Origin of the sequence: Methylosinus sp. KRF6 (assembly GCF_018887255.1) — a bacterium.
Lineage (GTDB): Bacteria > Pseudomonadota > Alphaproteobacteria > Rhizobiales > Beijerinckiaceae > Methylosinus > Methylosinus sporium.
The window spans coordinates 945,523-992,826 of record NZ_JAHLJF010000001.1 but is presented as its reverse complement, the minus strand read 5'-3'; the positions used below and the strand labels follow the sequence as shown (position 1 = coordinate 992,826).

Annotated in this window: 39 protein-coding genes, 1 tRNA gene and 2 pseudogenes; 15 read left to right on the top strand and 27 right to left on the bottom strand. The window is 61.8% G+C overall.

The annotated features are described in order from the left end of the window. Positions 1-17 precede the first annotated feature (17 nt). The 4 genes and pseudogenes from KP010_RS04760 to KP010_RS04750 form a co-directional block, all read right to left on the bottom strand. Positions 18-2,084, bottom strand: a complete 2,067-nt coding sequence (locus KP010_RS04760; RefSeq protein WP_253203544.1) for a hypothetical protein — start codon at positions 2,082-2,084, stop codon at positions 18-20. 348 nt (positions 2,085-2,432) lie between these two features. Next, positions 2,433-2,840: pseudogene (locus KP010_RS23210) on the bottom strand (TniQ family protein); the annotation flags it as partial. A gap of 2 nt (positions 2,841-2,842) precedes the next feature. Continuing rightward, the gene (locus tag KP010_RS04755) at positions 2,843-3,247 is read right to left on the bottom strand and encodes a hypothetical protein (RefSeq protein ID WP_185966642.1); all 405 of its coding nucleotides are present in this window, start codon (positions 3,245-3,247) and stop codon (positions 2,843-2,845) included. Between the two features lie 91 nt (positions 3,248-3,338). After that, complete coding sequence (locus KP010_RS04750) at positions 3,339-3,728, bottom strand: TniB family NTP-binding protein (RefSeq protein WP_142864676.1); 390 nt, start codon at positions 3,726-3,728, stop codon at positions 3,339-3,341. Positions 3,729-3,739: 11 nt separating this feature from the next. Here KP010_RS04750 and KP010_RS04745 point away from each other — a divergent pair, with 11 nt between their 5' ends. Beyond that, positions 3,740-4,231, top strand: coding sequence for a transposase (locus KP010_RS04745; RefSeq protein ID WP_142864677.1), 492 nt, complete (start codon positions 3,740-3,742; stop codon positions 4,229-4,231). 682 nt (positions 4,232-4,913) lie between these two features. Here KP010_RS04745 and KP010_RS04740 read toward each other — a convergent pair. Together KP010_RS04740 and KP010_RS04735 are read right to left on the bottom strand one after the other, a co-directional pair. After that, positions 4,914-5,815, bottom strand: a pseudogene (locus KP010_RS04740) (SDR family oxidoreductase). Positions 5,816-5,853: 38 nt separating this feature from the next. Then, positions 5,854-6,594, bottom strand: a complete 741-nt coding sequence (locus KP010_RS04735; protein ID WP_142864678.1) for an SDR family oxidoreductase — start codon at positions 6,592-6,594, stop codon at positions 5,854-5,856. 121 nt (positions 6,595-6,715) lie between these two features. Between KP010_RS04735 and KP010_RS04730 the strand changes: the two genes are divergently transcribed. Then, on the top strand, positions 6,716-7,651 hold the full coding sequence (locus KP010_RS04730; RefSeq protein WP_142864680.1) for a LysR family transcriptional regulator: 936 nt from the start codon (positions 6,716-6,718) through the stop codon (positions 7,649-7,651). A 369-nt stretch (positions 7,652-8,020) separates the two neighbouring features. Here the strand turns inward: KP010_RS04730 and KP010_RS04725 are convergent, their stop codons facing one another. From KP010_RS04725 to KP010_RS04710, 4 genes are all read right to left on the bottom strand, one after another. Continuing rightward, positions 8,021-11,182 (bottom strand): efflux RND transporter permease subunit, encoded by a 3,162-nt coding sequence (locus KP010_RS04725; RefSeq protein WP_216280498.1) that lies wholly within the window; start codon positions 11,180-11,182, stop codon positions 8,021-8,023. A 24-nt stretch (positions 11,183-11,206) separates the two neighbouring features. Beyond that, positions 11,207-12,325 carry an efflux RND transporter periplasmic adaptor subunit gene (locus KP010_RS04720; RefSeq protein ID WP_253203541.1) on the bottom strand — a complete coding sequence of 373 codons (1,119 nt, stop codon included), beginning with the start codon at positions 12,323-12,325 and terminating at the stop codon, positions 11,207-11,209. Positions 12,326-12,515: 190 nt separating this feature from the next. Continuing rightward, positions 12,516-13,184: a TetR/AcrR family transcriptional regulator gene (locus KP010_RS04715; RefSeq protein ID WP_142864724.1), complete on the bottom strand. Its 669-nt coding sequence runs from the start codon at positions 13,182-13,184 to the stop codon at positions 12,516-12,518. A gap of 238 nt (positions 13,185-13,422) precedes the next feature. Next, the gene (locus KP010_RS04710) at positions 13,423-14,475 is read right to left on the bottom strand and encodes an acyltransferase family protein (RefSeq protein ID WP_142864725.1); all 1,053 of its coding nucleotides are present in this window, start codon (positions 14,473-14,475) and stop codon (positions 13,423-13,425) included. A gap of 431 nt (positions 14,476-14,906) precedes the next feature. On the opposite strand from KP010_RS04710, the gene lptG reads away from it, so the two are divergent. From lptG to accC, 6 genes are all read left to right on the top strand, one after another. Continuing rightward, positions 14,907-15,992, top strand: coding sequence for an LPS export ABC transporter permease LptG (lptG, locus tag KP010_RS04705; RefSeq protein ID WP_108915888.1), 1,086 nt, complete (start codon positions 14,907-14,909; stop codon positions 15,990-15,992). Positions 15,993-16,120: 128 nt separating this feature from the next. Next, entirely contained in the window at positions 16,121-18,610 is a 2,490-nt protein-coding gene (locus tag KP010_RS04700) for an LPS-assembly protein LptD (RefSeq protein ID WP_343219813.1), read from the top strand. Between the two features lie 47 nt (positions 18,611-18,657). Then, the gene (locus KP010_RS04695) at positions 18,658-19,449 is read left to right on the top strand and encodes a DsbA family protein (protein ID WP_142864727.1); all 792 of its coding nucleotides are present in this window, start codon (positions 18,658-18,660) and stop codon (positions 19,447-19,449) included. A gap of 100 nt (positions 19,450-19,549) precedes the next feature. Beyond that, positions 19,550-19,993: a type II 3-dehydroquinate dehydratase gene (gene aroQ, locus KP010_RS04690; RefSeq protein WP_142864728.1), complete on the top strand. Its 444-nt coding sequence runs from the start codon at positions 19,550-19,552 to the stop codon at positions 19,991-19,993. 6 nt (positions 19,994-19,999) lie between these two features. Then, positions 20,000-20,542: an acetyl-CoA carboxylase biotin carboxyl carrier protein gene (accB, locus tag KP010_RS04685; protein WP_216280497.1), complete on the top strand. Its 543-nt coding sequence runs from the start codon at positions 20,000-20,002 to the stop codon at positions 20,540-20,542. An 8-nt stretch (positions 20,543-20,550) separates the two neighbouring features. Further along, positions 20,551-21,909: an acetyl-CoA carboxylase biotin carboxylase subunit gene (gene accC / locus KP010_RS04680; RefSeq protein WP_142864729.1), complete on the top strand. Its 1,359-nt coding sequence runs from the start codon at positions 20,551-20,553 to the stop codon at positions 21,907-21,909. On the opposite strand, the gene KP010_RS23205 is transcribed toward accC, so the two are convergent. The 3 genes from KP010_RS23205 to KP010_RS04665 form a co-directional block, all read right to left on the bottom strand. Further along, a complete protein-coding gene (locus KP010_RS23205; protein ID WP_371824224.1) occupies positions 21,799-22,155 on the bottom strand; it encodes a transposase in 357 nt (118 codons plus the stop codon). The two genes, accC and KP010_RS23205, sit on opposite strands and share 111 nt — an antisense overlap. 4 nt (positions 22,156-22,159) lie before the next feature. Beyond that, complete coding sequence (locus tag KP010_RS04670) at positions 22,160-23,257, bottom strand: helix-turn-helix transcriptional regulator (RefSeq protein ID WP_185966647.1); 1,098 nt, start codon at positions 23,255-23,257, stop codon at positions 22,160-22,162. 146 nt (positions 23,258-23,403) lie between these two features. Continuing rightward, positions 23,404-24,360, bottom strand: a complete 957-nt coding sequence (locus tag KP010_RS04665) for a UDP-glucuronic acid decarboxylase family protein (protein ID WP_142864731.1) — start codon at positions 24,358-24,360, stop codon at positions 23,404-23,406. A 211-nt stretch (positions 24,361-24,571) separates the two neighbouring features. On the opposite strand from KP010_RS04665, the gene KP010_RS04660 reads away from it, so the two are divergent. Continuing rightward, positions 24,572-24,647, top strand: a tRNA-Thr gene (locus KP010_RS04660). Positions 24,648-25,181: 534 nt separating this feature from the next. Here the strand turns inward: KP010_RS04660 and KP010_RS04655 are convergent. From KP010_RS04655 to KP010_RS04645, 3 genes are read right to left on the bottom strand one after another with little or no spacing between them, the layout of a single operon-like run. Next, positions 25,182-25,736 (bottom strand): RES family NAD+ phosphorylase, encoded by a 555-nt coding sequence (locus KP010_RS04655; protein ID WP_216280496.1) that lies wholly within the window; start codon positions 25,734-25,736, stop codon positions 25,182-25,184. A 12-nt stretch (positions 25,737-25,748) separates the two neighbouring features. Then, complete coding sequence (locus KP010_RS04650; RefSeq protein ID WP_216280495.1) at positions 25,749-26,087, bottom strand: antitoxin Xre/MbcA/ParS toxin-binding domain-containing protein; 339 nt, start codon at positions 26,085-26,087, stop codon at positions 25,749-25,751. A gap of 55 nt (positions 26,088-26,142) precedes the next feature. Beyond that, the gene (locus KP010_RS04645; protein ID WP_216280494.1) at positions 26,143-27,441 is read right to left on the bottom strand and encodes a hypothetical protein; all 1,299 of its coding nucleotides are present in this window, start codon (positions 27,439-27,441) and stop codon (positions 26,143-26,145) included. Positions 27,442-28,141: 700 nt separating this feature from the next. On the opposite strand from KP010_RS04645, the gene KP010_RS04640 reads away from it, so the two are divergent. After that, complete coding sequence (locus tag KP010_RS04640) at positions 28,142-28,468, top strand: hypothetical protein (protein ID WP_216280493.1); 327 nt, start codon at positions 28,142-28,144, stop codon at positions 28,466-28,468. A gap of 131 nt (positions 28,469-28,599) precedes the next feature. On the opposite strand, the gene KP010_RS04635 is transcribed toward KP010_RS04640, so the two are convergent. Further along, positions 28,600-28,761, bottom strand: coding sequence for a hypothetical protein (locus KP010_RS04635; protein ID WP_216280492.1), 162 nt, complete (start codon positions 28,759-28,761; stop codon positions 28,600-28,602). 348 nt (positions 28,762-29,109) lie between these two features. On the opposite strand from KP010_RS04635, the gene KP010_RS04630 reads away from it, so the two are divergent. After that, on the top strand, positions 29,110-29,925 hold the full coding sequence (locus KP010_RS04630) for a hypothetical protein (protein WP_216280491.1): 816 nt from the start codon (positions 29,110-29,112) through the stop codon (positions 29,923-29,925). A 75-nt stretch (positions 29,926-30,000) separates the two neighbouring features. On the opposite strand, the gene KP010_RS04625 is transcribed toward KP010_RS04630, so the two are convergent. After that, a complete protein-coding gene (locus KP010_RS04625; protein ID WP_216280490.1) occupies positions 30,001-35,037 on the bottom strand; it encodes a PLxRFG domain-containing protein in 5,037 nt (1,678 codons plus the stop codon). A gap of 447 nt (positions 35,038-35,484) precedes the next feature. On the opposite strand from KP010_RS04625, the gene KP010_RS04620 reads away from it, so the two are divergent. The 3 genes from KP010_RS04620 to KP010_RS04610 all read left to right on the top strand — a co-directional run bounded on the left by KP010_RS04620 (position 35,485) and on the right by KP010_RS04610 (position 37,524). Next, a complete protein-coding gene (locus KP010_RS04620; RefSeq protein WP_216280489.1) occupies positions 35,485-35,886 on the top strand; it encodes a hypothetical protein in 402 nt (133 codons plus the stop codon). A 90-nt stretch (positions 35,887-35,976) separates the two neighbouring features. After that, entirely contained in the window at positions 35,977-36,597 is a 621-nt protein-coding gene (locus KP010_RS04615) for a hypothetical protein (RefSeq protein WP_216280488.1), read from the top strand. 123 nt (positions 36,598-36,720) lie between these two features. Beyond that, positions 36,721-37,524: a hypothetical protein gene (locus KP010_RS04610; RefSeq protein ID WP_216280487.1), complete on the top strand. Its 804-nt coding sequence runs from the start codon at positions 36,721-36,723 to the stop codon at positions 37,522-37,524. A gap of 90 nt (positions 37,525-37,614) precedes the next feature. Here the strand turns inward: KP010_RS04610 and KP010_RS04605 are convergent, their stop codons facing one another. From KP010_RS04605 to KP010_RS04565, 9 genes are all read right to left on the bottom strand, one after another. Further along, positions 37,615-39,954 (bottom strand): DUF4043 family protein, encoded by a 2,340-nt coding sequence (locus KP010_RS04605; protein ID WP_216280486.1) that lies wholly within the window; start codon positions 39,952-39,954, stop codon positions 37,615-37,617. Continuing rightward, entirely contained in the window at positions 39,951-40,529 is a 579-nt protein-coding gene (locus KP010_RS04600) for a terminase small subunit (protein ID WP_216280485.1), read from the bottom strand. Before KP010_RS04600 ends, KP010_RS04605 begins: the two co-directional genes overlap by 4 nt. 172 nt (positions 40,530-40,701) lie before the next feature. Then, positions 40,702-43,005 (bottom strand): AAA family ATPase, encoded by a 2,304-nt coding sequence (locus KP010_RS23200; RefSeq protein WP_216280484.1) that lies wholly within the window; start codon positions 43,003-43,005, stop codon positions 40,702-40,704. Positions 43,006-43,016: 11 nt separating this feature from the next. After that, positions 43,017-43,481, bottom strand: a complete 465-nt coding sequence (locus KP010_RS04590; RefSeq protein ID WP_216280483.1) for a hypothetical protein — start codon at positions 43,479-43,481, stop codon at positions 43,017-43,019. Continuing rightward, positions 43,424-43,699, bottom strand: a complete 276-nt coding sequence (locus KP010_RS04585) for a hypothetical protein (RefSeq protein WP_253203539.1) — start codon at positions 43,697-43,699, stop codon at positions 43,424-43,426. Before KP010_RS04585 ends, KP010_RS04590 begins: the two co-directional genes overlap by 58 nt. A gap of 88 nt (positions 43,700-43,787) precedes the next feature. Further along, positions 43,788-44,528, bottom strand: coding sequence for a hypothetical protein (locus KP010_RS04580; RefSeq protein WP_216280482.1), 741 nt, complete (start codon positions 44,526-44,528; stop codon positions 43,788-43,790). 83 nt (positions 44,529-44,611) lie between these two features. Beyond that, positions 44,612-44,875 carry a pyocin activator PrtN family protein gene (locus KP010_RS04575; protein WP_216280481.1) on the bottom strand — a complete coding sequence of 88 codons (264 nt, stop codon included), beginning with the start codon at positions 44,873-44,875 and terminating at the stop codon, positions 44,612-44,614. After that, positions 44,872-45,123 carry a hypothetical protein gene (locus tag KP010_RS04570; protein WP_216280480.1) on the bottom strand — a complete coding sequence of 84 codons (252 nt, stop codon included), beginning with the start codon at positions 45,121-45,123 and terminating at the stop codon, positions 44,872-44,874. The genes KP010_RS04575 and KP010_RS04570 overlap by 4 nt, the downstream gene beginning before the upstream one ends. A 74-nt stretch (positions 45,124-45,197) precedes the next feature. Beyond that, positions 45,198-46,529 carry a site-specific integrase gene (locus tag KP010_RS04565; RefSeq protein ID WP_216280479.1) on the bottom strand — a complete coding sequence of 444 codons (1,332 nt, stop codon included), beginning with the start codon at positions 46,527-46,529 and terminating at the stop codon, positions 45,198-45,200. 381 nt (positions 46,530-46,910) lie between these two features. Between KP010_RS04565 and KP010_RS04560 the strand changes: the two genes are divergently transcribed. After that, the coding region (locus KP010_RS04560; RefSeq protein ID WP_216280478.1) for an Arm DNA-binding domain-containing protein at positions 46,911-47,304 on the top strand (394 nt) is incomplete at its 3' end.

Below are 47,304 nucleotides of genomic sequence, written 5' to 3'. Positions count from 1 at the left end.
CTGCAATCGGCCGGACTCTAATCGATGCTGGGGGGATTTTTCAGGGGCACGTCAGCGGCGGCGAAGCGGGCGATCTCGTCCGGAGAGACGAGGATGGTCGAGGGATGCTTTTCGACGCGCAGGAAGCCTTCCCTGACGAGCGAACTCCCCATGTTCGACGATATGCCGAGCCGCCTTTGCGCTTCCCGGAGCGTGACGAGTTTCGCGCGCGCCTCGGCGGTCGCCGTATCGCTGGCGCATTTGTCGGCCTGCGTCGCGAAGTGCCGCGCGAGCGCTTCGACGGCTTCGTCGCGCCGGAAGACGAAGGTCTGGAATTCCGGGCGCCGACAAACGGGCTCGACGCCGAGATCCGTCAAAAGGTCGGTCATCGTCTTGCCGCCCTTGCGCCCGTCGGGCCGTCCGATCAACGCGCCGAGTTCGTTGGCGAGGACGTAGGCCTTCTTGAAGCGCGCAACACTGTCGCGGGTGAACGGAAGTCCGCGACCGCGCCGCCGGCGCTCGAGGAAGCCGGCGTCGGCCAGTTGGCCGAGCATCCAAGGCATCGCGCGGATCTCCTTGCTCGCCTCGATGGCGGTAAGGACCGGCTCCGCGCTTTCCTGCTCGTTGATCTCGGCGATCAGGAGTCCTGCCCCAATGTGGGCGTCGATGGCTTCCTCGGCCGCAGTCCGCGGATAGAGCGTTACGGAGCAGGTCGGCGGCCCGACGACAGGGGCGACGCCGGCGCGTCTCAGGACGGCGATGGACGCCGCCGCCCGCTTCTTCCCCATGCGCTTCGCCAGTTCGGTCGACGTGGCGTGGGCCCGCATGAAGGCGTCGGCGTCATCGGGCGCGACGATGAATCCGCGCGGGAGCTTGTAGGCGGGAAGCAGTTTCTCCGCGACGAGCCGCGTCACGACGAATGCGTCGAGCCCCATTCGGCGCGCGGCATCGTAACGGTCGAGCCCATTCGCGGGCAGGGGAGAGTTCTTCTTCCGGGCGGCTTCGGCAACGGCGGCGGCGAGCGCCGGCTCCGCGTCGGCCCGCAGGTAGATGACCTGCCGAAACGACGGCCGCGGGAAGGCGGGACGAACGCCGGCGGCGTTCAGGACTGCCATCACGGATCGGCCTTTGGGAAGGTCGAACTCCTTCGAGAGAGCGGTCGTCGTCGCGTAGGTCGCGCGGAATCGCTCGGCCTCTCCGTCGACAATGCGGCGGACGCGTCCGGTCGCTTCGGTCTGGACGGCGTCGTTCGCGATCAACTGGTGCACGGTGTCCGCGTGGAGGCCAATCTCCCGTGCGAATTCATAGGGCGACAGACCGGGGCGGGGCGGCCGGCCTGGCATCGCCGTGGCGTCGGATTTGGAAACCAACGCGCGGTTCAGTCCCTTTGCGCCCGGATCGACGGCGCGGATTGAAAGCGTCCCGTCGAGGACAAGCCGCAGGAGCTCGGAAAGCGGGCGCCGGAAAATCTTGTGGGCGATGGTGATCGGTATGAGGTCTTCGTTCTCTCCCGAGGAGGCGGGTTTACCCGCGACGAGACGTTCGACGAGATCGCAGGCGGCGGCTCCCGGAAGAATCCAGATGTTCAATCTGTTTTCCCGGTCGGTCTTTCCGTCGACGATCGCGGGAATGAGGCCGGCGCGGATGAGCTTTGCGACGCCGAGGGGCGCGATATCGAGTTCCTTGGCGATCTGCTGCCTGCTCTTGTTGCCTTTGAGCTTGGCCGCCAATTCGTCGACCTTGTCGGCGTCGAGCCGGGCCGGTCGGCCTCTCAAGGAATCCCCAGGAATGAGCCCGGTTGCCGAGGCTATCGGTCGAAAGCGTTCGAATGTGACGCCCATGGCGCGTGCGGCGGTGGCCATGTCGATGCCCGGAAGGTCGAACGCGGCGCCGCCGGCGACCGCGTGACCGCTTTTTATGACGACATTGGCGCGCGCGTGGTCGCGTATCACGGAGCGCAAGGCATCGCCGAAGGCGTTGTCCTTGGGCAGCTCGCCCACCCAAATATGGAAGTTCCCGTAGGCTTTCTCGACACCCCACCGACGGTCGTGCTTTTGCTTGCCGTCATCGGCGACGAGCCGGTCGAGGAGCCTTTCGAATTCCACGGGGAAGCCGGCGATGATGCGGTATCCTTCCGCGGCGATTGCGGCGCGTCCAAGTTCTCGACGTAGCTTCATCAGGCCTGCTTTTTCGTCGAGCGATGCTTGCCCGATGCGGTCGAGGGCGGCGATTGCGTCCCCGAGCGAGGGGAGGCTGTCGAGGAGGGCGTCGCCAGGGCGGGGGCGGCCGAGCAGGCGGTCGCGAATGTAGCGGCTGAGGGCGATCTCCCACGGCGGCGCCGGCTCGCGCGGACTTTCGCGGAAGTCGTGGCCTTCCGTGCAGCTCGTCGGGTAGGATCGGCGCCACTTGGGCGGCTTGGCGCATCCGCAGTTTTCGACGATTCTTATGCCGTGGTCTGGACAGGCGGAAACATAGGGGGTGTCCCACCAGACGCGATGATAGGGTTTTTCCTCGAGGCAGGCGGGGCACCAGCGACGATGCAGGACGCTGAACTGATCGCGCAGGAAGCGTTCGTCGAAGATGGCGACATGTTTCGGGTCGACGCGCGGACTGGCGGCGCGCACGGCGTCGGCGCCGCCATCGACGAGATCGGCTTGGCAGAAGCGGGCGACGATGTCGGGATCGACGTCCCACACGGTTTGACCCTTGCAGAGTCCGTATTTCTCGAACACGGTGTACATCAGGCGCGAGCCGTTGTGGTAGGCCGTGCGGACGAGCAATCCGTAGGCCGGCTCGTCGGCGTGGTGCGGAACGCGACCCGGATAGGGCCATCGTGGCGACGTGATCTTGGACTTTGCCATCGTCAGTGGACCTCGTTCTTTTTCGCCGGCTTCTTCCGTGACCAGAGGTTCGACTCCTCCGCGTCTTCATCGGGAAGCAGTCGAGGCTTCACCGATTTCCACGGCGGCTGCTTCCATGGATTTTTCGCGGTGAAATTTCCGCGACGCATGCGCTCGAACGCCTCCCAGAGATCGTATTCTGTGATCACCTCGTGATCCTCGTCGTAGGCGATGGATGTCGCGCGGAAGAGGAACTTCGCCAAGTGGTCGAGAATCCCGCTGCTGGTTTTGTGCAGGCGTTCGGCCATCCGTTCGTCCCTTAACGAGTCGGCTGGCTTCAGGTCGAGCGCCTCGCCGAACTCGCCGACGATCGCGATCCATTCCTTCCTGTCGTCTTCGTTCCCCCAGTCGAACGGCGTGATCATCATGTCGCCGGCGCTGCGGCGTCTCATCTGGTCGTATTGGGCGTGGACGGCGACCAGTTTCTCGGTGCCGGCGAGGACGACCTGGCAGATGTTTTCACTGACGATCTCCTTGATCTAGCGTGTCAATTTCTTCGTGAACCTTTCGGTCCTGTCCTCGACGACGTGGGTGAATTCGTCGAGGATCAGGAGCTTCACCTTTTGCGTGGCGAGCTGGGCGATGACGGCGCGTTTCTTGTCCGCGGGCCTTGCCCATCGATAGATCGCCGGCGCCGAGAGCGGTCAGGATCGCGTCGTGGAAATCGCCCAATTGCGAGTTGGGAGGCGTGACGACGCGCACGACGGGGCGCTCGATTCCCGACGCCGTCTGGAACGGACCGCCGAATTTCTTGGTGAAACGTCTGAGGACCGTGGACTTTCCCGTTCCCGATATGCCGTACAGCAGGCCGGCCGTCGCCTCGTTGCCGGTCCCGTGCTCCTCGAACATGCCGGTCAGCCATGCATAGGCAGCGTCGTATCGACGATCGTGCGCGCTCACGTCTCCGCCGCTGGCGCAAAAGGGGGCAAGAGGGGCAAGCGCTCGGGCGCTCGCGCGGCGGTTTCACGACGAAAATCCACGCGAAAGCCGATGCCTCGGGAACGATCATCGGCTTCGACCTGACCGGCGGCGAGGCTTCCGACACGCGCCACTTCGAAACCCTGCTCGATATCGGACCCGATATGAAGCCTCGCGCCGTCGTGTGCGACAAAGGCTATGCCAGCAAGGCGAACCGCGAGGCGGCGAGGAAGCGGGGCATCGCTCCCGTGATCCCGCACAAGGCCAACGAAAAGGAGCGCCCAAGTTCTTCGCCAAGGCCCTCTACAAAGCTCGCGCTCGCATCGAACAAGGCTTCGGCCGGCTCAAGCGATTCAAAAGGGTCGCCCTACGATGCGAAAAGACGGAACGAAACTTCAGATCGATCGTCAGTTTCGCCGCTGGCCTTTGCGTGATACAATTCGTCCACACGACCTAGCTACATGCGAACGATGGATGTACTGACGCGCGTAATGTCCCAACCACGAGAGTACGTCGTAGGCGTATTCGTCGCGGAGGGCCGTACGCCAGCCGAAACCCCATCCCGGAACGACTGTGCTCACCGCCAGCCCCTTCTGGCAGGGGGCCACGCGCCAACCTTGGCCTGAAGCCTGGAAGTGGGGAGCCGAGTGATCGCCAAGCAGGATCGTCATGCATTCCGACCAAGAGTTGCGATTGGCTATCTCGTCGACGAAGCGGTCCACGCCCGACGCGAGTTTGCCGCGCATTTCAGGTGGTTGGCTGCCCTCGTCGAACCACTTGAGGATTAGAGATTTTGCGCGAGCCTTCAGATTTGGCGAACGGAAATTCATGAAGACCTTTGACTTTGAGCGCTTTTAACGGCGCCCTAGGATTTGGTGTCTGAGCCAGTACAAAATCCCGGGTCATAGCGCCACAGCGAAAATATAGTGCTCATCGCTATCGGGCGTGGCCCGCCAGCAAAGAGTAGCGTAGCATAGCGTGCCAAAGGTGGCTGGATCGCAGAATTGGCGTTCCCCGTCTCACATGCGGCCGAGCGCTCACAATTAAATCAGCATTGCAAACGATGCGGCGGCCGGCGCGGTTCTCCGCACCAGCCACCTGCCCGGATAGAGATCGTCAGACGACTCGGGGGCTGAGCAGAGCCCCTAGATCAATATTGCGGTACATCTCGCGCGGCGTACCCGGTCGGCAACGGCGTTGACCACTTCCGCCCCGTCCTGCGACGGATCGACATGGACGCGGAACGGTCGCTTGCCGAACGGCGTATCGACCACTTGAACGATCGCCCGCGCCACCTCGGCCGGATCGGCATCGGCGGGTTCGAGGCTGGCCAGCTCCTTCAGCGCTTTGTCGGAGATGCCGGCATAGGGGCCGCTTTCATATTCAGCAGCGCGCGTGGCGTCTGCCGGGGCGCCGCTATGGGCGAAATGGTTGGTCCCCTTGGTGAAGGCGCCCGGCACCATGATCGTCGTCTCGATACCCCACAGCGCAAGCTCGGTGGAATAGGACACCGCCAACGCGTCCATCGCCGCCTTGGCCGCAAAATAAGGCGCGAGGAACGGCGGCGTGCCGCCACGAGTCGAGGACGAGCCGACCCAGACCAGCAGGCCCTTGCCCTGCTTGCGCAGGATCGGCAGCGCGGCGCGGTTCACCCGCTGCGTGCCGAGCACGTTGACATCGTACTGCTGGGCATATTGTTCGGGCGTGAACGCCTCGGCCGGGCCGAACATCATGTGCCCGGCATTGTGGACGACAACGTCGAGCCGCCCTGCATCTGCAAGCACTCGGGCGACCGCCGCCTCCGAGGAGGCATCGGACTGGACGTCGAGTTCGACGGTGCGAAGATCCACCTTCTGTTCGGCCGCCCAGTCGGCGATGGCGGCAACCTGCGGCGCGTTGCGGCCCTGGGTTTCGCGCATCGAAGCGTAGACGATGTGTCCGGCCTCTGCGAGCGCGCGGGCGGTCATCAGGCCGAAGCCCGAGGACGCGCCGGTGACGAGGATGACAGATTTGGTCATGGCAAAATCCTTTCGATCAGGGGCGCTTGAAGTGGTGATCAGATGATCCCGCCATTGGCGCGCAGCGTCTGGCCGTTGATCCAGGCGCCGTCCGGGCCGGCGAGGAAGGCGACCGCCGCGGCGATGTCCTCGGGCTGGCCAAGGCGCTCCAGCGGGGCGAGCTTGGCAAGGCGGTCGATCACTTCCTGCGGCTTGCCGTCGAGGAACAGCTTGGTGGCGGTCGGCCCCGGCGCGATAGCGTTGACGGTGATATTGCGGCCGCGCAGTTCCTTGGTCAGCACGCTGGTCATCGCCTCGACTGCCGCCTTGGTCGCGGCATAGACGCCGTAGGTGGGCTGGAGCAGGCCGGTCACGCTGGACGAGATGTTGATGATCCGGCCACCGTTGCCCAGGCGGCGCGAGGCTTCGCGCAGGGTGTTGAACACACCTTTCAGGTTGATCGCAATCTGGCGATCGAACAGCGCATCGTCGCTTTCGGCGATCGTGGCCAATTGCATGACGCCGGCGTTGTTCACCACCACGTCGATGCCGCCGAACGCCGCTTCAGCGGTATCGAACAGGCGGGCGACGGCGGCCGGGTCGGCGATGTCGGCCTGCGCGGCGACCGCCCGGCCGCCATTGGCCTCAATCTTCGCCACCAGCGCTTCGGCGGGAGCGACATTGCCGGCATAGTTGACGACGACCGTGAAGCCGTCGCGGGCCAGGCGCTCCGCGATCGCTGCGCCAATGCCGCCAGAGGCGCCGGTGACGATCGCTACCTTGTTGATGGTGTCGGTCATGGACGTTCTCCTTTTCGTCGCCGGTGATCGGCGGCTGACGAGAGATTTACCCAGTTCCTGCGCCCGGATAATCATCCATAAAGCGACATCACTATCCGGACAGTCGAACAATGGGGTGGCTATGGACAGATTCGATGCGATGCGCGCGTTTACCCGGATTGTAGAGCGCAGGAGTTTCACCAAGGCGGCCGAGGATCTGGGATTGCCGCGCAGTTCCGTGACGGATGCGGTCAAAGTGCTGGAAGCTCGGCTTGGCGTTCGGCTGCTCCAACGCACCACGCGCCAAGTCAGCCCTACGCTGGACGGCGAAGCCTATTATCGGCGCTGCGTGGGCCTGATCGCCGATCTCGAAGATGCCGAGGCGGGATTCACCGGAGCCAAGCCGTCCGGTCTGGTGCGGATCGACGTGCATGGCACGCAGGCGCGCCATTTCCTGTTGCCCGGCCTGCCGCGCTTTCTGGAGGCCTACCCGGATATCCGCCTGCACATCGGCGAGGCGCATCAGGCGCTCGACATGATCCGCGAAGGGTTCGACTGCATGTTGCGCGCCGGCGAACTGACCGTGGACAGCGTCCTGATCCGTCGTCGTCTGGCGACGCTGGAGCGCGGCACCTTCGCCAGTCCGGGCTATGTCAGCCGGTTCGGCATACCCAAAACGATCGACTCGCTGGAAGCCGACGGACATCGCATGGTCGGCTTCTATGCGCCCGACGCACCCGAAGTCGCACCGTTCGATTTCCTGGTCGATGGCCTATATCGCCGCTTGGCATTACCCTCGCTCATCACCGTGACCGGCGCCGAAACCAACGTCGCGTCAGCTTGCGTGGGACTCGGCCTGATCCAGGTGCCTCGCTATCGCGTTGCGGGCGAACTGGCGGCCGGCAAGCTGATCGAGGTGCTACAGCACTTCCCGCCATCCGCGCTGCCGGTCCATGTTCTCTATTCCCACACCCGGCAACTGTCTCCTCGCCTGCGGGTCGTGATCGACTGGATGGCAGAACAGTTCAGATCGATGGCCACATCCAGGCAAGAGACCATTGATATGGGAGAGTTATAGCGTACCTCGGGTGGCTATGGCGTAGGAATAGTGCCCATCTTCATCGGTCGCGGCCCGCCACGCGATTCCCGCTCCGATAGGCGCCGCCGCCGATTTCGATCCGACGCGGACCTTCGATGGCGCAGCCGGATCGCCCGATCTTCTCGAAAATTCGTCCCATCGATGGTCCTCGGGCTGTTCCGCGCGCCTCCCGCGCTTATTCGGAAAGACGACCGTCGCCTTCGCGGCGTATCGGTGCGGGGCCGAATTCCATGTTCGCGGCCTCGGGTCTGCTCAGCGCGCCCTTCTCGATCTCTGGATCGCGGCGATCGGCGCCGTCTTCGCATTTCATTGCCGGCTCATCGAGGCCTGCGTTTTGTATGGGCTGCCTCACCATGAATGCTCGCTCGATATGTCCCGCGTCACGGGAGCTCGGGGCTCGACAGCTCCGTTCGGTCTGACCCGAAAAGCGCTCGAGACCGTGACGAAGAACGCCGGTACGAAATAAATCGCCAGAAGCGTCGCGCTGAGCATTCCGCCGACGACCGCCGTGCCGATCGCGATGCGGCTGGCCGAACCGGCGCCGGTCGCGAAGACGAGAGGCAGAGTGCCCGCCACGAAGGCGATGGAGGTCATCAAAATCGGCCGCAGCCGCTCGCCGGCGGCGGCGATCGCGGCCTCCGCCAGCGTTGCTCCGTTGTCGAAGAACGCTTTTGCGAATTCGACGATGAGGATCGCGTTCTTCACCGCGAGGCCGACCGTCGTGAGCAGGCCGACCTGAAAATAGACGTCATTGGCCAGTCCGCTGCTCAATGTCGCCGTGATCGCGCCGATGACGCCGAGGGGAACGACCAGTATGACGGAAAGAGGGATCGCCCAGCTCTCGTAGAGAGCGGCGAGACAGAGCACCACGACCGTCAGGGAGATGGCGTAGAGCGCGGCTGTCTGCGAGCCGGATTTCTGCTCTTCATAGGAGAGGCCGGTCCATTCGTAGCCGACTCCCGGAGGAAGCTTCTCGATGAGGCGTTGCATCGCCGCCATGGCTTCGCCAGTGCTGTGGCCGGGCGCGGGGGCGCCGAGAATTTCAAAGGATGTGAGACCATTGTAGCTTTCCACTTTTTGTGGGCCCAATGTCCATGCGCCGTCGAGGAAGGCGTCGAACGGAACCATTTTTCCCGACGAGTTGCGCACATGCCAACGCGCGAGGTCGCTCGGCGACATTCGCGAAGCCGTGTCGCCCTGGACATAGACCTGCTTCACACGTCCCGCTCGCAGGAATTGATTGACATATTGCGAGCCGAGAGCGCCCTGTATGGTCGCGTTGAGGTCGCTCACCGAGACGCCGAGCGCATTGGCTTTTTCGCGGTCGATCTTCAGCCGGTACTGGGGCGCGTCTTCGAGCCCGTTCGGGCGCACGCCGGCAAGCGTAACATCCTGCGCGGCCATTCCGAGCAGTTGATTGCGCGCAGCGAGAAATTTTTCACGCCCGAGCTGGCCCCGGTCTTCGAGCTGGAGGTCGAAGCCCGTCGCATTGCCGAGCTCCATCACCGCCGGCGGCTGGAAAACGAAGACTCGGCCGTCGCGACTCCCGGCAAAATGTTGCATCGCGCGGCCGGCGACGGCTGCGCCGCTCTGTCGGGGGCTCGGTCTTTCCGACCAATCCTTCAGCTTGATCGCCGCGAAGCCGGCGTTCTGCGCCTGACCGGCGAAATTGAACCCCGAGACGGTCAGCACCGATTCGACATTCTCCTTTTCGGCGGTCAGCAAATAATCGGCCATCTGCTTGTTCAATGCCGCCGTTTGTTCGGCGGTGGCTCCAGGCGGCATCGTCACTTGGCCGAAGAGCAGCGCCTGATCCTCGTCGGGAAAAAAACCGGTCGGGATTCGGTTGAACAGCACGACCGCCGCCATGGTGATCGCCATGAAGATCATAATGAACGCGCGCGGACGCGCGATCAGATTGTGGACGCCGTTCTTGTAGCGCTCGGTGAGTCGAGCGAATGCGCGATTGAACCATGCGAAGAAGCCGGCCCTCGGACCGCTTTCCCGCGCCGGCTCTTTCAACAGCGTCGCGCAGAGCGCCGGAGTGAGAATCAACGCGACCAGTACGGAGAGCGCCATCGCCGACACGATCGTGACCGAGAACTGACGATAGATCACGCCGGTCGAGCCGCCGAAAAAGGCCATAGGCAGAAACACCGCCGAGAGCACCATAGCGATGCCGACGAGCGCTCCCGATATCTCGTCCATCGACGCGCGCGTGGCGTCTCGCGGCGACAATCCCTTTTCGCTCATGAGCCGTTCGACGTTTTCGACGACGACGATGGCGTCGTCGACGAGGAGGCCGACGGCGAGCACCATTGCGAGCATCGTCAGCGTATTGATCGAATAGCCGAGAGCGGCGAGCACGCCGAATGTGCCGAGCAGCACGATCGGCACAGCGATCGTCGGAATGAGCGTCGAGCGAAAGTTTTGCAGGAACACGAACATGACCACGAAGACCAGCGCGACGGCCTCGAAAAGCGTCTTCACCACCTCCTCGATGGAAAGCGTGATGAAGGGCTCGGTGTCGAGCGGATAGGCGAGCTTCAGGCCGGGAGGGAAAAATTTTTCGAGGCGGTCCAGCTCGGCGCGCACGGCTGCTTCCGTGGAAAGCTGGTTGGCTCCCGGGGCGAGCTTGAGCGCGAGAGCGCCGAAGGGCTTGCCATTATAGAGCGATGCCGTCGAATAGGACTGCGCGCCGATCTCGACGCGCGCGACGTCCATCAATCTCACCTGTGAGCCGCTCGGATTCACTTTGAGCAAGATGTTCTCGAATTGCTCGGGCGTTTCGAGCCGGGCCGGCCCGATGATGGCGGCGTCGAGCCGATTGCCCCTGCTGGCCGGCAGTCCGCCGAGCTCTCCTGACGAGACTTGCACATTCTGCGCGGTGAGCGCGCTCGTGACATCGCCGACGGTCAGCGAATATTTGTTGAGCTTGTCCGGATCGAGCCAGATGCGCATGGCGTATTCGGACCCGAACGAGGTGAAGTCGCCGACGCCGGTGATGCGCGTCAACGGATCCTTGAGGTTGGAAGAGACATAGTCGTCGATGTCGACGGCCGACATCGCGCCGTCGTCGGAATAGACGCCGACGATCAACATGAAGCTTTTGACGGATTTGTTGACCTTGATCCCCTGCTGGGTGACTTCGGTCGGCAGATTCGGCTGGGCGAGAGACAGCTTGTTCTGAACTTGCACCTGCGCGATGTTCGGATCCGTGCCTTGCGCGAATGTCAGGTCGATTTCCATCGATCCATTCGATTGGGCGGTCGAAAGTAGATATTCCAAGCCATCGAGGCCCGACATTTGTTGGAGAATGGGTCTCACCACCGTATCCATGACCGTCTGAGCGGAGGCGCCCGGATAGGTGACCGTGATCGAGATTTGCGGCGGAGCGATGCTGGGATATTGCGCGATCGGCAACCGAAAGATCGAGATGCCGCCGAGCAGCATCACGATCAGGCCGAGCACCCATGCGAAGACCGGACGGTCGATGAAGAAACGTGACATCGATGGAATCCTTGCGGCGAAACGTCAGGACCGTTTGTCGGCGCGGATTGCCGCGTCTTCGACCGCAATGGGTTGAACGACATCGCCGGGACGTATGTTCTGCAATCCGTCGACGATCACGCGCTCGCCCGCGCGAAGGCCGCCGATGACGATCCATTGATCGCCGATCGCTTGACCTGTTTGTATGATGCGCAGGCTCGCCTTGTTGTCGTCTCCGATCAGTAGGACGGTCGCGTCTCCATGCGTATTGCGGGAGACGGCTTGCTGCGGTATCAGAACGCCGTTTCTATCCACCCCTTCCTGAAGGGAGGCATGCACATACATGCCCGGCAACAGGAGGTGTTTGGGGTTGGGGAAGATCGCCCGCATGAGAACCGTGCCCGTCCCCTCGTCGACGGTGACTTCCGAAAACTGCAGCTTTCCCGCGACATCATATGTGCTGTTGTCTTCGAGCTTCAAAGTGACCTTCGCCGCGCCACGGCCGACGCTTTCGAGCCCGCCGCTCGCCAGCGCCTTCCGCAGACGCAATAGCGTTGTCGCCGATTGCGTCACGTCGACATAGATCGGGTCGAGCTGCGTGACCGTCGCGAGAACATTGCTCTGATTGGCGATCACGAGCGCGCCCGGCGTGACTGTGGATCGGCCGATGCGGCCGGAGATGGGCGCCAGAACTTTCGTATAGGAAAGATTGATCTTCGCCTGGGAGATGCTCGCTTGGGCGATTGCGATATCGGCCTCCGCTTGTTGCGCTGTCGCCACGGCGTCCTCGACGTCTTGCTTGCTCACGGCTTTCATGGCGGACAGCGACTTGTAACGAGTGGCTTTCGCGTTTGCCGCTTGATAGGTCGCCCGATTGCGCGCCAATGTGGCGACCGCGCTGTCATAGGATGCTTGGTAGAGAGCGGGATCGATCTGATAGAGTTGCTGGCCCTCTTTGACTTCGCTGCCCTCTTCGAACAGCCGTTTCAGGACCACCCCATTGACTTGGGGCCGCACCTCTGCGGTCAGGACGGCGGTCGTGCGGCCGGGCAATTCCGTCACGCGCGTGATCGGTTGGAGATGGACGACGACATAGCCCGCCTGCGCAGGCGGACGCGCCGGCTCTGCGGCCAGCGCTCGTTCGCAGCTCGCGACGACCGCCATAGAAAGCAGCGCGAAGTAAGCGCCGAACAGGCCTGCTGCGGCCGAGCGCGAAATCCGTGCTTCAGGAGTCGTGACGATCGAGGGCGACGAAGGGACTCGGTGACGCGTCGGGATCATGTGCGGCTTCGCTCGAGAGAGTGGGGAAAAACATGGCGTTTTTCGTCGTAGGGCTTCGGAGCAGCCGAGGCCCTCATTCCTTGCCTTTCTGGGCCTCCGCGGGAGACCCGCGGTAGGGTGGCGCCGAAACCGCTCGACCGAACATCTCCGCGAATTGTTCCAGAAGCCGCCTCGTCATTTCGGGTGAAGTCTCGAGAACCTCGCGGTGGACGAAACCCAGCTCGAAGCCCAGGCTGAGCAGCATTTCGGCGGCGGAGCCGACATCGAGATCGGGTTCGGCGATTCCAGCGTCGAGGTAGCGAGCGAGCCGCGACTCGAGGCCGCTCCTGATATCTTCACGGATCCAGATGCGGTTGAAATGCGCCTTGAAGGCGCGATCGAGCAGGGCTCTCGAGATCACGATGCGAATTCGGTCCGAACGTTCCGAGATTTTCTCGACCGAATGCACGAGCATCTCGCGCGCTTCTTGCGCCATGGTCGGACAAAGCGGGCGCCCCAGGAAGAGCGCCGCGTCGGAGCGGTCGTGCTCCTTGTCGAGCACCGCGAGCAGCAGGCCTTCCTTGCCGCTGAAATATCGCTGGATCAGGGCCTCCGAGCATCCTGCGGCGTCGGCGATGGCGCGCGTCGTCGCTCCCTCGTAGCCGCATTCGGCGAACGCCGTCGCTGCGGCCGCGATCAGAGCGTCGCGAGTGGCTTGGCGGTCGCGGGCTCGCGGCTTGCGGACCATATCGTCGGAGTGCATGTCGCCTCGTATGTAAGTATGTGCACACATACCTACGGCGCATGAGCTACCGGGTCAAGAGCCTCGGCTCAAGAAAATGCGGGCAAGCTCGCGCTATCGGCAGATCGGAAAGACCAAGGTTGTTCGACGCTGGTCGGCTCGGATCTCGACCGCAGCCTCTCTCGGAGTCCGCGATCATTCGACGACCACCGCGTAGCGATGGACTATTCCCTCGTCGAACAGGGTCGGAAATCGGAGCTCAGAGAGCCTCCTGGCGGGCGTCCCGCTCGATCTCGCGAGATCTCGCCGCGAGCCGGAAGAATGCCGGCCTTTCGAAGAGAAAGCGAAATCGCCCGCGCTTCGTCATTTTTTGCAGGAGCAGGGGGCCGCCTACCGCGGTCAGCGTGACGATGAGCGAGGCCATGTCCACATTCGCGACGAGATCATGATCGAGGATGAGCTTACGCGCGGCCGCCATCGGCAGAAAAAATCCGAGATAGATCGCCAATGAATTGGCGCCGCAATAGCGTAGCCATCCCATTGCCGGAAGATCGCAGGCGAGCGCGGCGCCGGCGATGACGGCCGCCGCGCCCGCCAAGCCGGCCGTGAGGCTCACCAGCGGCAGCGATGCGAGCGTGGAATAGCCGGCGATCGGGGCCGGCGAGAAGGCCAATGCGGCTTCGGCCGCAGCCCAGCCGAGCAGCCATGTCAGCGCCGCGCGCGGAGCCCGCCTCGCCGATTCGGCCAGGGCGAAGACCTGCGGCGCCAACATATGACCGGCCAGGAAAAAGAAGAAGCGAGCGGCGAATTCGTCCGGCGCGGTCCAGCCGCTCTCGATGCGGGCGGTCTCCAGCAGCGCGGCCGCCAGCAGCAGGATCGGCGGCGGAACGCCGCGTAGCAGCTTGGCGACGACGAAAAAGATCGGCAGCAGATAAATGAACCACAATGTGCCGAACGGCTCGATCGTGGCGAGCGCCAATTGCCGAAACGCGTTCAGCGGATCGGCTCCCGACCACAGTCCGCTCTTGAACAGCCATTGGACGAAGAGCCACAGAAAATAAAAATAAGCGAAATGGACGAGCTTCGTATCGAGATAGGCGCGCCAGTCGCGATCGATTCCGCGGGACAGGAAAAGCCCGGCGATGAAAAAAAAGCCGGGGATGCGAAACGGCTTGGCGAAAGCCACGATCCAATGCAGCAGCCCCTCGTCCCCCATCGCCTCTCCGACGCCGAGCGCGGAATGCATCATGACGACGAGGATGACGCTCATTCCTTTTGCATTGTCGACCCAGGCGATCCGAGATTCTCGCATCGACGCCCATTTCTATGCGGCTGGCGGGCGGCGCAGGAGGCGCGCGCTTCGTCGAGCAAATTCGCAAGCTAGCGGCGGAAGGTTACGAAACGATGGGCGAGAGGCGCGCGTCAGGGGAGGTCGACGAATTCTCGGTTGGATGCATCGACCCTTCGGTCGAAGAGCGCGCGAGCCGGTGAGGCGGGGGCGGCGCGGCTTCGCCCAGGAAAAGCCTCGAGGGCAGGGCAGCTTCGATCGACCGCGCCGATCGACCCTCGCGCCGGCCTCGGCTTGCGCCGAGCCGTCGGAGCGTCTAGCCAAGCGGTGCGGAACAGGTCGCGTCGGCAGGGCGCATCGGGGGGAGGGCGACGACAGGCGATGGCGATCGATTCTGCGCGACATGTGCCGGCCTCGTTCCGCCTCTCCGATTTCGATTCGCGCGCGAGGGTCGGATGATCGGCGTCACCATCACGCGCTATCTCGCCGCGCGATTCACCAAGACGATCATGGCGATCTTCGTCGCCATGTTCTGTCTCATGTTCGTCGTCTATTTCGTGGAGCTGCTGCGGCGCGCCGGCGACATTCCGCAGGCGGGCGCCGGCACTGTGGCGCTGATGACCCTGCTGCGCGTCCCGGCGACGGCGGAATTGATTCTCCCCTTCGCCGTGCTGTTCGGCTCCATGGCGACCTTCGTCGACCTCACCCGCAAGCTCGAGCTCGTCGTCGCGCGCGCCTCGGGCATGTCGGTCTGGCAGTTCCTGCTGCCGCCGGCGCTCGTCGCGGCGACGATCGGGATCGTTTCGGTCACACTTTATAATCCGGTCTCGGCGATGATGAAGATGCGCTCCGACCAGATGGAGCTCGATCTGTTCGGCGTGGAAGGCAGCGTGCGCATCGATCACGGCAAATGGTTCCGCCTCAATGGCGTCGACGGTCAGGCGATCATGCATGCGGTCGATGTGCGGGCCGGCGGCCTCGCGCTCGATGGCGTCAGCGTCAATGTCTATCAGAAGGACGGGGTCTTCCTCGAGCGCGTCGAGGCGGCGCGGGCGCGGCTGCTCGCCGGCGTTTTCGTGCTCGAAGACGCCCGCGTCAGCGCCCCGGGCGAAGCATCGCGGGCCGTCGGCTCCTATCTTCTGGCCACCGATCTGACGCCCGAGCAGCTCGCCTCGGCGGCGACGCCGCCGCAGGGCGCTCCCTTCTGGGATCTGCCGCGGCTCGGCGACAGCAGCCGCGACGCAGGCCTCGACCCGACCGGGTACACGCTGCAATTTCAAACGCTTCTTGCGCGGCCCCTGCTGCTGGTCGCCATGGTTCTCGTCGCCGCTTCCTTTTCATTAAGATTCTTTCGATTTGGCGGAATCGCACGGACCATTTCGGGTGGCGTCGTCTCGGGCTTCGTGCTTTATATCGGCTCGAAAATCTTTTCCGATCTGGGCGGCGCGGGCGTCATCAGCCCGCTGGTCGCTGCTTGGTCGCCTGCTCTCGTCGGAAGCATGTTGGGTGCGCTCGTTCTACTGCATTCGGAGGACGGCTGATGGAGTCCCGTCGTCGCTCTCGCGAATCTAGGCCGGGGCCGGAGCGAATCCGCTCCGGGCCGGCGTTGTCGCGCCTTCTTTCCCGGCTCTCTCCGGCCCTCGCTGTTCTTCTCGTCGCGGCCCCGGTCGTGGGTCGCGCGCAGCCGCTGGCCGCGCCGCCGCCCGAGAGCGCGCAGCGCATGGTGGTGGAGGCCAAGGAGCTCGCCTATGACGAGCGCCGTAACGTCGTCACAGCGCGCGGCTCCGTGCAGATTTTCTACAAGGGCCGGGTGCTGGAGGCGGACCGCGTCGTCTATGACCGCAACACGCAGCGCGTCTTCGCCGAGGGCCACGCCAAGCTCACCGAGAAGGACGGATCGATCGCCTATGCCGATCGCTTCGACTTCACCGACGACTTCAAGAACGGCTTTATCGACAGCCTGCAGGTCGAGAGCGCCGAGAGCACGCATTTCACCTCGCCGCGCGCCGAGCGCGTGGGCGAGGTCACGACCTTCGAGCAAGGCGCCTATACCGCCTGCGACGCCTGCCAGAACGATCCGAGCAAGCCCCGGCTGTGGACCGTCCACGCCAAGCGCATCATCCACGACAATGACGAGAAGGTGATCTATTACGAGGACGCCTCGCTGGAACTGTTCGGGACGCCAATCGCCTATGTCCCCTATTTCTGGTCGGCCGATCCGTCGGTGAAGCGCAAGTCCGGCTTTCTCAACCCGCAGCTGACCTATCGCCAGCAGCTCGGCTTCGGCGTCGGCGTGCCTTATTATTGGGCGATCGCGCCCGATTACGATCTCACCATCACGCCGACCGGCTTCACGCGGCAGGGCCCCTTCCTCGCGGCCGAGTTCCGTCATCGGCTCGAGAACGGCTCCTATGTCATCCGCGCCGAGGGGACGCATGTCAGCGACCCCAGCGCCTTCACCATCGCGCCCTATGGCGCGCGCAACGAGCGCTGGCGCGGCTCGATCTATTCGAATGGCGAATTCGCCATCAACGATTATTGGCGCTTCGGCTGGGACGCCACCGTGCTCAGCGACCGCTATTTCCTGCAGGATTACAAGCAGTACAACAGTTTCCTGCAGAACTACTTCTTCCGCGAGGCGTCTTCGACCGTCTATCTGACCGGGCAGGGGCCGCGCAGCTATTTCGATCTGCGCGGCTATTACTTCCAGGGCCTGTCGGCCAGCGACGTGCAGGCGCAGCAGCCGGTCGTGCATCCTCTGCTCGACTATAATCGCTCTTTCGCCGTGGACCCGGCCAAGACCTTCGGCATCGGCGGCCAGATCACGCTGGACGCCAATTTCACCAGCACCTCCGCCAGCATCGCCAATTACGAGTCGATCCAGCCGCGCACGCTCGATTCGCTCTATGGCCTCTATAACGTCTGCCAGCTCTACTCGCCCTCCGTCGATCCGTACAAGAGCGGCTGCCTGCTGCGCGGCGTCGGCGGCGACTATCAACATGCGACGGCGATGGCCTCCTGGCAGCGCCGCTTCATCGACCCGATCGGCGGCGCCTGGACGCCCTTCGCCTTCACCCGCGTGACCGGCTCCTATCTCAATTACGACTCGACGAATTCCTACGCCGCCTACAACAGCGTCGGGCAGCCGATTCCCAATTCTGCGCAGTCGCTGTTCGTCAATGGCGCGGACAGCGTGTTTCGGGGACAGGCGACGCCGGGCGGCGGCGTCGAATGGCGCTATCCCATTCTCGCGCGCAGCAATCTCGGCGATCTCGTGGTCGAGCCGATCGCGCAATTGGTGGCGCGGCCGAACCAGTCGTCGATCCCCTCGCTCGTCAACATGGACGCGCAGAGCCTCGTCTTCGACGATTCCAACCTGTTCGAATGGAGCAAATATTCCGGCTACGATCGTTTCGAGACCGGCACGCGCATCAATTACGGCGGGCAGGGCACGCTGACCTTCGCCAATGGCGGCTTCATCAACGCCCTCGTCGGCCAGTCGCGGCAGCTGGCCGGCAAGAACGGCTATTCCACCGCCGACGCCGCCAATGTCGGCCTTTCTTCGGGCCTCGACACGCGTACTTCGGACTGGGTCGGCCGTCTCGCCATCGCGCCTTCGTCGTTCTTCAGCATCGTCGGCAAGGGGCGGTTCGATCCGGACGGATTGCGCGGCCGCCGCATAGACGTCATCGCCTCGTTCAAGCTCGATCCGCTCACCGTCAATCTGCAATACGCCAATTACGCGTCGCAGCCGGTGATCGGCTTCGACCAGCGCCGCCAGGGCATGTCGGTGAATGGCCGCTACGACATCACCAAGAATTATTTTCTCACCGGCTCCGCCACTTTCGACATGAGCCGCTATCTCTACAATTCCTTGACCGTCTCGCCGGCGACGAATATCACGCTGACGGGCAGCACGATCACCGGATCGGCGCCGCTGTTCTCGGTCGCCGCGCTGGGCCTCGGGGGCGGCTACCACGACGAATGCACCACCGTCTCCGTCAATTATTCGTCGGTCTTCCAAGGGAACACCTCGACCGGGCTCTCGCGGAACCAGACCATCATGGTGTCGTTGCAATTGCGCACGCTCGGCGACGCCAAATTCAACTACGGGCTCGGCTCGCTTCAGCTCAACGACGGCGTGCGCACCCAGCCCTGACGCGCGAACGTCGAAGAGGACGTTCCGAACCCTTCGAGGAGATTGCCATGTCGCTGCGGCTCGCCCAAATTTTCGACCTCGGCGCTCTCGTCCGCGCCGCGGCCGTCGCGGCGGTCGGCTTCGCCGCCGTCGCCACGCCGCTGCGCGCCGAGCTCGCGGTCCCGCAAAAGGCCGAGATCGAGAAAATCGTCCATGATTATCTCATCGCCAATCCTGAGGTGATTCGCGACGCCATCGACGAGCTCGAGCGCCGCCAGAAGGTCGCCGAGGCGGATTCGCGGCAAAAGGCGGTCACTCAGGGCGCGGATAAATTGTTCAATTCCGCCAATCAGGCGGTGATCGGCAATCCGGCGGGCGACGTCACTCTGGTCGAGTTCTTCGACTATAACTGCGGCTATTGCAAACGCGCGCTGGACGATATCGCCAAGCTCATCGACGGCGACCCCAAGCTGCGCGTCGTGCTGAAGGATTTCCCCGTGCTCGGCGCCGGCTCGGTCGAGGCGGCCGAGGTCGCCGGCGCGGCGCGCCTGCAGCTGAAGCCGGAGAAATTCTACGAATTCCATCGCAAGCTGCTCAACACGCGCGGCGCGGTCGGCAAGGCGCAGGCAGTCGCTGTCGCCAAGGAGCTCGGCGCCGATCCGGCCAAGCTCGAGAAGGACGCCAAAAGCCCCGAGGCCAAGGCGTCCATCAAGGAGGTCATGGAGCTCGCCGACAGCCTCAATCTGAGCGGCACGCCGTCCTGGGTGCTGGGCAAGGAGGTGATCGTCGGCGCGGTCGGCTATCAGCAGCTCAAAGCCAAGATCGACAACACGCGCAAATGCGGCAAGACGGTCTGCTGACGGGGGCGGGGCTTCCTTCGCGGCGGCAATGAGGCTAGAAGAGGCCCCGCGGGGCGGCGCGCGCCCTTCGTTCAGGACCCGCCCTTCGTTCAGGACCCTCATGCCCGCCGTCCATGTTCTCAACGGTCCAAACCTCAATCTGCTCGGGACGCGCGAGCCCGATGTCTACGGCCGCGCGACGCTCGACGATATAAAGGCTCGGCTGGCCGAGATTTGCGCCGCCCGCGGGCTCGATCTCGTGTTCCGGCAGTCCAATCACGAGGGCGACCTCGTGGACTGGATTCAGGAGGCGGGCAAAATCGGCGCGGCGGTGATCCTCAACGCCGGCGCCTTCACCCATACGTCGATCGCGCTCCATGACGCCATCAAAGGCTCGGGAGCGACGGTCGTCGAAGTGCATCTCTCCAATGTTCATGCGCGGGAGAATTTTCGGCGTCACTCCTTCATCGCGCCAGTGGCTCGCGGCGTCATCGCCGGTTTCGGAGCCGATTCCTACGTTCTGGCGCTGGACGCATTGTTCGATCGAGAAGAAAGAAAGACCTGAGCAATCATGGCGCGCAAAGCCCAAACTCGTCGCCCTTCCACCACTGCCGCAAAACCGAAAGTCGCCGCCGGAGCCGCCGGCGTCGACACCGAGCTGCTGCGTGAGATCGCAAGCCTGCTCGGCGAGAGCGATCTGACCGAGATCGAGGTCCAGAAGGGCGATCTGCGCATCCGCGCCGCGCGCACGCCGGCCGTCGTGGCGCCTGCTCATGCGACCATCGCTCTGCCGGCCGCAGCCTATGCGCCGGCCCCTGTCGCCGCGCCGGCGCCCGCCGCCAGACCTGCCGCGCCGGCCCCCGCCGCGGCGGCCGAGCACGCCGACGCGCTGAAATCGCCCATGGTCGGCACGGCCTATCTGCGGCCGAGCCCGGACGCCAAGCCCTTCGTCGAGGTCGGCGCCCGCGTCACCGCCGGCGACAAGCTGCTGCTCATCGAGGCGATGAAGACCTTCAACGACATTGTCGCCCCCAAGGGCGGCGTGGTGACGGCCATTCTGGTCGAAGACGGACAGCCGGTCGAATATGGCGAACCGCTCCTCGTGATCGAGTAGGGCGCGCGATGTTCGACAAAATCCTCATCGCCAATCGCGGCGAGATCGCGCTTCGCATTCTGCGCGCCGCCAAGGAGCTCGGCATCGCCACAGTGGCCGTGCATTCGACGGCGGACGCCGACGCCATGCATGTGAAGCTCGCCGACGAATCGGTCTGCATCGGCCCGCCGGCCGCGCGCGAATCCTATCTCAACATTCCGGCGCTGCTGTCGGCCTGCGAGATCACCGGAGCCGACGCCGTGCATCCGGGCTATGGCTTTCTCTCGGAGAACGCCCGTTTCGCCGAGATCGTCTCCGAGCACGGCCTCACCTTCATCGGTCCCAAGGCCGAGCATATCCGCCTGATGGGCGACAAGATCGAGGCCAAGGCGACGGCGAAGCGCCTCGGCATTCCCTGCGTGCCCGGCTCCGACGGCCCCATCGCCGACGGGAAGGAGGGCGCGAAGGTCGCCGCGAAGATCGGCTATCCGGTGCTGGTGAAAGCGGCCTCCGGCGGTGGCGGCCGCGGCATGAAGGTCGCCCGCAGCGAGGCCGAGCTGCACTCCGCCATCGCCACCGCGCGCGCCGAGGCCAAGGCCGCCTTCGGCGACGACACCGTCTATCTCGAGAAATATCTCGACAAGCCGCGACATATCGAGATTCAGATTTTCGGCGACGGCAAAGGGCAGGCGATCCATCTCGGCGAGCGCGATTGCTCGCTGCAGCGCCGTCACCAAAAAGTGTGGGAGGAGAGCCCGTCGCCCGCGCTCAATGACGAGCAGCGCGCCGAGATCGGCGAGATCTGCGCCAAGGCGATGCGCGAGATGCATTATGCCGGCGCCGGGACGATCGAGTTCCTCTACGAGAACGGTTCCTTCTATTTCATCGAGATGAACACGCGAATCCAGGTCGAGCATCCGGTGACGGAGGCCGTGACCGGCGTCGATCTCGTCAGCGAGCAGATCAGAGTCGCCGCCGGCTCGCCTCTCTCGCTGCGGCAGGAGGACATCTGGTTTTGGGGCCATGCGATCGAATGCCGCGTGAACGCCGAGCATCCGTCGAGCTTTCGGCCCTCGCCCGGGCGTATCGCCTATTACCATCCGCCGGGCGGCGTCGGCGTGCGCGTCGATTCCTCCGCCTATCAGGGCTACACGATCCCGCCCAATTATGATTCGCTGATCGGCAAGCTCATCGTCCACGGCCGCAACCGCACCGAGGCGCTGATGCGGCTGCGGCGCTCGCTGGACGAGTTCATCATCGACGGCGTGGATACGACGCTACCGCTGTTCCGCACGCTGGTGCGCAACGCCGATGTCCAGAATGGCGTCTACGACATTCACTGGCTCGAGCATTTTCTGGCGACGGGCGGCATAGAGCCGGGCTTTTGAGGCGTCAGCGCGCCGCTCGCCGGCCGGGCAGCGCGCAGACGGCGCCATCGGCCGCCCCTCTGACCATCGCAGAAATTGCCGGTAGACCGAGCTCCAATTGCCATATTCGGCCGGCAGCTCGCGCCAGGCGCCGCCGGTCAGCGCGATCCAGAGCACGCCGTCGATGACGCGGCGATGATCGCGCGGCGGTCGCCCGCGCTTTACGCGGGTCGCGCTTCCGGCGTCTCCCCCCGATCGGAAGAGAATGGGCTCATGGCAGAGTGACGCCGGCGAGCAGGCGGACGAGATCGACCTGGCGCGACACGCCGGTCTTGGCGAAGACCGATCTGAGCTGAGTGCGAATGGTCTCCCCCGAGACGCCGTGCTCCCTGGCGATTTCCGAGGCGGGCCGGCCCGCGGCGATGGCGCGGGCGACGCGCGCCTCTGCGGGGGTGAGATCGAACAGGCCTTGCAGCAGGCTGGCGCTGGGCGCCGCTCCCAAGGTCACTTCGGTGACGACCAGCAGCAATTCGCCGGCGGCGAACACATCCTGCGCCGCGCCGCGAATCGGCGCGAGATGCAGGATCAGCGGCCGGCTGCCCTCGCGGGCGGGAATCGGCAGCGATTGGACGCAGGCCGGCGCGCCGATCACGCGCAAGCGGGCGAGCGCCCGCTCGAACAGCGCGTCGGCGCGTGGATCGGCGATGACTACGCGCTCGCGCCGATCCTGCACCAGCGAGGGCGCGAAGCGCGTGAACAGATCATTGGGGAGCAGCAGCCGATGCGAGCGTGACAATACCGCCGCCGGCAGGCCGAGCGCGCGCATCGTCTCGGCGGCCATGCGCGCGCGCTCGAGCCCGAGCCGCGCGGCGATGAGCGCCGCGCGGGCGAGATGGCCGCCGATGGCGTTCAAAGCGTCGAGCGTCGCGCGATCGAAGGGGCCGTCGACGAAGCGCCTTTCCCAGCTGAAGACCAGCATATCGCCCGAGGGCGGGGCGGCGATCTTGCCGGCGCACCAGCCCATCCCCTGGCCGCGCAAATAGCCATAGGTGGGATCGGCGTCCATTTCCTCCGGCGAGAAAAGCTCGTGATCGCCGACGAAGCCGCCGGCGCCGAAGGCGAGGCCGCGCGCCGGACGCGGATTGCGCGCCGCCCATCCCTTCTCGACGAATTCGACGAACATGGGTGCGATGCGCGGCGACGCCGTCCAGCCCGAAAATTGCGGATTGCTCGCGAAGAGAACGCCGCCGAAAGCGCCGCTGAGCGCGCCGATCGTTTCGAGCAGCTCCGGCCAGAGTTCCGGAACGACGGCGGCCTCGTAGATTCGGTCGGCCAAGGCTTCGAATTTCGACTGATCGACTCTCGACATTGGACGACGTCCGCCGGTCATGAGCGAGGGACGCGAGATGTCCGTCACGCGACCTCGAAAGAGAGACGCTCCGCCGCGCGCTGAAACCTTTCCGTTTCCTACACCGAACCGGCGTCCGCTTCGGCCGGAAACGCGCTACCGCGTCGCTATGCTCGGCGAGGCCGGCCCAGCGTCTCGTCGAAATAGGCGATAGTGCGCAGGAGGCCCTCGCGCAATTGAACTGTGGGCGCCCAGCCGAGCAGGCTCTCCGCCGCGGAAATATCGGGCCGGCGTTGCTTGGGGTCGTCGGCCGGCAACGGCTCGAAGACGAGCTTGGAGGCGGAGCCGGTGAGGTCGATCACCTGCTCGGCGAGCTGGCGAATGGTGAATTCATTCGGATTGCCGATGTTGATCGGACCGACGATATTGTCGGGCGAATCCATCAGCGACGTGAAGCCGCCGATGAGATCGTCGACATAGCAGAAGGAGCGCGTCTGCAGGCCTTCGCCATAAATGGTGATCGGCTCGCCCTTGAGCGCCTGCACGATGAAGTTGGAGACGACGCGTCCGTCGCGGGCGTGCATACGCGGGCCGTAAGTATTGAAGATGCGCACGACTTTGATTTTCAGCCGATGCTGCCGATGATAATCGAAGAACAAAGTCTCGGCGCAGCGCTTGCCTTCGTCGTAACAGGCGCGCGGCCCGAGCGGATTGACATTGCCCCAATAGGATTCCGGCTGCGGATGGACGGAAGGATCGCCATAGACTTCCGAAGTCGACGCCTGGAATACTTTGACCTTGAGCCGTTTGGCGAGGCCGAGCATGTTGATCGCGCCGAGGACGCTGGTCTTGGTCGTCTGCACGGGATCGAATTGATAATGGATCGGCGAAGCGGGACAAGCGAGATTATAGATCTCGTCGACCTCGACGAATAATGGAAAGGTGACGTCGTGGCGCAGCAGCTCGAAGTTGTCGTGATCGAGCAGATGGTGAATATTTTTACGCTGGCCAGTGAAGAAATTATCGACGCAGAGGACCTCGTGTCCGGCCGCGATCAGCCGCTCGCACAGATGGGAACCGAGAAACCCCGCGCCGCCGGTGACCAAAATCCTGCGATTGTCCATGTGACGCCCGGGATGATCTCACAAAAAGCGGCAAGTTCTCGAATTTCGATTCGTTGCGACGTGAGGTGTCCAGATAGCATTTCGCTCTCCCTGGCGCAACGCTGCCGCTTCGGCTCGTAGCGCCGAGACACGGGCCGGCCGGTTTCGAACCTGCCGCCCGCGCTCTTTTCTGGCGAAGCGCGTCGGCGTATAGAGTGCCCGACGTCCAAACGCCGGTTTAGCTCAGCTGGTAGAGCAACTGATTTGTAATCAGTAGGTCGCGGGTTCGAATCCTGCAACCGGCACCAATAAAATCAATGTGTTGTGGCGAAATTTCAGGCGCGTCCCGCTCTAATTTCCGCTTCGGTAAGCATTCGGTAAGCAGAAATGGGAAATTCAGGGTAACCGCCAGATATCGGCAGAACCGAGGCGGCGCGCCTTGGACGGCCAGAGAGATTACGGCTTAGCCTCCTCCTCGTTCTAGCTCCTATTTCGTCACCATCCGCCACGAGCAGCTACAGTAGCGCCGATCGCATCCGGGGAACGGTAGATCGGGCGGCTCGGGCAGAATGCGCCCCACCATTGCCATACCGGCGGCGCACAGGCCAATGCCAGGAGCTGGCCCGATCTTCACGCCAGCAAAGGAACCCCTTCGCAAAAAGCGGAGATCGCCGATCTTCTGGACCGCGTTGCGGGCGTTCGTCAGGGCTCGTGACACAGTATCGTCGAAGTTCCGCACCGGTTCTTGCCGGCCGATCTCCGTCAGAGCCTCCCAAACCTCAGTGCTCAGGTGGCCGTCGCCATACCTTAGGACAGGCCATAGATGGCGGCCTCACCCGCCATCATTCTTGTGACGCATCGTCCAACATTCCTGCCGATCGAGCCCACACCTGCCAATCCACCTCTTCCACTGACTTTCGTTCGAAGTCGATGTCCATAGCGATATTGTCAGTGAAGATGATAAGATTCTCGCAATTCCATCGCGCCGATGGGATAATTAGACCGTCGCATCCGATGAAGGCAACGACGGCACCGATTTCCTGCGTGCGACGATAATTCGGCTCATCATACCGCCCCATCTCGACGCCTAGCGCTTGTATGTCAGAGCGAATCAACTTGAGTGTTCGATCGCACTTGATACCAAGTTTATGCACAAGAGCCGGCTTCGTCGGCCTCGGAGTGAATTGCCTCCAGTGGTAGGCGATTTCCGCGAGAGCACCATCACGCTCGAAACTCGTGTAGAGGACTGCCGGACCGTCAACCGGCGCCCAACGGCCGCCCGATGTCGATGGCGTCGTTGGATCGAGATTTCGGCGTGTCGCGCGAAACACGTCGCCGTCAAAGCTCTCGGTTGTAGCCTTGACCAGTTGGTCGATGAGCCAAGGATCACGTAGCAAGTGACACCGGCCTCAGATATGCACGCTGTCGCGCAACTGGTTGACGACCACGATTACCTCCTGAGAACGTCCTTCCTGAATAAGCTCAGCCGGCGACCGATTCCCCAAAAGCCGCTGTGGCGAATAGAGCCACATACGTGCCTCTTGTGGCTCGTAAATGTCAGACAACTGGTCAATGATAAACTCCAACTGCAACAAGAGCTTTTCTGCGTCAGGGCGTGGGAATGCCTTGCCCTGGTTCCAGCGGGATACGGTTTCTGGGCGTGCATTCAGCAGATTGGCGACATCCACTGAACGCATTGCGCCCTTCTCCTGAATGACGCTTAGCTTCCTGGCGATCGCGTTGCTCATTGTATCCTCTCATAGCGCCTTTTCTTTTTTCGTTATGCGCTGCTTCAGTGTGGCTTCAGCCTTGGTGATCGCGAGCGATGCGAGTCGCTGGCTGCGCCGAGAAAGAGCTTGGCGGCGTCCGCTCCGCGCGAGCCCCAAGCACAATGCGTAAGTCCTCAACATGTTTGCGATGCTTGGCTAGGCGCTTGCCAAGCTTTTTTCCGCCCTCATCGTCGAACTTGATTTTCGACGCCGCGAGAGCACAATCCGTCATTGGCCGCACGCTTTTTTCCAGAAAGTGCTGCGGCCGTAAGACATCTGGGACCGCGCCTAAGCCGGCCACTTCATCGGCGCGCTGGACGACGAAGGCACGAGCCGGATGCCCAAACATATCCTCCACGCCGCGCGGACACGCGGCTGCATTGCGGTTCGCAAACAACCCTTTCGCGCGCGGCGAGGAGGCAAATAGCAGTTCAGCTTCTTTCCGCGAGAGCATTAGGCCGAGCGGCGGGCAATAGATGCGCCATCCACCACCTCCCCCGGATGAGGTCTTGGGATTACGCCAGTTGTATGATGAGAATTTCTCTCCAGCCGTGATGCCGTGAGCGATCCCACCAACTGCGCCAAATGCTAACAGACCCAACGCCGGGACGCCGCCAATATGATCCGCGACGACTGGGACGTCGAGTTTGTGCAGGTCGACAACGGCGTCCATGAAACGGGCGAGCGCAAACGCGCCGACATCAGCGCCGAAATTGTCGACTTTCAACCACAGCGAGTCGATCGGCACATTAGCAAGCCCGGCAATGATCGCCGACCGCTGATCCGCATCCCGAAAAACTGCGCTTGCGATAGCAAGAGAATAGATGAGTGGAATCCGCTTGCCGCCACGACGATCAAGCTCGGCTCGAAGCCACCGCGTCAGCTCCAAATCAATGCCAAACCATGGGTCGTTTGGCGAGACGAGGAAGTGTGTCGGACAGATTGCCTGAGTGAACCCATTCGCGACAATAAATTCAGCGAGCTTCACGACCCGTTGACGCCCTTGCAAATCACGAAAATCTTCCAGCCGAAGTGGCCGGTCGGCTCCCCACGGGAGTTTGGACATCGAAGGACGGAAGCCACCAGAAAAGGCGGCGGCCTGCGTCTTAGGATCAAGGATCACGTCCAAGTTGCTCCTGAGAAGCTGCTCGCATAGGTCTTTTTGGTGCTCGACGGAGGTCGCGTCGATTACCGCTCCGAAAATCTTCTGAGGTCCCGAAAGCAGGATCGTACCAAGCTCGCGATGGCCGATATGGCCGGGTCTGAGATACAGGCCGAGCGGTGCCGGAGCAGCCCGAACGGGAACGGGGAAAGCTGTCACGCGGTCAGACATAGATCATTCTCCGCATTCAGAATTGACAATATGATAGCGCTTTCCATTGCTAATGCAATTGGCATTTTTATTGACTTCCTGACCTTGAGCAATCCATATCAAAAAGTACGCACTCCGATCGGATCAAGGCCAAGCATCGCGCCTTTCGCCACAACCTCCAATGGACAGGAGGTCGAGTGGGCGGCGGCGATTCGATCGTTCGAGCCATAGGAGGAGCTCCTGACACAGGAAGCCAAGCATCTCGATCTGCGCTCGACGAACTTCCAGGGCTCGGCGTGGTACGAGCTGAGCGCTGGGGCCGCTCCGAGGGTGGTCTGGCTGACGCGAGCCAGCGAGGATGCCGCTCTCGGCCGCAGCATCGTGGAACGCGTCCTTCTACCTGCGCCGGACGAACCATATTGAAGAGAGCGTGGCCTGAGCCTCGGTCGCAGCCGGGCAATCCCGGGGGCGATTCACAGCGTTAAGAAGCATCCGGCGGGACCATGAAAGCGCCGAGCGAGAAGAACGACAAGACGACAAGCCAGATGCACTGACGAAGATTGCCCGGACGCGCTTGGGCACCCTTGCCACAAGCTTCCATTAATTGCCATCGGCGAGAAATCGTGCTTAAGTTGTTCTGCGCTGTAATCCAAACTCGCATTGGCCATTCGATTGGCCCGAAAATCAAATGGTTCGGCGCTCCAAAAAAGGGAGCGTTGAAATGGAACTAGAATGTCTCGTCGACTGCGAATCGACCGCTCACTGGCGTGCTCGAAAGCAGGAACAATACCCGGAGGATAGCAGGAACTCGGAAGCTCAAGAGCTGTTGTCTTCTCTCGGGAAGGAAATGGCCGCCCTTAACGGAAGTTCGATTCACAAGCGCCTTGAGCGGCTTTGGGCGACCAAAAAGGGCTTCGGCGAAATTGTCAGCGAGAGGCTACGTTGGGTCGGCTCCGGCTCGAAGCCGAAGAGCGCCTTGGAACTTCTCGAGGAAATAGCCGAAGCGGCCGAGCAAGCCCACGACCTTCAGGAAGGCGAGTATTTCTGAGGTTCAAGAGTGGGCCGCGCGAGCGGCCCATTCTCATTTCTGCCCCTTCGGCAGCTATACGCGCCGCCTGTTCATCAGAGGTCGTGGTGCTTTGAGCGACGCTCGTGTCGGGTCGCCCAACACGACAGGCTTCAGCGCCCGCCGTAATAATGGCTTCCCTTCCCATGGCTGTTATATCCGCCATAGCGATGGCTCCCGCTCCGGCCGCGCGCATCGGCCGTGTCGATGATCGCGGCAGAGATGGCGAGCGTGGCGATGGCGAGCGCCAGATATTTCAGAATGGCAGATTTCATAATCGACTCCTGAAAGACGGTCGTCATGCGACCGGAAGCGCGACTATATGTTGCGGATGTCGTGGCGTCGAGACTGCGGACGATCTGACTTCGATGCTCGGCCGATATCGCGCCGCGCATGATCGGGCCACACAGCCAAGTTGCCGTTGTTCGCGCGGATGGAGTATGATCGCCTGAGTTGCAATGAATTTCGCCTAACGGGGCCATATCGTGCGTCAAATTTCGATCGCTATAATTTCGTGTTTGGCTCTCGCGTCGTTCTGGTGTTTGCCGGCACTAGCCGCGAATATAGAACCCTTCAGCAGCACATGCGCGTCTAAGGCCCCCCGAGGCAACGATTCGTGTCCATTGGCAGAAAACGACATTCTTATCGAGGGTGAAATCGTTTCTGGAGATGCCCGAAGCTTCGAGCGAGTGGTGCGGGATATCGGGCGGCATGTCGATAAGGTTATTTTGCGGTCACCGGGCGGCTCCGTTCAGGAGGCAATCACTATCGGACGGCTTGTGCGTAAGCTGATGATTGAAACAGAAGGCCCGGATTTTAGCGGGGAAAGCGAGCAGGCCAGTTGCCAGAAGGATTACGACCATCCGAACGCACCGTGCGTATGCGCCAGCGCATGTTTCCTTATATACGCCGGGGGATTCCCTCGATCAGTTTCACACGTCATGTTGCATAGACCATTCGTGAGCCCGAGCACGAACGCTCTCATGAGCTTTGACGAATCGATTCGAGCGGCTGAGGGAGCGCGCAACAGCGTCGCCGAGTATCTACACGAAATGGGTGTGCCTGATCGCTATGCAAACGTCATGTTCTCAACGCCATCTAACGCCGCTGTGCTTGTCCCACAAAACGAAATGCTCGACTACATAGCCGGCTATCCGATCGATGTCGAAGAATGGCTCATGGCGCAATGCCAGACTACCACAACAGGGCAAGCCGCCCGCCAATTTGTCGAGGAAAACGCAAGAGACGGGCGCAGGGCTACGATTAAGAATCAGGCGATCAGACGGGGCCTAATTCGGGAAATTTGCATAATGAATTCGCTAAAGCCGAAGCGCGACGCCGTGCGGCATGAATGGTTCGGGCCGATAACAAGTGCGGAAAAAGCAAAGCACGAGATGGAAAAACTTAAGTTTGAATCGTTGACGCAACAGGCGCGATAGCGATCGCGAGGCTGGTCGGCTACGCAGTCAAGCGCCCTTCTTGGATTGGAGCCGTTTCGCTACCAGCTTCGTCGCTCAACGAGCATAGATCGACGGCGCAGTTCCTTCCTTGATGCGATCCTCCAGCTTCGGATCGAGATCGACGCCGAACTCCATGCGATCGTGCTTTTTCTTGAAGCGCTTGGCTTCCTGCATAATGCTCTTCGGCGTGATGCGCGCCTCCGGCACTTCGGCATTGTATGCGTCCACCTTCTTCTGCGCCGCCTCGATCGCGCTCTGGTCGCCACCCATCCTGGCCCGTCCAGCCGCCCTCAGCGCCGCCGACTTTTCGCCATGGATGCGCGTCTGCATGTTGCGCTGAAACGTGTTGCGATCCATGCGCTCTCTGATTTCCGCAGGGGTGAAGCCAGCCGCCTGCTTCATGATGTCCTGCCAGGGGACGTATTCGACGATTGGGTTCTCGTTCTTGTCCTGCACGCCTTCCATCGCGTAGCGGACGGCCTTGGCCGGATTTTTGATAAATGCCGGAGCCATCTTTTCCAGGCCACGCTCTACGTTGCCCTTCGCGACATCGACGCCACCTTGATAAATCTGATGCGCCAGCCCGAACGTCGCGCCGCCGAGCTGTTCGAGAAGATACTCCCACTTTTGCTCCGGGTTCATTTCCATATTGTTCGAACGAAACCAAAGATCGGCGTTGCCGATGCGGTCGGAAAGCGCCGTGCCGGTGATGTATCCCGGCGCTCCGTCCATAATCATTCCGCCGACCGCGCGGCCGATGATGCTGTCGCCGGTCATCTGCAACATGATACGCCGTAGCTCCTCATCTGGATCGTCGTCGTTGCCGGCAAGCCCCATGAAGAAGGCGGCGATTGTCATGAGCGTGTGGAAACCGAATGCGCCGCTCAATCCGGCAATAGGAAGAGACATGGCGAGCATCGTGGTCGTGCGCCCGATTGCCATCTTTCTTTCGTCCGCCGTCTTCGCGTGCATCGACTGATGAATGTCGTAGAACAGACGAAACAGGACATTCGCCTGATAGCTCTTGAGCGCGAAAACAACTCGCGCAACGTCGCCGCGCATCATGCGCGACTTGCTCGACGACTGATTGTCGTAGTGGGTCATCCACGTCAGGTCGCTTGCCTTTTTGATCGCCTGCTCCTGGGACAAGCCCTTGTCGCGAGCAATGCGATAAGCCGCGAGAAATGTGACCTCTCGGTTGAACCGCTCCGTATGGTGCATCGGAGCGGAAGCCGCCTTCATCATATAGTTCCAAAGAGGATTGTAGGAAACGCCCGTTTCGACCATCGAGGCCAAATCATGGGCCTGCGTCTTGTCGATGACGCCAAGCTCATATCCCTTGGCGATAGCGGCCCTCTCGTCATCCGTGAGCGTCGAAGCGTTCTCGATGAAGCCCTTCCCGATGAAAAACTCTTTCGTGGCTCTGGCGAGCTGCGAGAACGCCTCCTTGCGGCCAGCCTTTGTGTCGATATCGAAGGCGAGATTTCCGAGACCTTTCGACCACGTTTGCTCTGTGTTGACGAGGGCGGACGACACATTGAAAGCCATCGTCCATAGGAACGCAAAGGATGTCAGGCGATAGGCCCATGGTTCGCCCTGCGGGTTCATCGTGAAATCATGAGCGCGCTTCATTTCCTCGTATACCGCGCCGGAGCGAACCGGATCGTCCGATGCGCGAACTTCCTCAGCGATGTTGTCCATATGCTCTTGAAGCTCAATTCCATATTCAAGGCGCGCGAGCTGGTGGCCGCCGTGAAACATTGTGTGAGCGAATGCCCTGAGCGCGTCGTTGTTGAAGCCGGCGCGGTTCTTCCGGTGAATACGATGCTTGCGCATCGACAGGTCTGGAAGGCTTTCGAGATAGCGTTGCCAGACTTGATCGCGCACTTCATGCCCGACACCATGATCGTCGAACAGGGCGTCAAGCTTCGCCATGAATGTCGGATCGACGATCTTCTTGAACTCGTTTTCCTTCTTGACGAGCCCCAACTCGACGCTCTGGCCGGCTATAGCTTCCTGCTCTTTCGCGAAGCGCTTTTGATCCGATACGCTTTCAAACCTCGAAAACGATATGACCTTGCCGCCATTGTCGCGGACAGTGACGAAATAGTTTCCGAAACGGGCCAGAGGAAAATACGGCCCCTTCAAACGGTTCGACTCGAACATTTCGCGCATCCGCTTGATGCGAGCGGCACTGGCGCGACGCCCTGTGGTTTGCGCCAGCGCAAGCTTTCGATCGGCCGCCGCTACGGCGTCATGGCGCTCCTTGCCGGCCAGACCGTCGTCGGCGATGCGCGTCATGGCGTCCGCATGGTCCCGCTTGGCGCGCGTGAGCGCGGCCTCAGCCGCCTGCTTCACATTCTGGATGACCAGCTCCTCAGTCCTGTCCGCCATCGCCTTGTAGGACTCACGAACCTCGACGTAGATCGCCTTCGCTTCGTTCGACAGGGCGTCGTAGCGCGTCTTCAAATCCTCCCATGCGGCCTTGCGCGCAACGTCATCGTTCTGCTTTTTGAGCGCCGCATCATATCGCTCAGAGCCTGGACGAAAGCGCCTCATGTCGTCGCGGTCGGCTGGCGTCATATTCTCCTGGCCAGCCCATTCCTTGCTCGGATCGGCCTGCGCGATCGTGCTCTCGTGCATCAAATCCATGAGCGCGGTGTTCTCGGCGACATTCCGCCGGTAGATTTTTGCTCCGTCGCGAGCAATCTTGTTCGCAAATTTGAACCAGCGCTGAAGCGTTTCATCCGTTTCACGCGCATATTTGTTGCGCATGGCGTCCATCGCCTGCTTCGTATCGAGATATAGGCGCGCCGATGGAAGATGCTTCGCCAGTTCGAGGAAGAGAGGCCGAACCGGAACTGCGCCGAGAATGCTTGTCGATGGCGACTTCTTTCCTGTCATGAGGTCCGTGATGATATCGCTGAGCGCGTGTCGTGACTCGTCGAACAGTCCGCCGGTCCTCGTCGCAACATCGCGCGGACTTGCGATCGAATAGCGAACGTCGCCCGAACCGACATTGTTTACGCCGTCCGCATTGGCGCTCGACCGCAGCGCGGTGACGGCGAGCGCACGGAGCTGCGCCGGAGTGACTGAGCCGAACTGCCGGCCGAATGTCCGCACGGCCCACGCTTTCGCGAGACCGACGAGGCGATCGACGATATCCTTGATGCCGGCCGGCGCGCGCTCATAGTTCTCGACCGCATAGGCCGCCGCTTCCTCGGCGAGACGCCCGCCCGACGCCCGCGCCTGTTCGAGCGCATCGGCCCAGAAGCCTTCTACGTCGCCGCGCTCGACCGCCTTATCGACAGCCGTCTGGATGCGCTCCATGAGCGATTTCCAGCCGCGCGAGCCAGTCAGCGCCTCGGCCCCGGCATGGAAGGCTTCGTGCAGGAGAACGGCGCGCGCTGTCTCTGGCGTCAGATTGTCGGCGACAAGGTGGATCACCCCGTCCGCCGTCGTCATACCCTGGACCGTTCCATTCGGCGCGCCACCCGGCAGCGTGTCCGCCGTGGCATGGAGGACGATCCGGCCAGAAGAGATGAGCTTCTGGATGAGCGGCCCATCTTTGCCGCGAATGAGATGGTCGCGCAACCCTTCCGCATTCATCCCGGCATTGCCAGGATCGTTCCAATGAAATAGATTGATCTCGCTGGCGTCGGGCATCCAAGCCCTAAGCGATGCTTTCGCATCGCCACCTTGGTGGCTACCGGGGGCGTCAGCGCCCTCCGATACGTCTCTCGTATTGTCTGAACCGAGCGGCTTCTCGGAAGGCTCGACAGCCGCCTTCTCGACAATCTTGTCGCCACGATCTGGGATGGTCGAATGCGTTCTCGGTCGGTCTTTCGCAACCCACTTGTCGCCATCCTTGTTAACTGACTCGACTGTGGCGCGAACATCGCCATTGTTCCAATCGAACGAGATAACGCGATCGAAGCCGCCACCATACGATCTGACAATATTCCCTGGCGTAAAATAGTCCTCGACGCGAGCGCGCTCTGCCGCCGCCTTTTCTTTCGGGGATAGCTTTTTCGGTGCAGCGGCTTCCGCCTGCGTCGGCGTCGTCAGGTCAATCTTCTTGCCGAGAAGTTCCTTGCTGGCCTCCACTGCCTTCAGGCGATCCGCCTCGGCATTCGCGCCCTTCGGAACGATATCGAACCGGAACTTCCCGACTTGCTTTATTTCGTGAGACGCGCCGAGCTTTTTCTTCTCGATGAACGCCTCCGCCTTGTCGCGCGAGCCGAACCATCTTCCCTTGGCAGTGTCGGTCGGCGCGCTCTCCTGCGATGTCGTCGCGCTCGGGAATTCCTTGACGGCTTCGAGCGCCTTCTCAACTGGCGCATTTAGAACGATCGCCTTGACCTGCTCGCCTTCGTCCTTGGCAGCAAGCCATTGGTGATGGCCGTCGATCACATGGCCGTCGTTCGACACGATGACAGAACGATCGCCTTCGGCATCCTTCGCCTTCTCGACCTTCTCCGGCGAGAATTCGGCCTGCGTCGGCTTCAGCCCTTCGGCCGGAGCCTCTTTCGTCTCATGGTCGATCCCCTTGGCGTTGAGGAAATTAGTCAACGCGCCGTGATGCTCGGCGGCGACTTGCGGCATTTCGGCGCGCGGAACGCCGAGCGTGCCGCTGTCCTTGTCGAACTGAACGAAGCTGTTCTCGGCCCTCGGCACGGCGGAAAACTTACGTCCTTCCTGTTTGACCTCGTGGGTGTCGGCGAGCCCGTTGTTTTCGATGAACGCTTCCGCCGCCGGGCGTGCGCCCCACCAATTGCGCTTGGCGTATTCGACCGCCTTCGCGCGCTTCTCGTCGGTGACAGGGAGGAGAGCTTCCTCGGCCGGCTTCGAAGGATCACGTTCGGTTCCGACGAGCGCGCCAAGCGCCTTCTGCTTTTCTGGCGACAGATATTGCCAGCGAACCTTGTCATTCGGAATTTGAACACCAGCGCGCTCGGCCGCCTGCTTTCGGCCGAAACCGGTGAGACCACGTTCCCACCAATCTTCATGCGCAGTGTTGGCCTCAGCCGGCTTTGCAGCCTGCGCGCCGCGCGCATCGATCTCCGCTTCGACCTTGCGGCGCTCGACCATGAGCGGCTTTGTCCAGCCCTTCGCCGCCTTCGCCTGCCCGGCGATGAATTTCAGCCGCTCGCGGAGCTCCGGCTCAGACATCTCCGCGACGGATCGCTCCGGCGCGCGCGGCGCGGGCTTCGTCGGAGACTTGGCAATGGCCTCGTCGGTAATCGACGGCTCGGACAGCTTGCGAGGCTCTGGAGATTTGAACGCCGGATCGCCATTTGCAAAGCCCTGTAGATCGTCTGGCGACTTGATGAGACCGGCGTCGAAGCTCGGCTTGGCGCGCGCCAGAAGCGGGTCTTTGACGCCGGCAAACGTGCTCTTTCCATCCTGCAACGCTTTGAAGAGGCCATCATAGAGATTGCCGACGACGGCCTTGCCCATATCCGATCCGGCATCATCGAGACCGGTCGCGCTCTTCGGCGCTCCAGCAATCTTCGTCTGGCCCGTCGATATTTCCTCGTGCGTGACGAGCTGTTCCTGGCCGTCGTCGCCCTTGAACAGAACGCCGTCCGCGTCCTGGCCGATGATCGTGCCAGCGTGGTTGCCGGCCTCGTCGCTCACGACGACATGCTTACCGACGACATCGCCCGCAGCCGCGATATCAGGCGCACGCTCTTCCAGGATGCGCGCGAGGGGACCGCCACCGGTCAATTGTCGCATCGCGCGAGCGCTCTCCGCGCCGGGGCCGAAATCACGCTGCATGGCGTCCGCCGACGCGGTTCCGGGCCGTTCGAGCATCTGCGGCGGCGTATTGCGCCCGGCGACAGCGCCTGGGCCAAAGTCGCGACGCATCGCCTCAGCGCTCGCCTCGCCGGGCTGGTTCAGCATGAGCGGACCGTTCTCCGCCATCGCGGCGGCTGAAACGGACCCTGGAGGCGGCGGCTCATAGCCCATAGCGCTCGGATCGCGCGGCGGCTCCGGCGGCATCGCATCCATGTTGCGCGTCGCTCCGTGGAATGCGCCGCCCATGCCAGCGCCCATGGCCGCACCGGTGACCGCGCCGCCGAGCGCCTGGTTCACCACGTCGTCCATGAGCGGCTTGTCGGGATCGGCCTTCTGGACAGCCTCGTTCTGCGCGAGCTGTTGCAGGGCGCTCTGCGGCAGTTCCTCGGCGAGGCCTTCGCCCGCTGCGCTCTTCGCGAGATTAGCCGCGAGCGCCTTCGCGCCGCCGCCCTTGCCGATATTTTCGAGGAATGTCTTCGCGATCACGCGATCGCCCATGCCGCCGAACAGCCCGGTCGCGAGCCCGCCGGTGATGAAGGCGCGCGTTCCGAGGTCACGGGCCAGGGCTTGACGCGCCGCATCGTCGGACATGCCCGTCTGCTTGAGCGCATTGAAGGCGTCCGACTGCTTCAATCTCTCGAACGGGAGCTTCTCGATTTCGTCGCGCACTTCGCGCGAACTCTGCGCGCCGCCGAGCGCGCCTTCCGAGACCGCGCCGGCGACTGTTGCGACGGTAGCGGCCTGCGCCGCAGCCTCTGCGAGAGGGACGCCAGCTGCAACGCGCGAAGCGACCACGCTTTTAGCGAGACGCAGCGCCGGCAAGGACGATGCGATTGTTTCCGGCAGTGACTGTAGGAGCGGGCCGGAGATAGAACGCCAATCTCCCCAGGCGTCACCAAACCTACCTTCGTCGCCGTTCCACCACTTCTTTTCGAGCGACTGACGCATCTGCGGAGACAGCTTCTCCATCAGATGATCGGAGATTTCCTTGTTGCGCTCCTCCAGCGTCTTGCCGCCGACGCTCTTGTCTGCCCAATCGACGAAATCCGCAGCGAATTTCGGCATGAGCTTGTGCGTCAGCTCATTCATGTCCCCCACGGCCGAATTGACGCCAAGCGCCAAATTGAGCGCCGCGTCGCGCATGTTGTCGCCGAATGTCGCAGGCGGTGGAGGGGCTGGCGCTGGAGCCGGCTGCGGCTCCGGGGCGGGGAAATAGGTGTCGGCGAAGTGCTGCGAGCGCGAGAGAACGCCGTTTGCATATTCCTCGGCTTCCGGTCCCCATTGGTCCTTGTCGGGACCGAATTTCGTGGCCTTGATAGCGTCGGGAACGGACAGGCCGGATTGGAGATAGCTGCTCATTTTGCGTGCGGCCACGTCGATCGCGTGCGCCGGAACGTAAGGGTTGACGCCCTTGTTCTCCGCCACGTCGCGATCGGTCAGACTGATAATGCCGCGCTTCTTCTCGCCGGGGCCTCGCGAGCGCGAGAATTGATCGAAACCGGAGTCGCGCTCGGCCATCGCCATGAGCGCATCGGCGGGCACCTGATGTGTGACGGCCGCATTCGCGAAATCATCGACCAGAGAGCCGTCGATCTGCGCCGGGGCCGGCGGCCTGACGCGGAAAGCGTTGCCGGTGATCATCGTCCCTACATCGGCTTTCGGGCGGGCGCTGTCCATGGACGGGAAGGTGGGCGAAGAGGGGGTGTTGCCGAATGCAGCTTTGGCTCGCTCGACATTATTGTTCGCTTCGTCGAGAGCGCGATCGGCGGAAGATGAAATGAATTCCATGACGCAAATTCCTGTTCGAGATCGTCGATCGCGCTCGCCGCGTTGGACCAAGCCAATCGACGATCTCAGGTCCTAAATTCATCTCGCCTGATATACGAGCGTCGCCGAATAGACGTGCCCGCTCACGCCTGGGTAGCCGCTGACGCCGCCGCCGGGTAGAGTCACATACAGCATTTGGTCGTAGTCTGGCACATACGAGTAGAGAGGCTGAAACGCCGTCATGTCGGTGACGGTGCCTACCGCATCACCGAATGCTGCATAGGGGAGGCTGATTTGAAGTCGCCCATAGCAGGCAGGATCATTGGTCGTCACGGTCCACTTCAAATGAACTGTGACGGTCTTATCGACGCGCTCGAACCACGCATGATTGACCGTAGCATCGGTCAGCGTGCCGCCCTGGCAGGAAAGAGTGGCGGTGTAGGCTTGCTCATGGTCTCCGTTGCCGAACACGCTGTTTGTCGTCACGTCGCCAGACGAATCCAGCACGCAAGGGCCATTCACGTTCGCACATCTGTTGTTTACCGCAACGATAGATGATGAATCTGCGTCGATGGCCACGCCGACCCACCATGGTCCGCTGTGAATATTGTTGTTGGCGACCTGTCCGACAGAAGACGCGGCGACTGATATAGCCTGTGCGCTCGCATTCGTTCCCGAGATTTGATTTCCGATAGCGGTAAATTCAGCGACACCGTAGAACTGGATCGCAGTTCCAGTTGGCCCCAACACGAAATGATTATTCGTGTCGAAGATATGGAACATCGCTCCGCCGGCATTCACCCATCTATGGGGCACACATGACGTATTGGCGACGCCAGTGTGATATACGTGATCGACGTTGATGTTATAGATCGTGCCGCCTGCGCTCGCCTCGAAATCGATATAGTTGCAGCCGACGCCATCGAACTGCGTGCCTGGATCGACGTATACATCGCCGATGGTTCCATACACACCTGTTCTTCCCCTGATCCCCGCAGCCGCCGGCTCGAATATCGTGTTGGCGTCAAAGGTGACAGCGGCAATGTCAGATGGGCCGGTATCGCTCAGTTTGAAATCGACATTGACGGTGTTTGCACAGTAGCTGACGTTATTTCCAGGACACAAGTTTGTTTGAAATCCGTGGAAATGAATTTCGCCCGAATGGGCGACATTCGTTACGCTGTTGTCACCAGCGGTCTCGATTAGAACTCCGGTTGCATTCGTTTTGTCCGAAGTGTCGCGTGCGTTTGCGCCAGATCGAGTCAGTTCCACCTGTAGAGTGTTTGTGAACCGATAATCGTTCTTAAATCCTGCAACAAATACGTCATCGATGATCGATGATCGATATAGACCGTTGAGCCAATAACCTGAACCTTCTGGGTTGAACCAAATGCCGTTCTCGGCGGAGCCTGCCGCCTTTGTCGGGTTGTGGATGTGTAGCTTAGCGAGGCGAATTTGATGCAGAGAGGTCTCCTCCGCGGCAATGCCATGCACGGCGATCACGCTGCCGCCCGTGAAAGCGGAGCACGCGGAAATCCACGTCCCGGAATTATACGACCCGACCCCGCTCAGTTCGATCGGTTTCGCTTGGCCCGGATACAAATTAACGGGAGAGCAGACATTGAAGAACCCATGACCAAGAGAGCAGCTCGGCGAACCATTGCTCGCCGAAAACGCATTTGGGCTGGCTGGATCAAAGGACGCCTGAGCAGATGCGACACAGGAATTGATCGCCGCCGCCGAGTCCGCCGTGTTGCCGTAAATCCCGTTCGCACCCCACCACTCGGCCTTGCTCTGCGCGATGCCGACAACCGTTCCAGCTCCTCCGAATATCTGATATCGCCCGGCCTGCACATCTGCGAACAGCTTTATGTGCGCTCCGGCGGCAGGGTTGATCTTGCCGCCATCGGCAAACACCCAAGTGGCTTTTGGCGCGATAGTCCTGCTGGTTGTAGGCACGCATTCCACGCCGAACGGAAACATGACGGCTCGATCGGAAGCCTCTGCGGCGGTAAGAGCCGCGTCATCACACGTCGCTCCAAAGGCGACAATAGAAACTGCGCCGGCCATAGCGCGAACAGCATCCATCGTCGCGACACGGTTTGTGTTGTCAGAGGTCGGCGGCGTCTGAGCATCGATCCTGCCAAGAACAGTCAAATTCCGATATGTCGGGGACGAATAGTCTGCCATCGCCTGCTCAACGCTGAACAATGCGGTAGTCGAAATGATTGCAATGCGAAGCATGTTCATCGAGATACCTCCGGTGATGTCCTTCATGCGATTGTCGTGGGCCGTTGGCTTGCCGCGCAGCAGAACTGAGAGGTCGAACGACACCTTGTCGCCAGCGTCGCTCTCCAGCTCCGCCTTGCGCTGAATGACGCTGTTCTGCTCTTCGCCGATGAACTTGCGAGTGAAATAACTCTTCTTGTTGTGTTTCATTTCGTATCCCCTTCCAGAAGTTTGCCGCCATTGATGACGACGGGATTGAATGCTTTTCCCTGCACCTGTTGGATGAGCACGCTGAGCGGGTTCTCGAACTTCACCGCCAGCTTGTCCTTGTCGAACATGCCGAGATGACGCATGACCTTTTCGAGCGCGCCTATCTTGTCGGCGAACTTCACCTTCTTCGTGTGGCCGATAACAACGCCGTCCTCATTGTGGATTTCGGTCACCTCGAAACCGGCAATGGCGCGCCGCAGGTCTTCACGCATTTCGTATAACCGCTTCAAAGAACCGTCGGGGTTGAATGCGTCGCCAATGTCGAAGAAGGAGAGACACGACAGTTCTTTCAACACGCGATCGGCGGTTATCTCGGTTCGAAGTGATCTCTCGGACATGGCGAGTTCGATCGCTGCGGCCACCTGAGTGTTTCTGAGCAATTTCGCCGCATTGACTTCGGCGGCGTTGCCACGCGCCGTATATCCCGCGCGCTGATAGGCAGCGCTCGCATTGAGGTCGATCAGGTATTCCTCGACGAAGCGTTGTTGTCTTGCGTTGAGGCCATCGCGGGCCATTTCATCTCTCCTCTCGTCATCGTGTCTTCATGAGCGTCGAACCCGCGCCGGGCGTTCAGACGCCCGAGAGCGGGTTCACACGCTCGGGGGGTATAAGGGGGGTGTGTGGACAGGCAGTCTGAACCTCGTCCGAACCCCGTCTGAAAGCGTCTGAAGTGGCGTCTGAACACGCTCAAGAATGGCCATTCGACCCTCCATCGCTATCCTCGTCCCCCTCCCCCTCCCCTGGCTGGTCCGAAGGGGCGATTTTCCGAGTTCGTCGCGACGGCGGACCAATCTCTTCGACCTTGATGCGGCCGGTCTCAAAGAGGCGGTTCATCGCTTTTTCGAAGTCGCCTTTGTTCAGCCCTTCCGATTTCGGATGTTTCGCGAAGATGGCTGGCGCGAAGGCAGAGGACGGCTTGTCTGAAACTTGACGACTGTCGCGCTCGAATTGCGCGAGTAAGCTCATGAAGACGCGATCGGCATGATGACCACGGTCGGCCGTCTCAAAATTGCAGCCATTCTCGCGAATAAAGACGCCGTTCGAATAGCGAACCACGATCTTGCCGCCGCTGGCCGCGCGGTTAGACTTCTTCGTGGTCAAAACACGAATGTCGATGTCATCTTCCGAACCGTCGAATTTGTTGATGCGCCGCTCGAAATAGAGTCGCGAGCGAACTGAGTTGTTCCAGGCGGTATTCCCGGACATTCCCGAACCGGAGTTCAGTCCGGCTTGTGATGGATGAGACAGCAGCAGAACGGTGGCGCCGAATTCAAAGGCCATGCCGCGTAGCAAGGAAATGAATTGACGCGCGTGAACCTTTTTAATCTCGTCTCCGCCGAACAGGTCCGCAAGCGTGTCGAGAACGAGCAAGTCGGGGCTGTGCGTCTCGACAATTCGTCTAAGCGCCGCGAATATGGGCGTCGGTTGCAAGAGCCCTTCACGCCCCATTGGAGCCGCCATCACAGCGTCACGGCCGGCGAGCGGGACGATGGTCAGGCAGCCGAGGCTTTCGAGGCGCGGCGTCATGCGCGCCAGCCGGCGATGCAACTCGTCAAGCTCGTCTTCTGCAGAGACGAACACGACGCGGCCCGGATGAGGCTTCAGACCAAGCCAATCGCCCGCCGTCGCCGTCGCCACGCCGAGCTGAAGAGCGAGCAGGCTCTTGCCGGTAGCGCCGTCGCCGCTGAGCAGCGTGACGTTGGCATGGGGAATGAGGTTATCGACGAGCCAGAGCTGCTCGGGCACGTCCTGACCAGCGAGGGTCGCCGCGTTGATCGTTTCAAGCTCGATCGGCTTTCCCCCTCTGGCCACCCCGTTCGTCGCCGGCCTCTCGAAAACCTCGCCCGTGTCCTGGTCATAGACGGTCCCATCGTCGTCCTGAACGAGCGTCCGCCCGATCTCGGCGGCGAGCGCCTCGACCTCCGCCTGCTCGTCGCGCCAGCCGAGAGCTTCCGGCGTTACACCGAGTCTGCCGCACAACCAGCGCGCGGCGGCAGTCGCATCCTCTGCTCCGCCCCATTCCATGGCCACGTCGATCGCCGTGCGCTTACCCTGCTGCGGGTCGCCCATGTCGGCGACGCCGAAATCGACGATGCCGGTCGGCGCGAGCGCGATATCCTCCTGGAGTGGGCGGCCGAGCGATTTCGACGTGACGCGGAATGCGCCCGTGCTCGGCTGGAATTTTGCGCTCGGGAAGATCGCCGTGACCCATAGATCGAGATTGGCGAGCGCCCGTTCGTTCACGGCGCGGAAGAAGCTCTTGCTGTCGGCCTTGGGGTGATTTCCTCTGCGCTGGTCACCGCCTTCCGGCCTTACGATTTGTTGGCGTTTTCGCTGATTTCCTAGCTCTTCGCTCCTCGGCTTCGGGGCCATCGCCGCGACGCGCGCGAGCAGCCGCTCGATCGTCTGCGGGGCAGGGCGGATGTCCTCTGGCGTCTCGTCGATATGATTGCCGGTGATCGTCAGATAACGATGCGAGCCGTAAATCTCGACATGGGCCGGATCACACTTCGTCGCGCTCTCGACCTTCCCTCTGGCCAGGAGGCGGACGCCGGTGCCGCTCGGGCTGACCTCGGCGTAGGTCTCCGCCAGCTCGACGATCTCGGCCGCCCACGGTTCTAGCTCGCCCGTATCGACATTCCTGCAGGCGTCCAGGTCTATTCCGGTGAGTCCATCGCCATCCGTGAGAACGAAACCGACGCCCGCGAGGCGCGCGACGCGCGTGCGCCAGCACGCTTTCTCATAGGCCGCCCATGTCTTCGGATCGCTGTGATTGCCCGGCCCGCCGGTGTTCGGATCGACGGGCGGCTTGGTTGGCTTCGTCGCGCCAGGGCGGTGGAAATATTTCCAGCTCACCCAATGCGGGATAGCGCGCAGCTCGTCGAGCGCGGATGTCGGCGGCGCGACGGAAATACCGTCTGCCGCCTCAACGGTGTGATGGAAATAGGCATGTGGGTCGAACCAGTTGTCGTCACTGGGATCGTCGAGCACGGCCGACATCGTCACGACACCAGAGCGACGAGAGCGTCGATTGCCACATCCTCGGCGTCGTCTATCGGAAGATCGATATCGTCGAGTGCAGCATACAGATCGAGCACGATCCGCTCGCGCTCTGCGAGTGGAAGTCGAGAATATCGAGGTCCACGGAAGGGATTGTCATTCGGGCCGGGACGATGGCCGAATTCGAGCAACCGCAACCGACCAAAGGTTTTGGCGATCGTCGATTCGACCGCATCGCGACACTCATATAGGTGCGGCGTCTTGATGAAACTCTGGATGACTTTCGCTATGAAAAGCGCTCTACGCTCTTGAAGAAGATCGGCCGATGTCGTATTCATTTGCGTGCCTGCATAAAATCGTGAAAGTCTGAAAACGCTGCCGTCATCAGCCCACGGCGGCGTTTTTGCGTTTAGGCCGCTTCCTGGGAGGTCGAGCGGCGCGGTGCGCCGATCTTGGCAAGCGCCCAATCGTCCAGCGCCTGCTGCTCATAGAGAACGATCCGACCGACTTTGCGAAATTCCGGCGTGTCGCCGGTCACCACGCCTTTTGCCAGGGTGCGGGCGGCCCCAAAGCCATATGTCTTGGTGAGATATTCGCCAGCCTGCACGCGACGCATAAATCGCGGAGGAGCGGATGCCGGGCGCTGGTCGCGAACTTGGTCGGCGGGCTGTTCTTGAATGACCATCTTTTAGGGCTCCTGTTCTAAACAGTGCCCCATCCTTGCCCTGCAAATTGCGGGGTGTCCCGGACGCTAAGTCGAACAGGTGGCCGACTTAACGTCCGGCTTGCTTCTGAAGCTGGCTGCGCCCGCCCTGGCCAGGGGTGCGCCGAGCGCGTAGTGACAGTGCTTCAGTGACAAATCGCTCGATTCCGTCGATCGAGTGATGCTTACGAAGTTCAAGAGGGAGAGTTTTTTGTAACGCGAGGAACAGTGCGACGAAATCGAGCCCTGATCCTTTGGTCGCCTTGGCCGGCAAGTTATACGCCGCACAGGCGTCGACAAGTAGGCAGGCCATCTTGTCCCACGCTGATGGTCGATGCGGCGGAGCATCGACAGCTTTCGAGTCGTCAGTGAATGATCGTGTCGCAGATACCAACGCCTCGGCTTCGTGGATAAATCTGGCGAGCCGATCGTTCGAATGGTCGAACTCGGTCGCTTCGGAATCTTCGTCGAAGAACTCATAATCTCGCAGCATGGAGACCGTCGAACTCGTCACGGCATCATGTGCCATGAGGATATCTATTAGGGACAATGCAGCTCGTTCGATTTTTGAAAGGCTTTTTATTGAGTCGCCGGAGTCGAATCTGTTGGCCTCACACGTTGAGAAATAGATATAGTCGCTGATGATATCGCTGATTTTATCCCTCAATATCGTAGGTATGGCATGGCGATAGACTTCTTCGACTTCGCGCCATTGTGGGTCGGTGATGGACCAATCAGGTATTGGTGGTGGTTCGATAAAGAAGCTCGTCTGCGGTTTTTTTGGCGCGCGCCGCTTCGCTGTCCTGGTCATCACGACTCCATAAATGATGGGCAGGCGTGACGATCGGGGGCGAGCTTATAATCATTCGTCCCCGATCGTGCCTCGATATGCGACTATCCAATCATCTGCTTCAGCTCTTTGGCCGCAGCCTCACGCCGAGCATCGATCCAGTTAGCAAGATCGTCTATATGGACGCCACGCGCCGCTTTCTGGCTCGACGCCTCCATGCGGACGATCGGTATCTTGATCTCGCCCTTAGCGGCCTTCTCTATGAAGTGGCGTGGCGTCAGATGCGAGAAGTAGTCCTTGCAGACAAGCTCAAGCGGTATGATCGCCATCGCGCCGTATTGAGCCATCAGGATAAATCTGGTGTTCATTTTGCGCCATCCACAGCAGCTTCGGTAGCCTTTCGCTCGTGCCAACGCAAGATATTGGCGAATGGGATTGACATCGACTCCTGATCTACAGAGTTCGTGTCTGTGGGAACGACAAGCGCGCGGCCGGTGTCGGTGTCGTATTCGACAACGCGCGCGAGAATGGTGACGGTCCGGCCTATGGTTTTTTCTGTTGTTTCGATCGATTCCGCTTTCGGATATTTTCCGGCGATGTTATTTTTGGTGCTCATGATCGAAGCTCCATCTTCGGTTATGAATGATCGAGCAAAGCGTTCCTGCGCCTTGCTCGATCGCTTATCCGGCGCTATCCGCCGGAATTCTTTAGGCGGACCACATTGCCGCCCGGCTTTCCGTCCATGGCGGCGGCGATCGTCGCCCCGATCGTCTCGACTGCGCGGCGCATCGGGTCCGCGTCAAGGTGCGCGTAACGGGCCGTGGTCGCTGCCTGAGAGTGCCCGAGGAGCTTGCCGATGATCGGCAGGCCGAGCGATGCGCCGGCCCCGATGCTCGCGAAGGAATGCCGAAGATCGTGGAGCCGTAGGCCGTCGAGCGCAGCGGCCCGGCAGATGGCGGCCCAAGGTTTTTTCAGATCGGCCCGTGGTGAGCCGAGAACCTTGTCCGAGCCCTTGGCCCCTTTCTCGGCCGCCGGCTTCTTTCGAGGACCGTGGCCGGCGATGATGTGCGGGTTGCCTTCGATCCGGGGCAGGGCGGCCAGCACTTCTTGGGCTGCGGCCGAGAGATAGACCGGCTTCCGGCCCGTCTTGCTGTCCTCCAGGAAGAGAATGCCGCGCTCGAGGTCGACCTGCGACCATTGGGCGTCCAGGACTTCCCGTAGGCGGGCTCCCGTGAGGATCAGGAGGCGGATGGCGGCCACGGCGTAGGGGTCCAGCTTCACGCGCCGATTCTCGGCCTTGGGGGCGTGCTTGGCCTTCGGCTTCGATTCGTCGACCTGATAGACGAGTCCGACCGTCTCGCCCTCCGCGAGCGCTGCGCCGAGTCTGGATAGCTCTTCGCTCGTCAGGAAGCGCTCGCGCTTCTTTTCCTCGTAGCGTTCGATCCCCGTCGCGGGATTATCGGTGAGCGCGACCTCATCGCTCTTCGCAACCCAATTCCAAACTGCCGACACGAACGCCAGGGCGCGATTGGCCTGATATGGCGTCTCTCCGAGCTTGTCATGGAGGCGTTTCACATCCGCGCGCCGGAGGTCGAGCACGCGCTTAGAGCCGATCGCTGGCTCGACGTGAGACCGATACAACGCCCGATATTCCTCGGCTGTCCGCGTCTTGCGCTTGGTGTCGACGTGCGACGAGAGGAAGTCCTCAGCGACCTCGGCGAAGGTCCGCACGGCGCGCGCGGCGCGGCGTTCCTCGATCGGGTCGGCCCCCTTCTCAACGGCTCCGAGAAGCTGCTTGGCCTGCGAGCGCGCTTCGTCGGGCGTCAGCCGCCCGTGCTCGCCGATCGTCGAGCGCCGCGAGCGGCCGTGCTGACGATATTGCGCGACATAGACCTTCTTTCCCGTGGGGAAGACCGCCACGCCGAAGCCGGCGAGCGCGTCATCCCACAGGAAATCGCGGTCCTTGCCCTCTGGGCATTTGAGCGCATCGACTGCCCGTTTTGTGATCCTGCCGTGAGCCATCTCCCGCCCCACTGACTTCGGCGCTCGGTAAGCGGCCGGTAAGCAGATACAAGCTATCTCGGGTGATCTGTAGAATGCAACAGAAAATCTTCCGTCATCTAAGCGACGGAATTTCGGATATTTTCCGATATCTAAAAATCACTGGGAATGAGCAGAAATACTTGGCCGTCAAATTTGTAATCAGTAGGTCGCGGGTTCGAATCCTGCAACCGGCACCATCTCCCCGTCTCAGATCGTCCGATAACGTCCGAAAATCCATGAAAAACAAGCAATTTTCGGCGAAATAGCGTCCGAGGACGTCTCGCGGCGTGTGTTGGTTTCCGCCGCAAAGGTTGGTATTTTTGTTGGTCTCTGCGAAACCCCGTCCCGGCGGATACCAACATGCCTCTCACCGACGTCGAACTTCGCGCCGCCAAGCCCCGCGACTCACTGCTCAAGCTGTCCGATGGCGGCGGCCTGCAATTGTGGGTCTACCCCGATGGCGCGAAGCGCTGGCGCATGGCCTATCGCTTCGCCGGAGCCCAAAAGGCGCTGGCGATCGGCGTATACCCCGCGGTCGGCCTCAAAGAGGCGCGCGAGGCGCGGGAGCAGGCCAAGCGCTCGCTCGCCGAGGGACGCGACCCGTCGCTCGTGAAGAAGATGGCGAAGGCTGCGAAGGCCTCCGCCTCGGCCAATACTTTCGACGCGCTCGCGAGCGAGCTGCTCGACAAGAAGCGCCGTGAAGCGCCGACGCGCATTGGCGAGATCGCGCAGCTCGGCGCGAAGCTCGGCGTCG

Coding starts and splice junctions, on each gene's coding strand:
- KP010_RS04755 (WP_185966642.1), bottom strand. CDS start 3,247: ATGATGATCACGCCGTTCGACTGGGGGAACGAAGACGACAGGAAGGAA.
- KP010_RS04750 (WP_142864676.1), bottom strand. CDS start 3,728: ATGTTCGAGGAGCACGGGACCGGCAACGAGGCGACGGCCGGCCTGCTG.
- KP010_RS04745 (WP_142864677.1), top strand. CDS start 3,740: ATGCATAGGCAGCGTCGTATCGACGATCGTGCGCGCTCACGTCTCCGC.
- KP010_RS04735 (WP_142864678.1), bottom strand. CDS start 6,594: ATGACCGACACCATCAACAAGGTAGCGATCGTCACCGGCGCCTCTGGC.
- KP010_RS04730 (WP_142864680.1), top strand. CDS start 6,716: ATGGACAGATTCGATGCGATGCGCGCGTTTACCCGGATTGTAGAGCGC.
- KP010_RS04725 (WP_216280498.1), bottom strand. CDS start 11,182: ATGTCACGTTTCTTCATCGACCGTCCGGTCTTCGCATGGGTGCTCGGC.
- KP010_RS04720 (WP_253203541.1), bottom strand. CDS start 12,325: ATGGCGGTCGTCGCGAGCTGCGAACGAGCGCTGGCCGCAGAGCCGGCG.
- KP010_RS04715 (WP_142864724.1), bottom strand. CDS start 13,184: ATGCACTCCGACGATATGGTCCGCAAGCCGCGAGCCCGCGACCGCCAA.
- KP010_RS04710 (WP_142864725.1), bottom strand. CDS start 14,475: ATGCGAGAATCTCGGATCGCCTGGGTCGACAATGCAAAAGGAATGAGC.
- lptG (WP_108915888.1), top strand. CDS start 14,907: ATGATCGGCGTCACCATCACGCGCTATCTCGCCGCGCGATTCACCAAG.
- KP010_RS04695 (WP_142864727.1), top strand. CDS start 18,658: ATGTCGCTGCGGCTCGCCCAAATTTTCGACCTCGGCGCTCTCGTCCGC.
- aroQ (WP_142864728.1), top strand. CDS start 19,550: ATGCCCGCCGTCCATGTTCTCAACGGTCCAAACCTCAATCTGCTCGGG.
- accB (WP_216280497.1), top strand. CDS start 20,000: ATGGCGCGCAAAGCCCAAACTCGTCGCCCTTCCACCACTGCCGCAAAA.
- accC (WP_142864729.1), top strand. CDS start 20,551: ATGTTCGACAAAATCCTCATCGCCAATCGCGGCGAGATCGCGCTTCGC.
- KP010_RS04670 (WP_185966647.1), bottom strand. CDS start 23,257: ATGTCGAGAGTCGATCAGTCGAAATTCGAAGCCTTGGCCGACCGAATC.
- KP010_RS04665 (WP_142864731.1), bottom strand. CDS start 24,360: ATGGACAATCGCAGGATTTTGGTCACCGGCGGCGCGGGGTTTCTCGGT.
- KP010_RS04650 (WP_216280495.1), bottom strand. CDS start 26,087: ATGAGCAACGCGATCGCCAGGAAGCTAAGCGTCATTCAGGAGAAGGGC.
- KP010_RS04645 (WP_216280494.1), bottom strand. CDS start 27,441: ATGTCTGACCGCGTGACAGCTTTCCCCGTTCCCGTTCGGGCTGCTCCG.
- KP010_RS04640 (WP_216280493.1), top strand. CDS start 28,142: ATGGAACTAGAATGTCTCGTCGACTGCGAATCGACCGCTCACTGGCGT.
- KP010_RS04635 (WP_216280492.1), bottom strand. CDS start 28,761: ATGAAATCTGCCATTCTGAAATATCTGGCGCTCGCCATCGCCACGCTC.
- KP010_RS04625 (WP_216280490.1), bottom strand. CDS start 35,037: ATGGTCGAGCGCCGCAAGGTCGAAGCGGAGATCGATGCGCGCGGCGCG.
- KP010_RS04610 (WP_216280487.1), top strand. CDS start 36,721: ATGATCGGAGATTTCCTTGTTGCGCTCCTCCAGCGTCTTGCCGCCGAC.
- KP010_RS04605 (WP_216280486.1), bottom strand. CDS start 39,954: ATGAAACACAACAAGAAGAGTTATTTCACTCGCAAGTTCATCGGCGAA.
- KP010_RS04600 (WP_216280485.1), bottom strand. CDS start 40,529: ATGGCCCGCGATGGCCTCAACGCAAGACAACAACGCTTCGTCGAGGAA.
- KP010_RS04585 (WP_253203539.1), bottom strand. CDS start 43,699: ATGGTCATTCAAGAACAGCCCGCCGACCAAGTTCGCGACCAGCGCCCG.
- KP010_RS04580 (WP_216280482.1), bottom strand. CDS start 44,528: ATGACCAGGACAGCGAAGCGGCGCGCGCCAAAAAAACCGCAGACGAGC.
- KP010_RS04575 (WP_216280481.1), bottom strand. CDS start 44,875: ATGAACACCAGATTTATCCTGATGGCTCAATACGGCGCGATGGCGATC.
- KP010_RS04570 (WP_216280480.1), bottom strand. CDS start 45,123: ATGAGCACCAAAAATAACATCGCCGGAAAATATCCGAAAGCGGAATCG.
- KP010_RS04565 (WP_216280479.1), bottom strand. CDS start 46,529: ATGGCTCACGGCAGGATCACAAAACGGGCAGTCGATGCGCTCAAATGC.